This window comes from Enterobacter sp. V87_3 (assembly GCF_029967835.1).
In the GTDB taxonomy this organism is placed as follows: Bacteria; Pseudomonadota; Gammaproteobacteria; order Enterobacterales; family Enterobacteriaceae; genus Enterobacter; species Enterobacter cancerogenus.
Genome location: NZ_JASCAM010000011.1, coordinates 1 through 57,671, shown reverse-complemented (window position 1 = coordinate 57,671; position 57,671 = coordinate 1). Strand labels below are relative to the sequence as shown.

The following is a 57,671-nucleotide window of genomic DNA, read 5'->3' as shown; positions in this document are numbered from 1 at the left end:
TAAAACTGACGTGCGGTAGACCTCTTCATAATTTACCTCCTCGCTTCATCAGGGAGAATTATTGGCTTAATATAGGGATAAATAAATTGCTGATTTTTTGTCAGGAGTTCCCCTTTTATGCCGTCCGGTCGTCTGCAACAACAATTCATTCGCCTCTGGCAGTGCTGCGAGGGCCAGTCGCAGGAGACCACGCTTAACGAGCTGGCTGATTTGCTTAACTGTTCCCGACGCCATATGCGCACGCTGCTCAACACCATGCAGCAGCAGGGCTGGCTAAACTGGGAAGCAGAAGCCGGACGCGGCAAGCGCTCGCGTCTGACCTTTCTCTATACCGGCCTCGCCTTGCAGCAGCAGCGGGCGGAGGATCTGCTGGAGCAGGACAGAATCGATCAGCTGGTACAGCTGGTCGGTGACAAGGCGGCGGTGCGCCAGATGCTGGTCTCGCATCTCGGGCGGAGCTTCCGCCAGGGCCGCCACATTCTGCGGGTGCTGTACTACCGTCCGATGAAAAATCTGTTACCGGGAAGCGCCTTACGCCGCTCGGAAACGCACATGGCGCGGCAGATTTTCAGCGGCCTGACGCGCATAAATGAGGAAAACGGGGAACTCGAAGCCGATATTGCGCACCACTGGCAACAGCTTTCTCCGCGCCACTGGCGCTTCTTTTTACGTCCCGGCATCCATTTCCATCACGGTCGCGAGCTGGAGATGAGCGACGTCATTGCCTCGTTAGAGCGCGTCCGCAAGCTGCCGCTCTATTCGCATATCACCCGTCTTCATTCACCGACGGCCTGGACGCTGGATATTGAACTGTCGCAGCCGGATCAATGGCTCCCCTGGCTGCTGGGCTATGTGCCGTCGATGATTTTGCCCGCCGAATGGGAATCACTGAACAACTTTGCCAGCCTGCCAATCGGCACCGGCCCGTATGCCGTTTCCCGCAATAACAGTAACCAGCTCAAGATCCGCGCCTTTGATGACTACTTTGGCTACCGGGCGTTAATCGACGAGGTGAACGTCTGGGTACTGCCGGATATCACTGAAGAGCTGAGCGTGGGGCTGACGCTTGAAGGCCCGACGACCGGGGAAAAAGCCGTGGAGAGTCGCCTTGAAGAGGGTTGCTACTATCTGCTGTTCGACAGCCGCACCCACCGCGGTGCAAACCTGGAGGTTCGCCAGTGGATCAGCCACGTTCTTGCCCCCGCGAACCTGATTTATCACGCGGAAGAGCAGTACCAGTCGTGGTGGTTCCCGGCGTATGGGCTGCTTCCCCGCTGGCACCACGCGCGCCCGGTGCACGCTGAAAAGCCTGCCGGGCTGGAGTCCATCACCCTGACTTTCTATCGCGAGCACGTCGAGCACCGGTTTATCGCCAGAATCATGCACAGGCTGCTCGCCGCCGTGGGGGTGACGCTGGAGATCAAAGAGGTTGATTATGACGAATGGCATCGCGGCGAGGTGGTCAGCGACATCTGGCTGAACAGCGCTAACTTCACGCTGCCCCTTGATTTCTCGCTCTTCTCGCATCTTTATGAAGTGCCGCTGATCCAGCACTGTATCAACCGTGACTGGCAGCAGGACGCCGCCCAGTGGCGGGCGGGAGAGATGAATCTGGCCGTCTGGTGCCAGCAGCTGATGGCGGAGCAGGCAATCGTTCCGCTGATCCACCACTGGCTGATGATTCAGGGGCAACGCAGTATGCGCGGCCTGCGGATGAACACCCTCGGCTGGTTTGATTTTAAATCCGCCTGGTTTGCGCCGCCGGAACCATAACGCTTTCGAAATATTCACCAAATCATTACAATGCTGTCGTTCTCAACGGGGTGCTGCATCACTGATGTGCGCTGAGATAATACCCGTCGAACCTGATCCGGATAACGCCGGCGAAGGGATTTGAGGCTGTCGCTCAAAATCCTTTGCCACTCAACTTTGAGGTGCAAAGTGTTAAAAAAAGTTCTTCCCCTGCTGGCGCTGTTTGCGCTGCCTGCGTTTGCTAAGCCCGTTCTGACGGTCTACACCTACGACTCCTTCTCTGCCGACTGGGGCCCAGGCCCGGTGGTGAAAAAAGCCTTTGAAGCTGACTGCGGCTGCGAGCTGAAATTCGTGGCGCTGGAAGACGGCGTCTCGCTGCTCAACCGTCTGCGTATGGAAGGTAAAAACAGCAAAGCCGACGTCGTGCTGGGCCTCGATAACAACCTGCTGGACGCGGCCACGCAAACGAAGCTGTTTGCCAAAAGCGGCGTCGCGGCAGAGGCCGTTAAGGTGCCGGGCGGCTGGAAAAACGACACCTTCGTGCCGTTCGACTACGGCTACTTCGCGTTTGTATATGACAAAAACAAGCTCAAGAATCCGCCAAAAAGCCTGAAGGAGCTGGTTGAAAGCGACCAGAAATGGCGCGTGATTTATGAAGATCCGCGCACCAGCACCCCCGGGCTTGGCCTGCTGCTGTGGATGCAAAAAGTCTACGGCGATAAAGCGCCTGACGCGTGGCAGAAACTGGCCGCCAAAACCGTTACCGTGACCAAGGGCTGGAGCGAGGCTTACGGCCTGTTCCTGAAAGGGGAAAGCGATCTGGTGCTGAGCTACACCACCTCTCCGGCCTACCACATTATCAGCGAGAAGAAAGATAACTACGCCGCCGCCGATTTTGCCGAAGGCCATTATCTGCAGGTGGAAGTCGCCGCGCGTACCGCCGCGAGCAAACAACCGGAGCTGGCTGAGAAGTTCCTGAAATTCATGGTCTCCCCTGCGTTCCAGAATGCCATTCCGACGGGCAACTGGATGTACCCGGTTATCGACGTGACGCTGCCCGCGGGCTTTGACACCTTGACCAAACCGCAAACCGCGCTGGAATTTACACCGCAGCAGGTTGCCGCAGAGCGCGGTACATGGGTAAGTGAATGGCAACGCGCCGTCAGCCGCTGATCCCTGGCTGGTTACTCCCCGGGCTACTCGCCGCCATGCTGATGGTGACGGTCAGCCTGGGTGCCTTTCTTGCGCTGTGGCTGAACGCGCCCGAGAGCGACCTGCTCGCGCTCTGGCATGACAGCTATCTCTGGCACGTCGTCCGCTTCTCCTTCTGGCAGGCGTTTCTCTCGTCGATGCTCTCGGTGGTGCCGGCCATCTTCCTGGCACGCGCGCTCTATCGCCGACGTTTCCCCGGCAGACAGGCGCTGCTGCGCCTGTGCGCCATGACGTTGATTCTGCCCGTGCTGGTGGCAGTGTTCGGGATCCTGAGCGTCTATGGCCGCCAGGGCTGGCTCTCCTCGCTGTCTGGTCTGCTAGGCCTGGAGTGGACCTTCTCCCCTTACGGGCTGCAGGGCATTCTGCTGGCGCACATCTTTTTTAATATGCCGATGGCAACCCGGCTCTTTTTACAGGCGCTGGAGGCCATTCCGGGCGAGCAGCGGCAGATTGCCGCCCAGCTCGGGATGCGAGGCTGGTCGTTCTTCCGCTTCGTGGAGTGGCCGTGGCTGCGCCGCCAGATCCCGCCCGTTGCCGCGCTTATCTTTATGCTCTGCTTCGCCAGCTTCGCCACCGTGCTCTCCCTCGGCGGTGGCCCGCAGGCCACCACCATTGAGCTGGCGATTTATCAGGCCCTGAGTTACGACTACGATCCCGGGCGCGCCGCGCTGCTGGCAATCGTGCAGATGATGTGCTGCCTGGCGCTGGTTCTTCTGAGCCAGCGCTTAAGCAAAGCCATTCCTCCCGGCAGCAATCAAATTGCGGGCTGGCGCGATCCGCAGGACAGCACGCACAGCCGCATTACGGACGGCATTCTGATTGTGATGGCGCTGTTACTGATGCTCCCGCCGCTGATCGCGGTTGTCGTCGATGGCTTAAATCCGGCGATGGCGTCCGTGCTCCAGCAGCCGGTTCTGTGGCAGGCGACGTGGACCTCGCTGCGCATCGCGCTGGCCGCCGGTCTGCTGTGCGTCGTTCTGACCATGATGCTGCTCTGGAGCAGCCGCGAACTGTACGACCGCCACGCACGCAAGGCCGGGCAAGCCCTTGAGCTGACGGGGATGTTGATCCTCGCGATGCCGGGGATCGTGCTGGCGACGGGCTTCTTTTTACTTTTTAACAGCACCGTCGGCCTGCCGGAAAGCGCAGACGGTATCGTGATTTTTACCAACGCCCTGATGGCCATTCCGTATGCGCTCAAGGTGCTGGAAAACCCGATGCGCGATATCAACAGCCGCTACGGTTTGCTGTGTCAGTCGCTGGGAATGCAGGGCTGGCGTCGGATAAACGTCGTCGAACTGCGCGCGCTGAAGCGCCCGCTGGCTCAGGCGCTGGCCTTCGCCTGCGTGCTGTCGATTGGGGATTTCGGCGTCGTCGCCCTCTTCGGCAATGACGATTTCCGCACGCTACCGTTCTGGCTGTATCAGCAAATTGGCTCTTACCGTAGCCAGGACGGGGCCGTCACCGCGCTATTACTGCTGCTGCTGTGCTTTGCGTTATTTACCGTTATCGAAAAAATCCCGGGGCGTGATGTTAAAACTGACTGATGTAACCTGGCTGTACCAGCATCTGCCGATGCGTTTCACGCTGTCCGTTCGACAGGGCGAGATGATTGCGGTCCTTGGCCCGAGCGGTGCCGGCAAGAGCACGTTGCTCAACCTGATTGCCGGTTTTCTGCAACCGGCCAGCGGGTCAATCTTGATTGAAAACCGGGACCATACCCGCACGCCACCGGCAAAGCGCCCGGTGTCGATGCTGTTTCAGGAAAATAACCTGTTCACGCATCTAACCGTGCGACAAAACATCGCCCTGGGGATGAACCCGGGCATGAAGCTGAACGATGCACAGCGTCATAAACTTGATACGATCGCCGCCCAGATGGGGATCGCCGACTTCATCGACAGGCTGCCCGGCGAACTGTCCGGCGGCCAGCGTCAGCGGGTCGCACTGGCGCGCTGCCTGGTTCGCGAGCAGCCGGTGCTGCTGCTGGATGAGCCGTTTTCGGCGCTCGACCCGGCCCTGCGTCAGGAGATGCTCGCGCTGGTGCAGGACGTCTGCCAGCGCCAGCAGCTCACGATGCTTATGGTATCCCATAGCATTGAAGATGCGGCGCGGATTGCGCAGCGATCGGTGGTGGTCGCCGAGGGGCGGATTCTGTGGGATGGGGAAACGGAAGAACTGCTGAGCGGTAGAGCGGGGGTGTCTTCACTACTGGGCATTCATGCGGTCTAAGGCCCTCTCCCACGGGGAGAGGGAAAAAAGATTAACGGCTTACCACCTTCAGCAGGATCTCACCGTATACCGGCATCATCGGGTGGCGAATCAGCGCCACCAGTGCCACTACCGCCACGCCCAGCGTCAACGGGGCCAGCCACAGCAGGCGAGTGCGCGGCAGATAGCGCGTCAGGCGATCGGTACTGGCTTTCGCGCTGCGCCATAACCGCCAGCACAGCCATACCGCCAGCCAGAGCAGCACAGCTGTTCCCAGCAGCAGCCACTTAAACTCCCCGCTTTGCATCCCGTCAGGGATATCGATTGCCGCCCCCGCGAGGATCCCCGGCAGGAAGTAGAACGGCGGCCAGAAGACGCAGCCGATGATGTTCGGCACCACGAATTTCGCCACGGGCAGATCGAGCATGCCGGCCACCATCGGCACCAGCGGACGCGTTGGTCCGACAAAGCGCCCCACCAGAATCGTAAACATGCTGTGTTGATGCAGCGCGTGCTCGGTTTTATCCAGCAGCGCTTTGTTCTTTTTCATGAACGACCAGCGGTGCAGCGGTTTCTTAAAGCGCCAGCCCAGCCAGAAGGAGATCCAGTCTCCCAGCAAACAGCCGATGATCCCGGCCATCCACGCCTGCCAGAAATTGACCTCACCGCTGCCGATAAGCGCACCAAGCCCCGCCATCATCACGGTGCCGGGCAGGATCAGCCCCACCAGCGCCAGCGATTCCAGAAACGCCACCAGCGCCACGGCGATGAGCGAGTACATAACGGACTGGGTGATAAAATGTTCCAGCAATGCCTGCATAACTATTCCGGTCAGAAAACGAATCAGCGATTCTGCTTAGCGCCCTGCACCGCGTCAAGGCATCAATTGTCTGAATAGTTTACAGGGTGCTTTCCAGGTTCACCTGCCTGTTTATCTTTTTTTACCGTTTATTCACATCCAGCCCGAAATTCACTGGGGCTGGCACCCGTACATTTTTTAAAGACGCGGGAAAAATAGAGCTGATCTTCAAAGCCGACGTTGCGCCCGACGGTCGCGATCGGCATCCGGGTGGTGCTCAGCAGCAGCTTCGCCTGGCTGATGCGCTGATCCTCGCGCCAGCTCAGCACGCTGACCCCCAGTTGCTGACGGAAAAGGTGCGACAAGCGTGACGGTGAAAGGCAGACATGCTGGGCGACGCTGGCGATATCAAACTGGCTGTCGGCGAGGTGATCGCTGATGTACTGGCAGGCATCGCGCACGCGGTTATCCAGCGGCGGGTTCAGCGATTCGTTGATCGCCTCCATCCGGCGCAGCAAGACCTGCTCAAGCAGGTTAATCGCCAGCAGCTCGGCGTAGCGCCCGCCGGCCTGCCCCGCCTCAATAATCTGGGCAAACAGCTCGCGGAACTGCGCCTGATGGGCCTCGTCCGGGCGATAAAAACCGGTATGCGCAAAAATGGCTGGCCACGACAGCCACTCCTGCCAGTAGGCGCGCGGGCGGAAATAGACCCACTGGTGATACCACTCTTTGGCATCCGGATGACGCCCGTAGTGGTGGATCTCTCCCGGCGGGAACAGCAGGATGTCGCCGGGCCGGCAGATAAACTGCCGATCGTTATTTTTGATAACCCCTTCACCGCGCACGGTAAGGTTCAAAATGTAGCCTTTCATTCCCAGCGGTCGATCGACGTAAAAATCAAGATACCCGTCGGCTTCAATGGGGGTTAATCCCGCCACCAGATGGGCGTTAAACGAGTATCCCGGCAACAGGGGATCGTTTTGCGTTTCGGCCATAAACTCAGTTCTCCCGGCGGTCCTGAAGGAAACCAATTGTCCATATCGTTAAAAGCAGGATAAAAATGGCCCGCGAAACGATCCTACACGCATCTCGCCGCTTTTACGTCCGCCATGTTTCAGCCTTTTCCCCTGATTTCTCCACGCTGGCGCGCAGATAAGCAGTAACAAAAGTGTCTATAAGTACGGCAGAAATGTCCACATTGATTATTTGCACGGCGTCACACTTTCAAACGTAACAGCAATTTAATCCATAAGATTAGCGGATCCTGCCTGACGATTTTTGCCCCCAGTCTCTAATGTTCTTCCATACCTGTTTTCGATGGAGCAACACCATGGCAATTGCGATTGGCCTCGACTTTGGCAGCGACTCGGTTCGCGCGCTGGCAGTGGACTGCAACACTGGCCAGGAGATAGCAACCAGCGTTGAGTGGTACCCGCGCTGGCAAGAGGGGCGCTACTGCGATGCGCCGAATAACCAGTTCCGTCACCATCCGCGGGATTACATTGAGTCGATGGAAGCGGCGATCAAAACCGTGCTGGCGGAGCTCACCGACGCGCAGCGTGCGGACGTCGTGGGCATTGGCGTGGACAGCACCGGCTCAACGCCAGCCCCCGTGGATGCCGAAGGCCGCGTGCTGGCGCTGCGCCCGGAGTTTGCCGACAACCCGAACGCCATGTTCGTGCTGTGGAAAGACCATACCGCCGTTGAAGAAGCCGAAGCCATTACCCGTTTGTGCCACCAGCCCGGCAAAACCGACTACTCGCGCTTTATTGGCGGCGTTTACTCCAGCGAATGGTTCTGGGCCAAGATCCTGCACGTGACCCGCGCCGACGCGTCAGTGGCGCAGGCGGCGGCGTCCTGGATTGAGCTTTGCGACTGGGTACCCGCCCTGCTTTCCGGCACCACGCGACCACAGGATATCCGTCGCGGTCGCTGTAGCGCCGGGCATAAATCTCTGTGGCACGAGAGCTGGGGCGGGCTGCCGCCTGCGGCGTTCTTCGATGAGCTTGATCCGGTTATCAACAAGAGCCTGACCTACCCGCTGTTTACCGACACCTTTACCGCCGATATCCCGGTTGGCACGCTCTGTCAGGAGTGGGCGACGCGCCTTGGGCTGCCGCAAAACGTGGCGATCTCCGGCGGCGCGTTTGACTGCCATATGGGCGCGGTCGGCGCCGGTGCGCAGCCAAACACCCTGGTGAAAGTCATAGGCACCTCAACCTGCGACATCCTGATGGCCGATAAAGCCAGCGTGGGCGACCGCGCGGTGAAAGGCATTTGCGGCCAGGTTGATGGCAGCGTCGTGCCGGACCTTATCGGCCTTGAGGCGGGCCAGTCGGCCTTTGGCGATATCTACGCCTGGTTTGGCCGCGTGCTGGGCTGGCCGCTGGATCGGCTGGCAGCCACGCATCCTGAACTGAAAGCGCAGATTTCTGAAAGCAAAAAGCAGCTACTGCCGCAGCTTACGGAAGCCTGGGCGACGAACCCTTCTCTCGATCATCTTCCGGTGGTACTCGACTGGTTTAACGGTCGCCGCACGCCGTTTGCAAATCAGCGCCTGAAAGGGGTGATTACCGATCTCAACCTGGCGACCGACGCGCCCGCGCTGTTTGGCGGCCTGATTGCGGCGACCGCCTTTGGTGCCCGCGCCATTATGGAGTGTTTCACAGAGCAGGGTATCGACGTGGACAACGTGATGGCGCTCGGCGGCATCGCCCGTAAAAACCCGGTGATCATGCAGGCCTGCTGCGACGTTCTGAATCGTCCGCTGCAGATTGTGGCCTCCGATCAGTGCTGCGCGCTTGGCGCGGCGATTTTTGCCGCCGTGGCCGCAGGCGTTCACGCGAATATTCCGGCGGCACAAGCACACATGGCGAGCGCGGTGGAAAGTACGCTCCAGCCGCGTCCTCAGCAGGCGCAGCGCTTCGAACAGCTTTACCAGCGCTACCAGCAGTGGGCGAAAAGCGCCGAACTTCACTATCTCCCTGTCGCCGCCCCGGCTAAAAACGCCGCGGATGCTACGGCAACCCTGACTCATTAAGGACACGATATGACCCTGTTTAATAATTATGAAGTGTGGTTTGTCATTGGCAGCCAGCATCTGTACGGGCCGGAAGCGCTGCAGCAGGTCACGAAACATGCGGAGCACGTCGTCAACGCGCTGAACGCGGAAGCCAAACTGCCGTGCAGGCTGGTGCTGAAACCGCTTGGCACCACGCCGGACGAGATCACCAATATCTGCCGCGACGCGAACTACGATGATAAATGCGCCGGGCTGGTCGTGTGGCTACACACCTTCTCCCCGGCCAAAATGTGGATTAACGGCCTGTCGATTCTTAACAAACCGCTGATGCAGTTCCACACCCAGTTCAACGCGTCTCTGCCGTGGGACAGCATCGACATGGACTTTATGAACCTGAACCAGACCGCACACGGCGGCCGCGAGTTCGGCTTCATTGGTGCACGTATGCGCCAGCAGCACGCGGTGGTGACTGGTCACTGGCAGGATCAGAATGCGCAAAAACGTATCGGCTCGTGGATGCGCCAGGCGGTGTCAAAACAGGATACCCGCCATCTGAAAGTGGTGCGTTTTGGCGACAACATGCGTGAAGTAGCGGTGACTGACGGCGATAAAGTCGCGGCGCAGATCAAGTTCGGCTTCTCGGTAAACACCTGGGCGGTTGGCGATCTGGTGCAGGTCGTCAATGAGATCACCGACGGTGACGTGAGCGCGCTGGTCGACGAGTACGAAAGCAGCTATCGCCTGACGCCCGCCGCGCAAATCAACGGTGACAAGCGCCAGAACGTGCTCGATGCCGCGCGCATTGAGCTGGGGATGAAGCGCTTCCTGGAACAGGGCGGCTTCCACGCCTTTACCACCACCTTTGAAGATCTGCACGGCCTGAAACAGCTGCCCGGCCTGGCGGTGCAACGTCTTATGCAGCAGGGCTACGGCTTTGCGGGCGAAGGCGACTGGAAAACTGCCGCTCTGCTTCGCATCATGAAGGTGATGTCAACCGGTCTGCAGGGCGGCACCTCCTTTATGGAGGACTACACCTACCACTTCGATAACGGCAACGACCTGGTGCTCGGCTCGCACATGCTGGAAGTCTGCCCGACGATCGCCGTGGAAGAGAAACCGATCCTCGACGTGCAGTATCTCGGCATTGGTGGCAAAGCGGATCCGGCTCGCCTGATCTTCAACACCCGTACCGGCCCGGCCATCAACGCCAGCCTGATCGACCTGGGCGATCGCTTCCGCCTGCTGGTCAACTGCGTGGATGCGGTCGAAACGCCGCACTCTCTGCCAAAACTGCCGGTGGCTAACGCCCTATGGAAAGCACAGCCGGACCTGGCGACCGCGTCCGAAGCCTGGATCGTCGCCGGTGGTGCGCACCACACCGTCTTTAGCCACGCGCTGGATCTCAACGATATGCGCCAGTTCGCTGAGCTGCACGACATCGAATTGACGGTGATTGATAACGATACCCGTCTGCCAGCGTTCAAAGACGCGCTGCGCTGGAACGAAGTCTATTACGGTTCAAAACGTTAAGCCCTGTATGCCCGGTGGCGCTGCGTTTACCGCCTGCGGTTCTGTAGGCCCGATAAGCGAAGCGCCATCCGGCAGGAGATAACAATGTTAGAAGATCTCAAACGTCAGGTGCTCGACGCCAACCTGGCGCTGCCCAAACATAACCTGGTGACCCTGACCTGGGGCAACGTCAGCGCCGTCGATCGCGATAAAGGGGTTTTGGTGATCAAACCCTCCGGCGTGGATTACACGCTGATGACCGCCGACGACATGGTGGTCGTCAGCCTCGCCACCGGTGAGGTGGTGGAAGGGACGAAAAAGCCTTCCTCAGATACCCCAACCCATCGCCTGTTGTACCAGGCGTTCCCGACTATCGGCGGGATCGTGCATACCCACTCACGCCACGCGACCATCTGGGCGCAGGCGGGCCAGTCGATTCCGGCCACCGGCACCACGCACGCGGACTACTTTTACGGTTCGATTCCCTGCACGCGCCTGATGACCGATGCGGAAATTGGCGGCGAGTATGAGTGGGAGACCGGTAACGTCATTGTTGAAACCTTTGAAAAACAGGGTATCGACGCGGCACAGATGCCGGGCGTGCTGGTCCACTCTCACGGTCCGTTCGCATGGGGCAAGAATGCCGAAGATGCCGTACATAACGCGATTGTGCTGGAAGAGGTGGCCTATATGGGCATCTTCTGCCGCCAGCTGGCGCCGCAGTTGCCGGATATGCAGCAAACCCTGCTGGATAAACATTACCTGCGCAAGCACGGCGCGAAGGCGTACTACGGGCAGTAATCCTCACCCTTCACCCTAACCCTCTCCCAAAGGGAGAGAGGATTTTACGCACCCTCTCCCTTTGGGAGAGGGCTGGGGTGAGGGGAAATCACGCGCAATAACTGTATAAAACCCCAGCAAAACCACCTTAACCAGGCTATAATCAAGCCTGGTTTTGTTTTATGGGATAACGCCGTGGCGCAGGCGCAAGAAGGCTTTTTACTGACCCGACACTGGCGGGATACCCCTCAGGGGACAGAAGTGGATTTTTGGCTGGCAACGGACAGCGGTCCGCTGCAGGTCACGCTGCCACCGCAGGAGTCCGTGGCCTTTATCCCTGCAGCCCAGGTTGAGAAAGTTAAACAGCTGCTGCGCGGCGAAAACAACTGGCGTATCACCCCGCTTGAGCTGAAAGATTTTCACCGCCAGCCGGTGTACGGCCTTTACTGCCGCGCACACCGTCAGCTAATGCGCTATGAAAAGCTGCTGCGCGAGGCGGGCGTGACGCTGTATGAAGCCGATATCCGCCCGCCGGAGCGTTTCCTGATGGAGCGGTTTATCACTGCTCCCGTCTGGGTCGATGGCACCCTGCAAAACGGCAGGCTTGTGAACGCCCGCCTGAAGCCCCACCCCGACTATCGCCCACCGCTCAAATGGGTCTCTCTGGATATCGAAACCACCCGCCACGGTGAGCTTTACTGCATCGGCCTTGAAGGCTGCGGCCAGCGCGTTGTCTATATGCTGGGGCCGCCAAACGGCGATGCGTCCCGGCTCGATTTCCAGCTTGAGTACGTCACCAGCCGCCCACAGCTGCTGGAGAAGCTGAATCAGTGGTTTGCCGAGCACGATCCGGACGTGCTGATCGGCTGGAACGTGGTGCAGTTCGATCTGCGCGTTTTGCAAAAGCACGCCGAGCGCTACCGTATCCCACTGATGCTGGGGCGCGGCAATAGCGAACTGGAGTGGCGCGAGCACGGTTTCAAGAACGGTGTGTTCTTCGCTCAGGCCCCAGGTCGGCTGATTATTGACGGTATCGATGCGCTGAAATCCGCCTTCTGGAGCTTCCCGTCGTTTTCGCTGGAAGCGGTGGCGCAGGCGCTGCTGGGCGAAGGGAAATCCATCGACAACCCGTGGGACAGGATGGATGAAATCGAGCGGCGCTTTAACGAAGATAAACCGGCGCTGGCCACCTATAACCTGAAAGACTGTGAGCTGGTCACCCGCATTTTCCATAAAACGGAGATCATGCCATTCCTGCTGGAGCGCGCGTCGGTGAACGGCCTGGCCGTCGACCGGCACGGTGGTTCGGTGGCCGCGTTCAGCCACCTCTATTTCCCGCGGATGCACCGGGCAGGCTATGTCGCGCCAAACCTCGGTGACGTGCCGCCGCAGGCCAGCCCCGGCGGCTACGTAATGGATTCCCGTCCGGGTCTTTATGACTCGGTTCTGGTACTGGATTATAAAAGCCTTTATCCGTCGATCATTCGCACCTTCCTGATTGACCCGGTCGGGCTGGTGGAGGGCATGGCGCAGCCGGACGATGCGCACAGCACCGAAGGCTATCTTGGGGCGCGCTTTTCGCGTGAGACGCACTGCCTGCCGGATATCGTCGGTAAAATCTGGCACGGGCGCGACGATGCCAAACGTCACGGTAATAAGCCCCTTTCTCAGGCGCTGAAAATCATCATGAACGCCTTTTACGGCGTGCTGGGCACCAGCGCCTGCCGCTTCTTCGACCCGCGCCTGGCATCGTCGATTACCATGCGCGGGCACGACATCATGCGCCAGACCAAAGCGCTGATTGAATCCCAGGGCTATGACGTGATCTACGGCGATACCGACTCGACGTTTGTCTGGTTAAAGGGGCCGAATTCGGAAGACGAGGCCGCGCGTATTGGCAAACGGCTGGTGGCTCTTGTGAACGACTGGTGGCGTGAAACGTTGCAAAAAGAGCGGTTAACCAGCGCGTTAGAGCTGGAATTTGAGACCCATTTCGCGCGGTTCTTAATGCCCACCATTCGCGGCACCGACCAGGGGAGCAAAAAGCGCTATGCCGGGCTTATCCAGGAGGGCGACACGCAGCGCATGGTCTTTAAAGGGCTGGAGACGGTGCGCACCGACTGGACGCCGCTGGCGCAGCAGTTCCAGCAAACGCTCTATCTGCGGATATTTCGCAATGAGCCGTATCAGGACTATGTGCGCGAGACCATTGCCAGCCTGATGGCCGGCGAACTGGACAGCCAGCTGGTCTATCGTAAACGCCTGCGCCGCCCGCTGGCGGAGTATCAGCGTAACGTGCCTCCACACGTGCGCGCCGCGCGCCTTGCGGATGAAGAGAACGTTAAGCGGGGCCGCGCGCCGCAGTATCAAAACCGCGGTTCCATTAAATACGTCTGGACTACCAGCGGCCCGGAACCGGTGGATTACCAGCGATCGCCCCTGGATTATGAGCATTATCTGACGCGTCAGCTTCAGCCGGTTGCCGAGGGAATTATGCCCTTCCTGGACGACGATTTTGCTACACTAGTGACAGGACAACTTGGGCTATTTTGACGCGTGACGAAATCGTTGCCATCCAGTACCATAGCGCCCTTTCCATTCCCGGACCCATTTTTCACTGGCCGTCATTCTGCGACGGCGGTTGAACTATTGCCTGCAATTAAAGATTAGAGCCGAACAAATATGCCTTTTACACTTGGTCAACGCTGGATCAGCGATACAGAAAGCGAACTTGGATTAGGAACCGTAGTAGCGGTTGACGCGCGCATGGTTACTCTCCTTTTCCCGGCCACCGGTGAAAACCGCCTGTACGCTCGCAATGACTCTCCTGTGACCCGCGTGATGTTCAATCCGGGTGACACCGTGACCAGCCACGACGGTTGGCAGCTCAAGGTTGAGGACGTAAAAGAAGAGAACGGACTGCTGGCCTATATTGGTACGCGTCTGGATACGGATGAATCCAATGTCATCCTGCGCGAGGTGCTCCTCGACAGTAAGCTGGTGTTTAGCAAGCCGCAGGACCGCCTGTTCGCCGGGCAAATCGACCGCATGGACCGCTTCTCGCTGCGCTATCGCGCGCGTAAGTTCCAGAGCGAACAGTACCGTATGCCGTGGAGCGGGCTGCGCGGCCAGCGTACCAGCCTGATCCCGCACCAGCTAAACATCGCCCATGACGTGGGCCGTCGCCATGCGCCGCGCGTGCTGCTGGCAGATGAAGTGGGTCTGGGGAAAACCATCGAAGCCGGGATGATCCTGCATCAGCAGCTGCTCTCCGGGGCGGCAGAGCGCGTGCTCATTGTCGTTCCTGAAACTTTGCAGCACCAGTGGCTGGTCGAAATGCTGCGCCGCTTCAACCTGCGCTTCTCACTGTTTGACGACGAGCGCTACGCCGAAGCGCAGCACGATGCGGATAACCCGTTCGAAACCGAACAGCTGGTGATCTGCTCTCTGGACTTTGTGCGCCGCAGCAAGCAGCGCCTTGAGCATCTGTGCGATGCCGAGTGGGACCTGATGGTCGTTGACGAAGCGCATCACCTGGTCTGGAGCGAAAATGCCCCCAGCCGCGAATATATGGCCATTGAACAGCTCGCCGAGCGCGTGCCAGGCGTCCTGCTGCTGACCGCAACGCCGGAGCAGCTGGGTCTGGAGAGCCACTTCGCCCGCCTGCGTCTGCTCGATCCGAACCGTTTCCACGATTTTGAGCAGTTTGTCGAAGAGCAGCAAAACTACCGTCCGGTTGCGGATGCCGTCGCCCTGCTGCTGGCGGGTAAACGCCTGTCCAACGATGAGCTGAACACCCTGAGCGAGCTGATTGGTGAGCAGGACATCGAACCGCTGCTAAAGGCCGCCAACAGCGAGGGCGATAACGCCGAGCCTGCGCGCCAGGAGCTGGTCTCCATGCTGATGGACCGCCACGGCACCAGCCGCGTGCTGTTCCGTAATACCCGTCACGGCGTGAAGGGCTTCCCGAAACGCGAGCTGCACACCATCAAGCTGCCGCTGCCAACCCAGTACCAGACGGCCATTAAGGTCTCCGGCATTATGGGCGCGCGTAAAAGCGCCGAAGATCGCGCGCGCGATATGCTCTATCCGGAGCAGATTTACCAGGAATTTGAAGGCGATACCGGAACCTGGTGGAACTTCGATCCGCGCGTTGAGTGGCTGATGGGCTACCTGACCGCGCACCGTTCCCAGAAAGTGCTGGTGATTTGCGCCAAAGCCGCGACGGCGCTTCAACTGGAGCAGGTTCTGCGGGAACGCGAAGGGATTCGTGCCGCCGTGTTCCACGAAGGCATGTCCATCGTCGAGCGCGACCGCGCGGCGGCCTGGTTTGGTGAAGAGGACAGCGGCGCGCAGGTGCTGCTCTGTTCTGAGATCGGTTCTGAAGGCCGAAACTTCCAGTTCGCCAGCAACCTGGTGATGTTCGATCTGCCGTTTAACCCGGACCTGCTGGAACAGCGTATTGGTCGTCTGGATCGTATTGGCCAGGCGCATGATATTCAGATCCACGTGCCTTACCTGGAAAAAACCGCCCAGTCCGTACTGGTGCGCTGGTTCCACGAAGGTCTGGACGCGTTTGAACATACCTGCCCAACTGGCCGGGCCATTTACGATCGGGTTCATTCCGATCTGATCGGCTATCTGGCGGCGCCGGAAAACACGGACGGGTTTGACGATCTGATCACATCTTGCCGCGAACAGCACGAGGCGCTGAAGACCCAGCTGGAACAGGGCCGCGACCGCCTGCTGGAGATCCACTCCAACGGCGGCGAAAAAGCCCAGGCGCTGGCAGAAAGTATTGAAGAGCAGGACGATGACACCAGCCTGATCAGCTTCTCAATGAACCTGTTCGATATCGTGGGGATCAACCAGGACGATCGCGGGGAAAACATGATCGTCCTGACGCCGTCCGATCATATGCTGGTTCCGGACTTCCCGGGCCTGCCGGAAGACGGCTGCACCATTACCTTTGAGCGCGACGTGGCGCTGTCCCGCGAAGACGCGCAGTTCATCACCTGGGAACACCCGCTGATCCGCAACGGGCTGGATCTGATCCTCTCAGGCGACACCGGCAGCAGCACCATCTCCCTGCTGAAAAACAAAGCGCTGCCGGTTGGCACTCTGCTGGTCGAGCTGATCTACGTTGTGGAGGCGCAGGCGCCGAAGCAGCTGCAGCTCACTCGCTTCCTGCCGCCAACGCCGGTACGTTTGCTGCTGGACAAAAACGGCACCAACCTGGCAGGACAGGTTGAGTTCGAAAGCTTCAACCGCCAGCTGAGCGCGGTTAACCGCCATACCGGCAGCAAGCTGGTCAACGCGGTGCAGCAGGACGTGCACGCCATTCTGCAGCTGGGAGAAGCCCAGGCAGAAAAAGCGGCTCGCGAACTGATTGATGCCGCGCGCAGCGAAGCCGACGAGAAGCTCTCCGCAGAGCTGTCCCGCCTGGAAGCGCTGAAAGCGGTGAACCCGAACATCCGTGACGACGAGCTGGCCGCCATTGAAAGCAACCGCCAGCAGGTGCTGGAAAGCCTGAATCAGGCCGGCTGGCGTCTGGATGCCCTGCGTCTTATCGTTGTGACGCATCAGTAACCGGAGCACAACATGGTAATGGAGCCCTACAATCCGCCGACCGATCCTTGGCTGGTCATTCTGTATCAGGATGAGCATATTATGGTGGTCAACAAGCCGAGCGGCCTGCTGTCCGTACCGGGACGCCTGGACGAGCACAAAGACAGCGTGATGACGCGTATTCAGCGCGACTATCCGCAGGCCGAATCCGTCCATCGTCTGGATATGGCAACCAGCGGCGTGATTGTGGTAGCGCTGAATAAAGACGCCGAGCGCGAACTGAAGCGTCAGTTCCGCGAGCGTGAGCCGAAAAAGCAGTATGTCGCGCGCGTCTGGGGCCACCCGGGGCAGGCGGAAGGGCTGGTAGATTTACCGCTGATCTGCGACTGGCCGAACCGGCCTAAGCAGAAAGTCTGTTATGAAACGGGCAAAGCGGCGCAAACCGAATATGAAGTGCTGGAGTACGCCGCGGATAACACCGCGCGCGTATTGCTTAAGCCGATTACCGGGCGCTCGCACCAGCTGCGAGTGCACATGCTCGCCATGGGTCACCCGATTCTGGGTGACCGTTTCTACGCCCCGCCCGACGCGCTGGCGCTGGCGCCGCGTTTGCAGCTTCATGCACAAATGCTGACCATCACTCATCCGGCATTTGGCAATTCGATGACGTTCAAAGCCCCGGTGGACTTCTGAACAAAAAGGCCCGACATCGTCGGGCCTTTTTATTATTTGAAACCTTTCTGCTCTTTTATCAGCTCGTACGCTTTCTGAATTTCCTGGGCTTTTTGCTTCGCCATTTCCATCATTTCCGGCGGCAAACCTTTCGCCACCAGCTTATCCGGGTGATGCTCGCTCATCAGCTTGCGGTAGGCGCGTTTGATGGTCGTTGCATCGTCCGTCGGTTTTACGCCGAGCACGTTACAGGCATCTTCCAGCGTCGGGCCACGCTGCGCCTGCTGCCAGCCTCCGCCAGAAGATTGTTGCTGGTAACCCCCGCCGAACTGCGCTCCGCCCTGCATCATGCGCAGGAACTGATCGAACTGCATGCGCGAGATCCCCAGCTCCTCGGCAATGACGTATAAAACGTCGCGCTCGTTGGGATGGAGAGACCCGTCTGCGAATGCCGCCTGGATTTGGATCTCCAGAAACATCCGAATTAAATCAAAACGTCCGAAGCAGATGCTGCGGAACTGGCGCATTTTTTCACGCAGCGGATAGTTATCAGCCTTGCCGACACGAAACGCGTTTTGCGCCGCCAGCCGTGACTCACCGTGCAGGTTCATACGATCCATAAATACGCTGGCGATTTGGATATCCGCCTCGGTGACGCGCCCTTTTGATTTGGTTAAATGCCCCATCACCTCAAAGGTGGTGGAGAAAAAGAGCGACTGACGCTCGCGCTGGTTGGCAAACCACGCCATCTTGCGGCTGCGTGCCTTGTCAAACATGTGGCCGATAATAAGGCCGAGAACGATGCCCCAAAATCCGGCACCCATCATAATAGCGAACGCGACGCCGATTATTTTACCCCAATACTGCATATACTCCCCGAATAGTCATGTTCCTGGTTCGACGCAACTCCATCATTACAGTGGTCGAGCCACGGTCAATTGAGGGACATCGCCTATAATTTGCATTATCATACTCGTCATTCGATAGCGAGCCTAACACTCTGGCGCGCAAACGGGCAGGATTAACGCTGGTACTGCGCTGATGAGTAAGATAGTCTCTGAGCGTTTGCACGCCGTAGCCACTGATGACGGAACACTAAAATATAACGTATGAAAAAACGTATCCCCACCCTCCTGGCCACAATGATTGGCTCCGCCCTGTATAGCCATCAGGGGCTGGCAGCCGATCTTGCCTCGCAGTGTATGCTTGGCGTCCCAAGTTATAATCGCCCGCTGGTACAGGGCGATGCAAACAGCTTGCCGGTCACTATTACTGCCGACAGTTCAAAAGGCAATTATCCGGATAATGCCACCTTTACAGGTAATGTGGACATTAACCAAGGCAACAGCCGTTTGCAGGCTGACGAAGTGCAGCTGCACCAGAAGCAACCGGACGGGGCGGCAGAGCCGGTGCGTACCGTGGATGCGCTGGGTAATGTGCACTACGACGATAACCAGGTCATCCTGAAAGGTCCGAAAGCCTGGTCAAACCTGAATACCAAAGATACTAACGTCTGGGAAGGCGACTACCAGATGGTGGGCCGTCAGGGGCGTGGTAATGCGGATTTGATGAAACAACGTGGTGAAAACCGCTATACCATTCTGGAAAACGGTTCATTCACCTCATGTCTGCCTGGTTCAAACACCTGGAGCGTGGTGGGCAGCGAAGTTATCCACGACCGTGAAGAACAGGTTGCAGAGATCTGGAACGCGCGTTTTAAACTCGGCCCGGTGCCCGTGTTCTATAGCCCTTATCTGCAGCTCCCGGTGGGCGACAAGCGTCGTTCCGGCTTCCTGATCCCGAACGCCAAATACAGCACCTCGAACTACTTTGAGTTCTACCTGCCGTATTACTGGAACATCGCGCCGAACATGGACGCGACGATCACGCCGCACTATATCCACAAACGCGGCAATGTGATGTGGGAGAACGAGTTCCGTTATCTGACACAGGCAGGCGCAGGCCTGATGGAACTGGATTATCTGCCATCCGACAAAGTCTTCCAGGATGAGCATCCAACCGAAGGCGACAAACATCGCTGGATGTATTACTGGCAGCATGCCGGGGTAATGGATCAGGTGTGGCGTTTTAATGTCGATTACACCAAGGTCAGTGACCCGTATTACTTCAACGACTTTGATTCCAAATACGGTTCCAGTACCGACGGTTACGCCACGCAGAAATTCAGCGCTGGTTATGCGGTCCAGAACTTCAACGCCACGGTCTCCACCAAGCAGTTCCAGGTCTTTAACACCCAAACGGCAAGCACCTACGGCGCGGAGCCGCAGCTGGATGTTAACTGGTACCAGAACGATGTCGGCCCGTTCGATACCCGTATCTACGGCCAGGCCGTACATTTCGTTAACACCAACTCGGATATGCCGGAAGCCACGCGTGTTCACCTGGAACCCACGATCAACCTGCCATGGTCTAATGACTGGGCAAGCCTGAACACCGAAGCCAAGATGATGGCGACCCACTATCAGCAGAAAAATCTGGACTGGTACAACAACCGCTATGGCACCGATCTTGAAGAGTCAGTGAACCGCGTGCTGCCGCAGTTCAAAATGGACGGTAAGCTCATCTTCGAACGCAATATGGGCCTGCTGGCAGACGGTTATACCCAGACGCTTGAGCCACGTATGCAGTATCTCTACGTGCCATATCGCGATCAGAGCAAAATTCAGAACTACGACTCCTCGTTCCTGCAGTCTGATTACAGCGGCCTGTTCCGCGACCGTACCTATGGCGGCCTCGACCGTATTGCCTCTGCTAACCAGTTAACGACCGGGGTCACATCACGCGTTTATGATGATGCTGCCGTTGAACGTTTTAACGTTTCTGTGGGTCAAATCTACTACTTCACTGAATCTCGTACCGGTGATGACGATATTAACTGGGAGAAAGACAACAAAACGGGTTCACTGGTGTGGGCAGGTGATACCTACTGGCGCATGACCGATCGGTGGGGCTTACGCGGCGGTCTGCAGTACGATACGCGTCTCAACAACGTTGCGACGAGCAGTACGGCAATTGAATATCGCCGCGATGAAAATCGCATGATGCAGCTGACGTACCGTTATGCCAGTCCTGAATACGTTCAGGCAACGCTGCCGAACTACGCCACTGCTGATCAATATAAAGATGGGATTTCGCAGGTGGGCGGTGCAGCGAGTTGGCCTATCGCCGATCGCTGGTCAGTCGTCGGGGCTTACTACTTTGACACCAACGCCCATAAATCCGCTGACCAGATGTTGGGTCTGCAATATAACTCCTGCTGTTACGCTATTCGCGTCGGCTACGAGCGTAAGCTGAACGGCTGGGATACCCAAAACAATCAGAGCAAATACGACAACGTGATTGGCTTTAATATCGAGTTGCGCGGCCTGAGTTCCAACTACGGTCTGGGCACGCAGCAGATGCTGCGCTCGAACATTCTGCCGTACCGTAGCTCATTGTAATGTGCTTGATTTACAACGTAATCCGCTTTGCGGTTAATTGAAATGGAAAAAGTATGAAGAACTGGAAAACGCTGCTGCTCGGTGTCGCCATGGTTGCCAACACCAGCTTCGCTGCTCCCCAGGTTGTCGATAAAGTCGCAGCTGTGGTTAACAACGGCGTCGTGCTTGAAAGTGACGTTGACGGTTTGATGAAATCCGTAAAGCTCAACTCGGGCGAAGCGGGTCAACAGCTACCGGATGACGCCACGCTGCGCCACCAGATCCTGGAACGTCTGATCATGGATCAGATCGTTCTGCAGATGGGTCAGAAAATGGGTGTGAAGATCTCCGACGAGCAGCTCGACCAGGCGATCGCCAACATCGCAAAGCAAAACAACATGACCCCGGACCAGATGCGCAGCCGTCTGGCCTACGATGGCATCAGCTACGCCACCTACCGCAATCAGATCCGCAAAGAGATGCTGATTTCCGAAGTGCGTAACAATGAAGTGCGCCGCCGCGTCACCATTCTGCCGCAGGAAGTGGACGCGCTGGCGAAACAGGTGGGTAATCAGAACGATGCCAGCACCGAGCTGAACCTGAGCCACATCCTCATTCCTCTTCCGGAAAACCCAACCTCCGATCAGGCAGCCGAAGCGGAAAGCCAGGCGCGCTCTATCGTTGAACAGGCACGTAACGGCGGCGATTTCGGTAAGCTTGCCATCACCTACTCTGCCGATCAGCAGGCGCTGAAAGGCGGCCAGATGGGCTGGGGACGTATTCAGGAACTGCCTTCCCTCTTTGCCCAGGCCCTGAGCACGGCGAAGAAAGGCGATATCGTCGGTCCTATCCGTTCTGGCGTGGGCTTCCACATTCTGAAGGTCAACGACCTGCGCGGTCAGAGCCAGAATATTTCCGTTACGGAAGTCCATGCTCGCCATATCCTCCTCAAGCCGTCGCCGATCATGACTGACGATCAGGCGCGTGCGAAGCTGGAACAGATTTCAGCAGATATCAAGAGCGGTAAAACCTCGTTTGCCAACGCGGCAAAAGAGTTCTCTCAGGATCCTGGCTCTGCCAATCAGGGCGGCGATCTGGGCTGGGCGGCAGCGGATATCTACGATCCGGCCTTCCGCGATGCGCTGATGAAAATGAGCAAAGGACAGATCAGTGCGCCAGTGCACTCTTCCTTCGGCTGGCACCTGATCGAGCTGCTCGATACCCGCAACGTGGATAAAACCGACGCGGCGCAAAAAGACCGCGCCTATCGCATGCTGTTCAACCGTAAATTCTCTGAAGAAGCGGCAACCTGGATGCAGGAACAACGCGCCAGCGCCTACGTGAAAGTGTTGAGCAACTAATGCAACAGCACCGTGTTGTTATCACTCCCGGCGAGCCCGCCGGGATTGGTCCCGACCTTGTCGTCCAGCTTGCTCAGCGCAGCTGGCCGGTAGAACTGGTCGTCTGCGCAGATGCAACACTCTTACAAGACCGAGCAAAATTGCTCGGTCTGCCATTACAGCTTCTCCCCTATGATGCCGGCCTGCAGCCCTCCCCCCAGCAGGCGGGGACGCTCACGCTGCTTTCCGTTCCGCTGCGTGCTCCTGTCGTACCGGGTCAGCTCAGCACGGAAAACGGCCACTACGTGGTCGATACGCTGGCACGCGCCTGCGATGGCTGCATTAACGGCGAGTTTGCAGCGCTGATCACGGGGCCGGTGCACAAAGGCGTGATCAACGAGGCGGGAATTCCCTTTACGGGCCATACCGAGTTCTTTGAAGAGCGCTCACACAGCCCGAAAGTGGTGATGATGCTGGCAACCGAAGCGATGCGCGTCGCGCTGGTCACTACGCATCTGCCGATCAAAGCCATTCCTGACGCCATCACCCCGGAACTGCTGCGCGAGATCATCGGTATCCTGCATCACGATCTGCAAACCAAGTTCGGTATCGCGCAGCCGCACGTGCTGGTGTGCGGCCTGAACCCGCATGCCGGTGAAGGCGGGCATATGGGAACCGAAGAGATCGATACCATCATTCCGGTGCTGGAAGAGATGCGGGCGAAAGGAATGAATCTAAGCGGGCCGCTGCCTGCAGACACGCTTTTCCAACCTAAATATCTTGATAATGCCGATGCCGTGCTCGCGATGTACCACGATCAGGGCCTACCCGTGCTAAAATACCAGGGCTTTGGCCGCGGTGTGAATATCACGCTCGGTTTACCTTTTATTCGAACGTCCGTTGACCATGGTACTGCGCTGGATCTGGCAGGCCAGGGTAAAGCGGATGTCGGCAGTTTTATTACGGCGCTTAATCTCGCCATCAAAATGATTGTTAATACTCAATGACTAATCGAGTCCATCAGGGCCACTTAGCCCGTAAACGCTTCGGGCAAAACTTCCTTAACGATCAGTTCGTGATCGACAGTATTGTGTCTGCCATTAATCCGCAGAAAGGCCAGGCCATGGTCGAAATCGGCCCGGGCCTTGCCGCGCTGACCGAACCCGTAGGCGAACGCTTAGACGAGCTGACCGTTATCGAGTTGGACCGCGATCTGGCCGCGCGCCTGCAAACGCATCCGTTCCTCGGGCCAAAGCTGACGATTTATCAGCAGGATGCCATGACCATGGACTTTGGCGAACTGTCAGAGAAAATGGGCCAGCCGCTGCGCGTATTCGGTAACCTGCCGTACAACATCTCCACGCCGCTGATGTTCCATCTGTTTAGCTATACTGATGCCATTGCTGACATGCACTTCATGTTGCAAAAAGAGGTGGTGAATCGTCTGGTTGCGGGGCCGAACAGTAAAGCGTATGGTCGTTTAAGCGTGATGGCACAATATTTCTGCAACGTGATCCCGGTACTCGAAGTGCCGCCGACTGCGTTCACGCCGCCGCCGAAAGTCGATTCTGCGGTTGTGCGTCTTGTGCCGCATAAAACGATGCCGTACCCGGTTAAAGAACTGCGTGTACTGAGCCGTATCACTACGGAAGCCTTTAACCAGCGCCGTAAAACGATTCGTAACAGCCTTGGCAATTTGTTTACCGTTGACGTGCTGGCTGAGTTGGGCATTGACCCGACTATGCGTGCGGAGAACATCTCCGTAGAGCAGTACTGCAAGCTGGCTAATTACATCAGCGACAATGCGCCGCCGAAGGAGAGCTAAGCCATGATTGATTCGCCCCGCGTATGTGTTCATGTACAAAGCGTCTACATTGAGTCCCAGTCCACGCCGGATGATGACCGTTTTGTCTTTGCGTACACCGTAACCATTCGCAATCTGGGGCGGATGCCTGTGCAACTGCGCGGGCGTTACTGGCTTATCACCAACGGCAATGGCCGTGAAACAGAAGTCCAGGGGGAAGGTGTGGTCGGTGAACAGCCGCACATCGCCCCTGGCGAAGAGTATCAATACACCAGCGGTGCAGTCATTGAAACGCCGATGGGTACCATGCAGGGCCATTATGAAATGGTCGATGCCGACGGCAACGCGTTCCGCGTTGCTATTCCTGTGTTCCGTCTCGCCGTAACCACACTCATTCATTAATCTAATGTCTACATATCTGATTGGCGACGTTCACGGTTGTTACGATGAACTGATCGCCCTGTTAAAACAGGTCGACTTCGTGCCCGGGCAGGATACGCTCTGGCTCACCGGTGATTTAGTCGCGCGTGGCCCCGGCTCGCTTGACGTGCTGCGCTACGTTAAATCGCTGGGCGACAGCGTTCGGATGGTGCTGGGTAATCACGATCTGCATCTGCTGGCAGTCTACGCCGGGATTAGCCGCAATAAGCCTAAAGACCGCCTCTCTCCGCTGCTGGACGCCCCGGATGCCGACGAGTTGCTCAACTGGCTACGTCGCCAGCCGCTGCTGCAGATCGATGAAGAGAAAAAGCTGGTGATGGCGCATGCCGGGATCACGCCGCAGTGGGATATCGAGACTGCAAAAACCTGCGCGCGCGACGCCGAAGCGGTGCTGGCGAGCGACTCTTACCCGTTCTTTCTCGATGCCATGTACGGCGATATGCCGAATAACTGGAGCGACGATCTCAGCGGCCTCGCGCGTTTGCGCTTTATCACTAACGCTTTCACGCGCATGCGCTTCTGCTTCCCGAACGGGCAGCTGGATATGTACTGTAAAGAGACGCCTGAAAGCGCCCCTGCGCCGCTTAAACCCTGGTTCGCCATTCCGGGGCCGGTCACGCATGACTACAGCGTCGTGTTTGGTCACTGGGCGTCACTGGAAGGAAAAGGCACGCCGGAGGGCATTTACGGTCTGGATACGGGATGCTGCTGGGGTGGCGATTTGACCTGTCTGCGCTGGGAAGATAAAACCTATTTTGTGCAGCCGTCCAACCGACAGCTGAACACAGGAGAAGGTGAGGCGGTCGCCTCCTGACGTTTGAAACCCTCTCCGGAAGGAGAGGGTTATCGCTTAACGACGTTCCAGAATCTCGAAGCAGTAGCTATGCGAATTCTGTGCATCAGCGTCGTGGAATTCACTGAACACCGACTCCCACTCGTCCGGATCGTAATCCGGGAAATGGGTGTCCCCTTCCACTTCCGCATCAATGTGGGTCAGATACAGCTTCTGCGCTTTTGGCAGGAACTGCTCATACACACGCCCACCGCCGATCACCATGATCTCTTCGGCATCGCCACACGCGGCAATCGCTTCGTCGACGGATTTTACCCATTCAACGCGATCGTCCGTGCCCGGCTGGCTGCTGATAACGATATTTTTACGGCCCGGTAATGGACGACCGATTGACTCCCAGGTCAGGCGGCCCATCACTACCGGCTTGTTCAACGTCGTACGTTTAAACCATGCGAGATCGGCAGGCAGGTTCCACGGCATGGCATTCTCCATGCCGATAACGCGGTCTACCGCCAGCGCTGCAATCAGACTGATCATTAAAAATTTCCCGGATACAAAAAATTGCCGCCACTATACGGAAAGCTTAATCTTTCGTCGACTGGCGGCAGGGTAAAGAAAAAGAAATTTTTTAATATTGCTGGCAACTCCACTTCACGCGGACGGTTTACTCTCCGGTTCATCCTGCGGATCGCCGGTATGCTTGCCCTCTTCCGTGCCTTGCCAGCCGTGACGCTGGGTCAGGGAGAGGTGGTTGCGGTCTTCGCTGATGATTTCCGTCAGCATCGCACTGGTACGTTTAAATACCGCCGCGCGTTCAGTGTCCGTACTGCCCGCCATCTCAACCATCTCTTCCACCATCCCGGTATTGAACCGGCGGAACAGATCGGCACGCTCGCGCGCTTCATAGGCTCCCAGACCAAGACTTTCCAGCGCCATGCGGCCCGATTTCAGCGCGCCTTCGAACGTTTCACGCTCTGGCGCAGCCACCCCGGCCTGACGCAGCTGAATGTAGTGGTCGACGTCACGGGCGCGGGCAATAATGGTCAGGTTCGGGAAATGTTCTTTCACCAGTTCAACCATCTGCAGGCTGGTTTGCGGATCGTCAATGGCGTTGATCAGCACCTCCGCCCTCGCCGCACCGGCAGACTCCAGCAGATCGACCCGGGTCGCATCGCCGTAGAAGACCTTCATGTCGAATTTACGCAGGGTCTCGACGTGATCGGGGTCATGATCGAGGATCACCATCTTTACACCGCTCGACAACAGGAGACGTCCGGTGATCTGCCCAAAACGGCCAAAACCGGCGATGATCACACGCGGCTGCTCCTCGTCGATCTCATCCGCCTCGCGTTCCTGCTCGCTGCCCGATTTTTCCAGACGCGTCAGCAGCACCAGCAGGATCGGCGTGGCCGCCATCGACAGCGCCACGGCAAGCGTCAGCGCTTTCGCCCACTCAGGATCGAGGACATTGGCCATCCGGGCCGCGCCAAACACCACAAAGGCGAATTCGCTGCCCTGCCCCAACAGCACGGCAAACCAGCGGCGCTGTTTACTGGGCACCTTCAGCGGACGGGCGATCAGCCACAGCATCGCCATTTTAATGACCAGGAAACCGACCAGCAGAATGATGATCCGCAGCGGGTGCGTAACCAGGGTACCGAAGTCGATCGACATACCCACCCCGATGAAAAACAGCCCCAGCAGCAGCCCTTTAAACGGCTCAATATCGCTTTCCAGCGCATGTCGGTATTCGGAGCTTGCCAGCAGTACGCCCGCGAGGAACGCGCCCATCGCCATTGACAGCCCGGCCTCCTCCAGCAGCAGGCCAAAGCCAAACACCAGGAACAACGCCACGGCGCTGAAGACTTCGCGCAGGCCCGAGCGGGCGACAAAGCGCAGCAGCGGACGGGTGACGTATCGACCAAGCAGGATCACCAGCGTCAGCGCAGCGACGACTTTAAGCGCCGACAGGGCAAATGCGCCCAGCGTCGTTGATGCCCCACTGGCGGCCAGCAGCGGGATCATCGCCACCAGCGGAATGGCAGCAATATCCTGGAACAGCAGCACCGAGAACGCGCTGCGTCCCATCTGAGAGACCGTCAGGTTGCGTTCGTTCATCGCCTGCATGGCAATGGCCGTCGAGGAGAGCGCCAGGGTCATGCCAATCAGCGCGGCCACTTTCCAGTCCATTCCCAGCACAATGCAGAACCCGCCGAGCAGCAGGCCACAGGCCACCATCTGCAATGCCCCGCCGCCAAATACCGATGCGCGTAATTTCCAGAGGCGCCGTGGATCCAGCTCGAGGCCAATCACGAATAGCATCAGCACGACGCCAATTTCAGCGAAGTGAAGAATCGACTCGGCATCGGTGACCAGACGCAGCGCCCACGGCCCGATGACGCAGCCCGCAATCAGATAGCCCAGCACGGACCCTAACCCAAGGCGCACCGCCACGGGCACAATCAGCGCCGCCGCGCCAAGGTATATCAGCGCCTGTATAAGCGTATGGCTATCCATTTTGCGTCTCCTGCCACTCGAGTAAGCGTTGTTTATAATGACGGGCCTGCGCCTGCAGCGTTTCATCGTCGCAGACAAAGGTACAGTGCATCGCAAATGGTGGGAGCCAGTTCATTCCACAATACAGCGCGGTTGCCTGCAGCGGTTGGGCCAATACGTCAAAGCCCGGGAAAGCCCCAATATCAAAATGACTTTCCCCCCCGCCGGTCGTTACGGCCCACATCAGGCTTTTCCCCTTAAGAGCATTAGCGTTGTGGCCATATGCCCAGCCGTGGGAAAAGACTTTATCGATCCACAGCTTCAGAAGCGGCGGCGTGCTGTACCACTGCATCGGATGCTGCCAGATAATCAGATCGGCACGCGACAGCGCCTCCTGTTCGGCGGCAATATCAATATTAAAGTCGGGGTAAAGTTGATAGAGAGAGCGGATTTCCACTCCGTCGAGGCTCCCTGCCTGTTCAAGCATCCTTTTGTTCGCATGTGAATGATGCGGATAGGGATGCGCATAAATAATCAAAATCATCGATGGGCCTGTTTTCACTTTCTTCTTGTCTGGTAGCAGTGAGTGTAGACAGTTACGTTGGCAGCCGAAAGAGCGTAAAGGCAGCGCTGAACAAAAAGGCAAGTATTGCCACCCGCAGCTTCCAGCCCCTTTCCGCCCCGGAAAGTCCCTTCTTAATATATTGATTAAGTGAATTAATTAATGACTAATGATCATTGATGTCAACATATTTAGATATATTAAAAAGCATATTTAATAAAATGAAGTATACATAACACATTGAAAAAATAATAATTTTACGTTTCCTCCCCTAAGCCAAACTATTCTACATGTAAAAAGACTGGTTTAATTTAGTCGCCTATCGTCTTTTCTTTCAAATGGATGTGCACATGAGTAATAAATATTTTGTATTAAACAGGACCACGATAACCCTGGGAAAAATATTCCCCGCCCTACTGATATTCACTCCGATGCTGGCATCAGCAGGTACGATCGACCAGTCCACTTCTGTCCCGCAACAATTTTCCGCTGACGCTGAATATACCGTTAATAAAGATGTCACCATATCCTCAGCAGGCACCGCAGCGGCCGTTACCGTCTCCGGCATCAAGGTCTCAAGCATAACAAACCGCGGAAATATTTCAGGCTTTGCGGATGGTATGAGTATTAATACCGGAGCGCAGAGTATTACCGTCAATAATGAAGTCGGTGCAACAATATCCTCCAGAATCGGAAATGCCGTAAATATTTCATCAATGCTGGGTGACTTTTACAATAACGGCAATATTACCGGCGAGAAAAAAGGCATTTTTGTTAGTCAGGATTCCTCCGCTATAAATATCAGTAATACCGCTACAGGCTTAATAAAAGGTCAAACCGGCCTGAGTGCAGCAACAGGCATTGGTGTGAAGAACAGCGGGTCAATTGTCGGAACAGACGGAGACGGTGTCGCGCTGAGTGGTGGCAATACTAAAACCATTAACACAGGTACCATTCAGGGAAGCCAGAATGGGATCAATGTCACCGGCGATGCAAAAGTCGATATCACCAACAGCGGAACGCTGAGCGGCCAGAATGCTGCCGTCATGTTCGCCAGCAATAAAAACAACACCCTGGTACTCGACACCGGCTCGTCACTGGCGGGCGATGTCATCTCCACCGTTTCTACCGGTAACACCCTGACGTTTGTGGGCACAGGCACCGAAGACAGCAATTTTGTCGGCCTCAATGAAGGCGACGGCTTTGCCTCCGTCAAAATGAACGGTGAAAGCTGGGCGCTGTCGGGCGATCTCGATATTATCGGCTCTGGCGATGCCCTGCAGGTCAACAGCGGTAATTTAATCCTGTCTGGCGATGTCGCTAACAGCGGCAATACGCTGGTGGCTCAAAACGCCACGCTGCAGCTGGGTAACGGCCAGGATACCGCCACGCTGAGCGGTGGCATGACCAACAACGGCACCCTCATCTTCAATCAGGGCAGCGATTTCACTTACGCTACCGACATTACCGGCAGCGGCAACATTGAAAAAGCGGATGCCCACACCCTGACGCTTAGCGGCAAAAACACCTATACCGGTAATACGGTTTTACACAGCGGCACCACGCTGGTTACGGCTGGCGCACAGCTCGGTGTGCAGGGCAGTAACGCCACCGTCACCATCGAAAATGGCGCAACCTTTGCGTCTGCCGGACAAGTCAACGACAACATTGATATCCTGAGCGGCGGTACGCTGGCCGCGTGGAACGCGGTTCAGGGTAACTCCACCCTGAGCACGTCAGGCATTGATACCATTAATGGCAACGTAACCAATAGCGGCACAGTTCTGCTCAGCGCAGCCAACAACAGCGTGGGCAATAACTTCGTCATTAACGGCGACTATACCGGCTCTGCCGGCAGCCAGATTGTGATGAACAGCGAACTGGGTGCTGATAATGCCCCGACAGACCACCTCACCATTACCGGCAGCAGCTTCGGTCAGTCTGGCGTGACCGTCAGCAATATGGGTGGCCTCGGCGCGCAGACCGTTAACGGTATGGAGATCGTCAGCGTCGGCGGCAGTTCCGAAGCACAGCTGACGCTGGCTAAACCGATGGTTGCAGGCGCATACGAATACAACCTGTACCAGCACAGCGACGGCAACTGGTATCTGGAATCGAAAGCCACCCCATCTGACGATCCGGCGGATGATACCGATGGCGGGGATAAGCCAGATGATGGCGGTAATACCGATGGCGGTGGCAATACCGACGGTGGCGGCAATACTGACGACGGCGGCAACACCGATAATGGCGGTAATACCGATAACGGTGGCAATTCTGACAACGGCGGCGATGCCGATAACGGTGGAAACGCTGCGCCAGAAGTGATGGCACCGGAAGTTGGCGCATACCTTGGCAACTACCTTGCCGCGCAAAGCATGTTCCTGCATAAACGTGACGACCGCGATCAGATCACCTTCCGCAACGAAGAAGATCTGAACACCTGGATGTACGTCAAAGGCCGTTACCACGAAAACGATGCCGGCGGTGACAAGGTTAACTATGACACCACCACCACCGTCCTTCAGGTGGGCAGCGATTTCATGAGCAAGCCGATGGACAACGGCATTCTGCGTGCCGGGGGTATGTTCGGTGCAGGCCAGGCGAAAACGCACTCCGACGCCAAACACAACGTCCGCGATGCGCAGGGTAAGGTGGATGGCTTTAACGTTGGGCTGTATGCGACCTGGCAGGAAGATCAGAAACTGCGTCTGGGCAACTACATTGATACCTGGGCGGCCTACAGCTGGTACAACAACAAAGTGACCAGCAATCGTAACGACGAAGACTACGATAGCGAAGGCTTTGCTGCCTCTGTCGAAGTGGGTCACGCATGGATTATCGCTTCAGAGAACGAGCGCACCTGGAAAATCGAGCCGCAGGCACAGGTGATCTACAGCTATCTGGATCAGGAAAACCATACTGACCGCGATGGCGTACGCGTTACCACGCTGGATAACGATACCTTCTTTGGTCGTCTCGGTGTTAAATCGAGCTATTTCCAGCAGAAAGACGTGAAGGCATGGCAGCCGTACGTTGCGGTTAACTGGCTTAAAGGTGCGGGTCAAAACGATCTGGCCTTTAACGATGAAACCGTCAGCAACGATACGCCAGACGATCGTGGCCAGTTAGAGCTGGGCGTGACCGGCAACCTGAACGACACCACCACGATTTCGCTGCGCGCCAGCGGCGAATGGGGTGAGAACAGCTATGCCGCTTACGGCGGTCATATCCTGCTGAATCACCGCTGGTAATCGCTTACCGCAAAATGCAAAAAGCCGTGGCTCTCGCCACGGCTTTTTTTTAGTTATCCAGTTCACCCATGGATTTAACCTGGTCACGGTTAATCTGTTCGGTTTGGCCCGTCTCAGCGTTTTTATACGATACCAGTCCCGTGTCATCATCCACCTGCGGCTTGCCGTCGGTCACGATGGTACGGCCATCGGTGGTTTTCACCGCCTGGTTAGACGAACATCCCGCAACGGTAAACAGTGCAGTGGCAGCCAGAAAAGAAGTGATAAGGAGTTTATTGCGCATGGTGTTTCCCCTGCTTGTCAGTTGAATGTAATTAACGTCCTGTTAATTCTAGGCTAACTGACTGAATGCGGATGGAAAACCAGATGGTTCCTAATAGGGGGGATAATGCCCGGCAAGCGAATGCTGCCGGGCTGGCTTATTTACTTATTAATCTGCGCGTGCATTTCCTGCACCGAAATCACCTTCTCGGTGGCATCCGCGTTCAGCGCCATCGCCGTCGCGAAACCGCCGTTCAGGGTGGTGTCGTAATGCACTTTGTACTGCAGCGCGCTGCGGCGGATAAGCTTGGAGTCTTCAATCGCCTGGCGGCCTGCGGTGGTGTTGATGATGTAGGTGTATTCGCCATTCTTGATACGGTCCTGAATGTGCGGACGACCTTCATGCACCTTGTTCACCAGACGCGGATTGATACCGGCTTCACCCAGCACAATCGCCGTACCGTGGGTCGCATCCAGCTCGAAGCCCTGTTTCAGCAGCTTGGCGGCCAGGTCGACCACACGCTCTTTGTCACCTTCACGAACGGAGAGCAGCGCACGGCCCGATTTCTTCATGGTGGAGCTGCTGCCCAGCTGTGCTTTGGCGAACGCTTCCGCGAAGGTACGGCCCACGCCCATCACTTCCCCGGTAGAGCGCATTTCTGGCCCTAACAGCGGGTCAACGCCCGGGAATTTGTTGAACGGCAGCACCACTTCTTTCACCGAGTAATACGGCGGGATGATCTCTTTGGTCACGCCCTGCTGCGCCAGCGTCTGGCCCGCCATCACGCGCGCTGCCACTTTCGCCAGCGGTACACCGGTCGCTTTCGATACAAACGGGACGGTACGCGCCGCACGCGGGTTCACTTCAATCAGGTAGACTTCGTTGTCTTTCACCGCGAACTGGACGTTCATCAGGCCGCGAACCTGCAGCTCGAAGGCCAGCTTCTGCACCTGCTGGCGCATCACGTCCTGAATTTCCTGGCTCAGGGTGTAGGCTGGCAGAGAACACGCTGAGTCACCGGAGTGCACGCCCGCCTGCTCGATGTGCTCCATAATGCCGCCAATCAGCACCATTTCACCGTCGCAGATGGCGTCGACGTCCACTTCTACCGCATCATCCAGGAAGCGGTCGAGCAGAACAGGGGCATCGTTAGAGACGCTAACCGCCGTCTGGAAGTAGCGGCGCAGGTCGGCTTCGTCGTAGACGATCTCCATCGCGCGGCCGCCCAGTACGTAGGATGGGCGCACCACCAGCGGGTAGCCAATCTCTTTCGCCTTCTCCACCGCCATTTCAATCGCGGTCACGGTGGCGTTAGCCGGCTGTTTCAGCTTCAGACGGTCAACCGCCTGCTGGAAACGTTCGCGGTCTTCGGCGCGGTCAATCGCATCCGGGCTGGTGCCGATAACCGGTACGCCTGCTGCTTCCAGCGCGCGTGCCAGTTTCAGCGGAGTCTGGCCGCCGTACTGCACGATGACGCCCTTCGGCTTCTCGATGCGCACGATTTCCAGCACGTCTTCCAGGGTGACCGGCTCGAAGTAGAGGCGGTCAGAGGTGTCGTAGTCGGTCGAGACGGTTTCCGGATTACAGTTGACCATGATGGTCTCGTAACCGTCTTCGCGCAGCGCCAGCGAGGCGTGGACGCAGCAGTAGTCAAACTCAATGCCCTGGCCGATACGGTTAGGACCGCCGCCCAGTACCATGATTTTGTCGCGGTCGACGGACGGGTTCGCTTCGCACTCGTCTTCATAGGTGGAGTACATGTAGGCGGTGTCGGTGGAGAACTCCGCCGCGCACGTATCCACGCGCTTGTAAACCGGATGCAGGTCATACTGGTCGCGCAGCTTGCGGATCTCCGCTTCGCGCACGCCTGCAAGCTTAGCCAGACGCGCATCAGCGAAGCCTTTACGCTTCAGCATGCGCAGGAAGTCAGCGTCCAGGCCGTTGATGCCAAGCTCTGCCACTTTCTCTTCCAGACGCACCAGCTCTTCAATTTGCACCAGGAACCAGCGGTCAATGTTGGTCAGGTTGAACACGCCGTCGACGGAGAGGCCCGCACGGAAGGCATCGGCGATGTACCAGATTCGCTCAGCGCCCGCGTCTTTCAGCTCGCGGCGGATTTTGGTCAGCGCTTCAGGGTCGTCAAGGCTCACTTTCGGGTCGAAACCGGTGGCACCGACTTCCAGACCGCGCAGCGCTTTCTGCAGGGATTCCTGCTGCGTGCGGCCGATCGCCATCACTTCACCCACGGATTTCATCTGGGTGGTCAGGCGGTCGTTCGCACCGGCGAATTTCTCGAAGTTAAAACGTGGAATTTTGGTCACAACATAGTCGATGGACGGCTCGAAGGACGCAGGCGTGCGGCCACCGGTGATGTCGTTCATCAGCTCATCGAGGGTGTAACCCACCGCCAGCTTCGCCGCCACTTTCGCAATCGGGAAGCCGGTGGCTTTGGAGGCCAGCGCGGAAGAACGAGACACGCGCGGGTTCATTTCGATAACAATCAGACGGCCCGTTTTCGGGTTCACCGAGAACTGCACGTTAGAGCCGCCGGTTTCCACGCCGATTTCACGCAGTACCGCCATCGAGGCGTTACGCATGATTTGGTACTCTTTATCGGTCAGCGTCTGGGCTGGCGCAACGGTGATGGAGTCGCCGGTATGGATCCCCATCGCATCGAAGTTTTCGATAGAGCAGACGATGATGCAGTTGTCGTTTTTATCACGCACCACCTCCATCTCGTACTCTTTCCAGCCAATCAGCGACTCGTCAATCAGCAGCTCTTTGGTTGGGGAGAGATCCAGGCCGCGCTCGCAAATCTCTTCAAACTCTTCGCGGTTATAGGCGATGCCGCCGCCGGTGCCGCCCATGGTGAAGCTAGGCCGGATGATGCACGGATAGCCCACGTCAGCCGCCACGGCCAGCGCCTCTTCCATATTGTGCGCAATGCCGGAACGCGCGGTATCGAGGCCGATTTTCTTCATCGCCACGTCGAAGCGGCGACGGTCTTCTGCTTTATCAATCGCGTCGGCGGTGGCACCAATCATGGTCACGCCGAACTCTTCCAGCACGCCCTGACGCTCCAGCTCCAGCGCGCAGTTCAGCGCCGTCTGGCCGCCCATGGTTGGCAGCACCGCATCCGGGCGCTCTTTTTCGATGATCTTACGTACCACTTCCCAGTGAATCGGCTCGATATAGGTCGCATCGGCCATTTCCGGGTCGGTCATGATGGTCGCCGGGTTGGAGTTCACCAGGATAACGCGGTAACCCTCTTCGCGCAGGGCTTTACACGCCTGTGCGCCGGAGTAGTCAAATTCACAGGCCTGGCCGATAACAATCGGGCCAGCGCCGAGGATCAGGATGCTTTTTATGTCTGTACGTTTTGGCATGGTCTTCTCAGCTCCTGATTATTTAGCGGTCTTACGGTAGTGCTCAATAAGTTCGATGAAGTGATCGAACAGCGGTGCGGCATCGTGCGGGCCAGGGCTGGCTTCCGGGTGGCCCTGGAAGCTGAAGGCTGGCTTATCGGTGCGATGAATACCCTGCAGGGTGCCATCGAACAGCGATTTGTGCGTCACGCGCAGGTTGGCCGGCATGGTCGCTTCATCCACTGCAAAGCCGTGGTTCTGAGCCGTAATCATCACCGTGTCGTTATCAATGTCTTTCACCGGGTGGTTGCCCCCGTGGTGGCCGAACTTCATCTTGACGGTGTTCGCCCCGCTCGCCAGCGCCAGCAGCTGATGGCCGAGACAGATGCCGAAGACCGGAATGTCGGTTTCAAGGAAGGCTTTGATGGCGTCGATAGCGTAGTCGCACGGTGCCGGGTCGCCCGGGCCGTTGGAAAGGAAGATACCGTCCGGGTTCATCTTCAGCACCTCTTCGGCGGAGGTTTTCGCCGGGACGACCGTCAGGCGGCAGCCGCGGTCCACCAGCATGCGCAGGATGTTGCGCTTGGCACCGAAATCATACGCGACAACGTGGAATGGCAGTTCGCTCTCCTGTTTCGCTTCCGGCAGGTCACCTTCCAGCGTCCAGCTCCCCTGGGTCCAGCTATAGGCTTCTGCGGTCGTCACTTCTTTCGCCAGGTCCATGCCGTTCAGGCCTGGGAAGGCTTTTGCTTTTTCCAGCGCCAGCGCCGCATCGAGGTTATCCCCTGCGATGATGCAGCCGTTCTGTGCGCCCTTCTCGCGCAGCAGGCGCGTTAATTTACGGGTATCGATATCAGCAATCGCCACGATGTTATGGCGCTTCAGGTAAGACGAGAGGTCTTCGGTGTTGCGGAAGTTGCTGGCAATCAGCGGCAGGTCACGAATGACCAGACCTTGCGCATGTACCTGAGAGGATTCTTCGTCAGCCGCATTGGTGCCGACATTGCCGATATGAGGATAAGTAAGAGTAACGATTTGGCGAGAATAGGAAGGATCAGTGAGGATTTCTTGATAACCGGTCATTGAAGTATTGAAAACGACTTCCCCAACCGCCGAACCCGTTGCCCCTATGGCCCGACCGATAAACTGGGTTCCGTCTTCCAGAACCAATAGCGCTGACTTAATCAAAACACCCTCCAGAGAATATTCACTCACTTTATTTGCATATTAATTCATAACCACGTTATGAAGCAATGCAAATGTGTTGCCAGCGGATTTTTGGCAAACGGCGGCATTCTGGGGATTTGGTGGCTAAAAGTCAACTTAAAACGGATATTTTGCTTAGTCTTTTGCAGGCCTGGTGGCTGAAATGCAGAGTAAGCGGCGAAAAGATCAGGCAATTCACTGCAGGAAACGCTTGCGGGAGGCGTTAAATTGAAATGTGCGCTCAACGCGATAAAAAAGTGGACCAAATGGTCAAAATTTACAATTCAATAACGAATAAACGAAGGTTAACCCATACTTTCATGGATTAAGCGGATTAAAAGCTACTAAACAGGTAAAATAAAAGGGCAATAAAATATTGCCCTATGCAATCAATCAATTACGACTGCAATAACCACATCACGAAGGGTAATAATGCTTACAAATTGTTAAGATCAAGCACATCACGCATATCAAAAAGACCCTTATCCTTTTCTTTTAACCACAATGCGGATCGAACGGCACCGTTGGCAAAGGTCATGCGGCTTGAAGCTTTGTGAGTAATTTCAACGCGCTCGCCAATATCGGCGAAGATCGCCGTATGTTCACCGACGATATCCCCCGCACGAACGGTAGCGAAACCAATCGTGCCCGGTACGCGTTCACCCGTGTGGCCTTCACGCGCATAGACCGCGCAATCCTCCAGATCTTTATCCAGCGCCTGGGCAATCACTTCGCCCATCGCCAGCGCGGTGCCGGACGGGGCATCGACTTTGTAACGGTGGTGCGCTTCAACGATCTCAATGTCCGTATAGTCGCCCATCACTTTTGCCGCCTTCTCAAGCAGCTTCAGCATGACGTTTACGCCCACGCTAAAATTCGCCGCAAAGACAATCGCAATATCGCGCGAGGCATCCTGAATAGCCTGTTTACCGGCATCGTCAAAACCGGTGGTACCAATGACCATTCCTTTGCCGTGCTTACGGCAGAAGGCCAGATGGTTCAGCGTGCCTTCCGGGCGCGTGAAATCAATGAAGACATCAAAGTCATCTTTTACTGCCTCAAGGCTGCTCTGCACGGTGACGCCCGTCTTCCCTGCCCCCGCCAGCTCACCCGCGTCGGTTCCCAACAGCGACGAGCCTTCACGTTCCAGCGCCGCGCCAAGCGCCACGCCATCCAACTGGAGTGCCGCCTGAATAAGCTGGCGACCCATACGTCCACCCGCGCCCGCTATAGCGACACGGATCTGTGCATCATGCATAGTTATTCTCTTACGTTAAAATGATGTAAATCGTTTTCAGAGTAACCAGCCCTCACGAAGGCTGCCACTAAAAACGCCCATAATTAGAAATTAATGTGAAACCGCAGCCGATATCAGTAAAAGACATACTAACTGAAACCGCATGATTCTCTGATCACCAGGGCAGGCGGCAGAATGATACGTTTCGGCGGCTCGTTATTGCCCTGAATTCGGCTGTAGAGCAGCTCTCCGGCTTTACGACCTATCTCTTTTGCCGCTACCGATACGGTGGTGAGCGCAGGCTGAACCAGCGCCGCCTCGGTGATATCGTCAAACCCCACCAGGGCAAAATCACGCCCGACCTCGCGCCCCATTTTACGCAGCGCCTGCATCACGCCGAGCGCAACAATATCCTGATAACAGACCGCGGCGGTGATCGCCGGAAACTGGCGGAACAAACTCTCGGCTACCCGTGCGCCGTCGCTTTGGCTCGCCAGGCTGGGGACAATCCATCGCGGGTCCGCTGAAAGACCTTTTTCGAGCAGTTTACTGGTAAAACCGCCAATACGCTGGGCACGCGTACCGGAACTCTGGCTCCCGCCGATAAAGGCAATATGCCGGTGTCCCAGGGCGAGCAGATGCGCGGTCGCCATCTGGGTGCCAAGAAAGTTGTCGGTACCGACAAAGTCGAAATCCGGATCGTTAACGGGCCGCACCACCATAATGGCGGGAATATTGCGACGCTTGAGGCTCTCAAAAAACGTCTGTGGCGTTTCACGGGCCGCGCACAGCACCATACCGCACGCGTTATTACGCATCAGCGAATCGACGAACTTCTGCTGTCGCTCACCGGACTCTTCGCTGTTCGCCAGAAACAGCAGCATCTCGTGACGCTCAATCTCATGACTCAGCCCGGCCGTCATCTCGCCGTAAAAGGGGTTAGTAATATCGTGCAGAAGCAGCCCGACCTGGTTGCTGCTGCGGTTTCGAAGATTCGCCGCCGTCTGGTTATAGACATAACCCGCGTCATCCAGCGCTTTTAATACTCTTTCACGGGTGGCTTGCGAGATCCGCCCCCGGTTTCGCAAGACCATCGACACCGTGGCGGTCGACACGCCTGCTCGTTCAGCGACCTGCGCCAGCGTTACAGTTGTCATTGTTCCTCCCCTATTCTTCACAGATTAATCGAATAACCTGATTTTTGTCTAATTCCCTGTGAAGCGGTTCACACTCCCCGCCATAAAACCGCCTTTCCTCGCCGTTTTGCCAGGTTAATCGCGTTAACCACTCTTCCATTGCAAGGTTAATCGATTAATCTTGTTTCAACGACAACGGAGTGAAACGATGACTTATCCCCCTTATAACAAACATCCTGAAGTCTCTGTTCGGGGCTTTGACGCTCACGCATGGCGTGGGTGGAACGACATTATTACGGCGCTTAACACCAGGGTCCTGACGTCCCGGAAAACCGTGCTGGTTATCGATTGCTATCCTGGCGTCCGTCTGGAGGAGCTGGAGCGTAATGTGCTTGCCCGGTTCGGCAACGCGGTGCGGATAAACGTCGAAACGGCCCGCCGCGACGAGCACACGCTTAGCGAGATGCTGGCCCGCAACCTGACGGATGACCGCGTGTTTGGCGTGCTCTCCTGCCACCAGCTCGCCGAGTTTTTTGATGCCGAAGCATTAACGGCCCTGCAAAAGCAGGTGGCCGAGGCGGCGGGACTGGTGATTGTGTATGGCTCCGGTGCCGCTCTGGTCCATCCGGGCGATGTGCTGGTGTACGCCGATATGCCGCGCTGGGAAATTCAGCAGCGCATGCGCGCAGGCGAGCTGGGCAACTGGGGTGTTGAAAACCTCACTGAAGATATGCTGCGCCGGTATAAACGCGCCTTTTTCGTTGAGTGGCGCGTCTTTGACCGACACAAAACGCCGCTGCTCAAGCGCTGTAATTTCCTGCTTGATACCACCCAGGCCGACGCACCGGCCATGGTCAGCGGCGAGGCACTTCGCGCGGGGCTTAAGCAGACCACACAACAGCCGTTCCGCGTTGTCCCCTTCTTTGATCCCGGCGTCTGGGGCGGCCAGTGGATGAAACAACGATTCGATCTCGATCCAGCGAAGCCTAACTACGCATGGTGTTTTGACTGCGTGCCCGAGGAAAACAGCCTGCTGATGCGGTTTGGCGACGTTCGGATCGAGATCCCCTCCATTGATGTCGTTCTGTTGCAACCGCGCGCGCTGCTGGGCGAAAAGGTTCACGCCCGCTTCGGGGCCGAGTTCCCCATCCGCTTTGATTTTCTTGATACCGTCGGGGGGCAAAATCTGAGTTTTCAGGTGCATCCGCTGACGGAGTACATTCAGCAGCAGTTTGGCATGCATTATACCCAGGATGAGAGCTACTACATTCTTGACGCCGAGCCGGGTGCCATGGTCTATCTCGGCACCCAAACAGGCACCCGGCCTGAGGCGATGATGGACGATCTGCGCCAGGCCGCGCGGGGCGAAAAACCGTTCGACGATGCACGCTTTGTGAATCAAATCCCCGCCAAAAAACACGATCACTTTCTCATCCCGGCCGGAACCGTACATTGCTCAGGTGCCGGCACCATGGTGCTTGAGATCAGCGCCACCCCGTACATTTTCACCTTTAAGCTATGGGACTGGGGCCGCCTGGGTCTTGATGGCTTGCCGCGCCCGGTTCACCTCGATCACGGCGAGCAGGTTATCGACTGGCAGCGTGATACTCAATGGGTAAATGACCACCTGGTCAACCGGATTGAACCGGTGGCGGAGGGTGAAGGCTGGCGTGAAGAACGAACCGGCCTGCACGAACGTGAATTTATCGAAACACGCCGCCACTGGTTTAGCGGCCCGGTCGTTCACCACACTGAAGGCGGCGTCAACGTGCTTAATCTGGTTGAGGGCGACGAAGCGCGCGTCGACAGCCCGAGCGGCGCGTTTGAGCCTTTCGTCGTGCATTACGCAGAGACATTTATCATTCCTGCCGCCGTAGGGGAATACCGAATCACACCGTGGGGCAAAGGCGCAGGCCAGCAGCTCGCCACCGTTAAAGCCTGGGTCAGGGGGTAAGCATGATTAACATCATTGTGGCCTCCCACGGGCCGATGGCAAAGGCGATGCTCGACAGCGCCCGCATGGTTTACGGCGATCTGCCCTACTGCTATGCCGTTACGCTCACCGGTGAGGCGGGAATTGAAGGCTTTAAGCAGGAGTTTGCCCGCGTGCTGGCTCAGGCCTCACAACACGCAGAGGGTGTACTGGTGCTGTGCGATATGCAAAGCGGCACGCCGTGGAACGTCGCCAGCAGCGCCGCCTTTTCGCCAGACACCACGCCGCCGGTGGCGGTGCTGGGCGGGGTAAATCTGCCGATGCTGCTGCAAACCGATGAGATCCACGCGCTTGCCGACGTGAACGCCGCGGCCAGCCTGCTGCTGGCGCTCACCCAACCCACGCTGGTGGTAGCTGCTCCCGCTTCTGCCGTGCAATCCGACGACTTTTGAGGACTCCACTATGAGCATTTCTTTTGTACGCATCGATGACCGCGTGATCCACGGGCAGCTCATCACACGCTGGGCCAAAGAGCTGCCCTGCGACGGTATCGTGGCCATTGACGACGCCGTGGCGGCCGATCCCCTTCTCTCTTCCGTCATGAAAGGTGCCGTCTCCGACACCAAAGTCTGGCTTTTTGATACCGCAACGGCGATTGAAAAATTGCCGAAGGTCATCGCCAGCGACAAGCGCTATTTCGTTATTGGCAAATCGCCCCTCACCCTGCAGCGCATTGAACAGGCCGGTATCAGCCTGAAAAACAGTAACGGCAAAATCAACGTTGGCCCGATGAGCGCCCGCGCGGAGACCACCACTATTGGCCCGAACCAGTCGGTCAACGCAGAGGAGATCGCGGCGTTTGACTGGCTTAACGCTCAGGGGCATCTCATTGAATTTCGTCTGGTACCGGATGCCAGCAGCTACAGCTGGCAGGATGCCCGGCAAAAGCTGAAATAAGGAGCGAATGATGATTATCGAAGCGGCATTAATTGGCGTGCTCTGTTATCTGGGCGCGCTGAGCAGCCCCTGGCTGCTGGGCCTGACCGGCGGCTGGTATTTGATCACCCGCCCGCTGGTGTCAGGCATGCTGGTGGGCATTATCCTTGGCGATATTAAGACCGGTATCATGATTGGCGTGGCGGTGCAGGCGGTCTATATCGCCATGGTGACGCCGGGCGGGTCGATGCCCGCTGACCTGAACTTTGTCGCCTACCCGGCCATTGCGCTGGGTATTCTGTCGGGTAAAGGCCCGGAAGTGGCGGTGGCGCTGGCGGCTACGATCGGCATTGCCGGGACCATTCTGTTTAATATGATGATGGTGCTGAACTCCTTCTGGAACCATCGCGCGGATAACGCCCTTGAGCGCGGCGACGAGCGGGGGATCTATCTGAACAGCGCCATCTGGCCCCAGGCGACCAACTTTATTCTGCGTTTTGTTCCGACGTTCATTGCCGTCTACTACGGCGCGCAGTATATCAGCGGCATCATGGACAGCCTGCCAGCCGTGGTGCTGTCTACCATGAACGTTTTAGGTGGGATCTTGCCCGCCGTCGGTATCGCTATCCTGCTCAAGCAGATCATCAAAGACTACAGCATGCTGATCTACTTTCTGGTGGGCTTCGTCTGCATCGTTTTCCTGAAGCTCAACATGGTTGCGCTGGTCATCGTTGGCGCGCTGCTGGCGCTGATCCACTATAACTACAAACCGGAATCCGCAAAGGCCGTCGCCTCTGCACCGGTCGTCGATGACGAGGACGAATTCTGATGGAAGAACGTAAACTGACCCGTAAGGATCTGCGCCGCTGCTGGCGGGCATGGATGATGCACAACCTGTCGTCGATGAGCTTTGAGCGCCTTGAGTCATTCGGATTCTGCCTGAGCATGCTGCCGGTCGCCAAAAAGCTCTACCCGGATGCCGACCAGCGGCGGGAAATGCTGCGTCGCCACGCCTCTTTCTACAATACCGAGCCGCAGATTGGCGCCATTGTGAACGGGATGGCGCTGGGCCTTGAAGAGAAAAAGGCCAACGGTGAGCCTATCGATGGTGAGACGATCAATACCCTCAAGGTTGGCCTGATGGGGCCGATCGCCGGGATCGGCGATTCGATGATCCCCGGCATGTTGATCCCTATTCTGCTCAGCATCGGTATGGCGCTGGCGGCAGGCGGTAACGCCCTGGGACCGTTGTTCTACATAGTGGCCTGGCTTGCCATTATCATACCTGGCTCCTGGTTCTTGTTCCTGAAGGGTTACCAGATGGGATCCGGCTCTGTTGAAATGCTGGTGAGCAGCAAATCGACCCGCCTGCGCGAAGCGCTGTCCCTGCTGGGTGTTTTTGTGATGGGTGGCGTCGCGGCAAGCTATGTGAAGCTGGGCACCGGGCTGGAGTTCATCACCAAAGATGGGGTTAATATCCATGTTCAGCAGATGCTCGACGGGATTTTCCCGCAGCTGCTGCCGCTGGTGGTGGTACTGAGCACCTGGTACCTGATGGCGAAACGCGGTGTGTCACCGGTTAAGGCGATGCTGCTCCTGCTGGTACTGGCCGCCGCTGGCGTGGCGTCGGGGCTTTTCACCGGATAATGCCTGTGAAAACCGGGGCCAACTGGCCCCGGTTTTTTTATGGATGAAAATTCTGCCACAGCGCGGCGACTTTATCGGGCCGGGAGATAAACTGAAAGCGCGCCGGATCGGCAACAAACTGCTGGTAGATGGGCTCCGCAGTAATACCAAACTCATCATACCGACGCGGCGTGATGACCTGTAATCGTCCCGGCGCATAGCGCGGGTTATGCTGCCAGACGACCTGCCGGTCCTGCATCAGCGGATACCAGGCCAGCCCTTTATGCGCCCGCACGGCCTCGTACTCAAAGCCATATTCCCGGTCGCACCAGGCGCCAAACGTCAGCGGAACATCCGGATCGGCGGAGAGTGTGGCATGGCCCCAGCCCGGTGGAACCAGCACCTTCTCGCCTTCGCGAGCGATCACGGCAAAGCAGCGGCCCGGATCGTTTTCAACCCGCTCCTGCATATAAATAATGGCGGTCCCCTGCCAGATCTCATACAGCTCTGGCGGCGACCAGCCGCTGTGCTGGCTGATGCGATGAACATGCCCCTGGCTGCGCACGGGCTCGTCGCCAAGCTGTCCGGCGGCATAGGTCACCACGCCAAACAGCAGCATCCGTTTGCTCAGCTCATCCCTGTCCTGCATTCGCGCCACGTCCATCGCAATAGCGTACACCTCTTCCGGCCCCTGACAGTCCGGATCGCGCAGCGACGAGCGGATCTGATCCAGACGGCGGATCTCCGGCATCGGGCCTGTGACCTCTTCTCCGTATGAAAAGCCGAGCGGCCGATGATGTATCTGCATATCCAGCCCGTAATTAGCCATGCTGCACCTCACGCACCAGGATGTCGCCGTCCACCTCCGTCACCCTCAGCGCAAAACCCTGCTGAAGAGCCGCGTAATCATGCCCGGCGATTGTCGGCCAGACCGCCAGCGCGGAGAGTACCTCCGTGCCGGTGTTAATCAGACGATGTGCGGTAAAGCCGGGAATGACGTGTACCGAACCGGCGATCACGGGTTCCAGCCACGCCTTGCCGCTCTCTGATTGCAGCAGCAATAATCCCGTCCCGCGCAGCCCGAGATAGACTTCCCCCTGCTCCCGGCGCGCGTGGAAGTGGCCGCGGGTCATAAAGAATTCATTGCCGACTTTTCCGGGCTGAAGATGGGTTACGCCAGTGAACAGGCTGCCTTCGGCCGTATTACCGTCGAGGATTTCAACGTCGTAAACGGGCCGTTGCGGGTCGCCGTTCTGCCAGGCGTCGGTGCAGGCAAACACGCCAGCCAGATCGGCAATGCGCGTCGTTTTACGAAGGATATGACCCTGCGCGAACGCGCCGGTCTGCCAGTCCACCTGCGGTGGCTGGATAATGTCAGGTTTCATATGTGTCTCCGGCCCGAGGAGAACAGCCTGAAAAGCATAGCAGATTAATCGATTAACCTTGTGATGCCGTGCCGGAATTGCGCCGTGGATCAAAAAAGCCAGGCTCCGGGCCTGGCTTTGCATTCATTAAAACTCAGTTACTCGACTTCGCGCGCATCGATACGCAGCTCTTTCGGCACTTCGAAGACAATGTTCTCTTCGCGCCCTTCCAGCGGAACCGCTTCGCCGCCGCCGAGTTCCTGCAGTCGGGTGATGACGTTCTGCACCAGAATATCCGGCGCGGAAGCCCCGGCCGTGACGCCAACACAGGCTGCATTTTTCACCCACGCTTCCTGGATATCCGTCGCGTCGTCGATCAGAAACGCCGCTTTCCCCATACGCTGGGCCAGCTCGGCCAGACGGTTAGAGTTAGAGGAGTTTTTCGAGCCGACCACCAGCACCACATCCGCCTGTTCAGCCAGCGCGCGCACCGCTTCCTGACGGTTGGTGGTGGCGTAGCAGATATCGTCTTTACGCGGCCCGACGATCTTCGGGAAGCGCTGACGCAGCGCGTCAATCACGTCTGAGGTGTCGTCCACGGAGAGCGTCGTCTGGGTCATAAACGACAGGCGGGCTTCGTTTTTGACGTTAAGCGTCAGCACATCGTCCGGCGACTCGACCAGATACATGCCCCCTTCCGGGTTACTGTACTGGCCCATGGTGCCCTCGACTTCCGGGTGGCCCGCGTGACCAATCAGAATCGACTCTTCACCGCGACGGCTGGCGCGCGCCACTTCCATATGCACCTTGGTCACCAGCGGACAGGTTGCATCGAAAACGGTCAGTTCACGGCTTTTCGCTTCGTTACGCACCGCCTGGGACACGCCGTGGGCGGAGAAGATCAGGATCGCGCCGTCCGGCACTTCGCTGATCTGCTCGATAAAGATGGCACCGCGCTCGCGCAGGCTGTCGACCACGTAGCGGTTATGCACCACTTCATGACGCACGTAAATTGGCGCGCCGTAAATTTCCAGCGCGTTTTCAACAATGCTGATAGCGCGGTCTACACCGGCGCAGAAACCGCGCGGGTTAGCCAACAGGATCTGCATTTCAGGCCTCCAGTGCCGGATCGATCTCCAGCACTTCTACATCAAAATGAACGGTACGCCCGGCAAGCGGATGGTTGAAGTCGACGGTGATAGAGTCGCCGTTGATTTCGCGGATCACGCCAGGCATTTCGCTGCCGTCCATAGCGGTAAAGAGCATGATAGCCCCGATTTCCGGCTCGCCCGCGTCCATAAACTCACGGCGCGAGAAATACTGGATCAGGTCCGGGCTTGGCACGCCAAACGCCGCATCCGGCTCCAGCGAAAAGACCTTCTTCTCGCCCTCTTTCAGGCCCAGCAGCTGTTGCTCAAGACCTTCAGACAGTGAGGTATCGCCAAGACGGAACAGGGCAGGTTTGCCGTTGTTACGGGTAGACTCGGCCGTTGAGCCATCGTCCAGCTTCAGCGTGAAGTGAACGAGGACTGCGCTGTTGCTCTGTACGGATTTAGACATGCACATTGCTCGCTTGTTTTGGGGTGCCTGTTTGCCGGGTGGCGCTTCGTTTACCCGGCAAACAGGAGGCCACAAATTTTATAGGCCGGAATCGCTGCACGCGACCCGGCATTAATGCTTACACCTGCTCTTTCGCGGCCGGTTTAGGCAAGAAGCCTTCCAGCACGATTAACGCCGCACCGACACAAATTGCGCTATCGGCCAGGTTAAAGGTGGCGAAGTGCCAGTCGCCGACGTAGAAGTCGATCATATCGACCACGAAGCCGTGCCACAGGCGGTCAAACAGGTTGCCTAACGCACCGCCAATGATCAGCGCGTAGGCGATGTTATTCAGCTTCTGCGTGGCCTTTGAACGGTACATCATCACCGCCAGCACCACGCAGATACCCATTGCGATACCCGCGAAGAACCAGCGCTGCCAGCCACCGCTGTCAGCAAGGAAACTGAACGCCGCGCCGTAGTTGCGCGCGTAATGCAGATTAAGGGACGGGAACAGGGAAACCGTCTCCCCCAGAGCGAAGTTCTGGAGGATCAGGAATTTGCTGCCCAGATCGATAATCAGCACCACCACAACCAGCCACAGCCAGCGCAGTCCTGTTGAACTTAATGGTTTACTCATCAGGCAAACTTACGTTTTTCGCCATCACCGGCGACGTTGCTGACACAGCGTCCGCAGATTTCTGCGTGTTCCGCCACCTGGCCGATATCGGTGGTGTAATGCCAGCAACGCGGGCACTTCTCACCGTCGGCTTTGCTCAGCGCGACTTTCAGCCCTTTGAGCAGTTCACTCTGCTGTGCATCAGCAGGCGCCCCGGCATAATCCGCAACTTTCGCACCGGAGGTCAACAGGACAAATCGTAATTCATCGCCCAGCGCCGTCAGCTTGGCCGCCAGCTCAGGTTCTGCGTACAGGGTCACTGCCGCTTCCAGAGAACCACCGACTTTCTTATCAGCACGCGCCTGCTCGATAACCTTGTTCACTTCGCCACGCACTTTCAGCAACTCGTCCCAGAAGGCATCGTTCATCGCTTCGGTGCTTGAGAGATCGAACAGACCTTCGTACCACTCGCCGGTGAAGACATACTTCTCGCGGTCGCCCGGCAGGTAGCCCCAGATCTCGTCTGCGGTGAAGGACATGATTGGTGCCATCCAGCGTACCAGCGCTTCTGCGATGTGGAACAGCGCAGTCTGGCAGCTGCGACGCGCCACGCTGTCCGCTTTCGCGGTGTACTGGCGGTCTTTGATGATGTCGAGGTAGAACGAGCCCATCTCGATGGAGCAGAAGCGCATCAGGCGCTGCACCACTTCGTGGAAGTCGTAAGACTCGTAGGCTTTCAGGATATCTTCCTGCGCGGCTTTCGCACAGCCAACCGCCCAGCGGTCGAGAACCACCATCTCTTCCGGTTTCACCATGTCTTTCGCCGGATCGAAACCGTTAAGGTTCGCCAGCAGGAAGCGCGCGGTGTTACGGATACGACGATAGCTGTCGGCGGCACGTTTCAGGATTTCATCAGAAACGGCCATTTCACCGGTGTAGTCGGTTGATGCCACCCACAGACGCAGAATGTCCGCGCCCAGTTTGTTCATCACGTCCTGCGGAGAAACGGTGTTGCCGATAGATTTGGACATCTTACGGCCCTGACCATCGACGGTGAAACCGTGAGTCAGTACCTGGCGGTATGGCGCTTTACCTTTCATCGCGGTGGAGATCATCAGCGATGACATGAACCAGCCGCGGTGCTGGTCAGACCCTTCCAGATACATATCGGCGGCGTGACCGGCAAACTCAGGACGCACGTCCACAACGGAAGAGTGGGTTGACCCGGAGTCGAACCACACGTCCAGGGTATCAGGCACTTTTTCGTAGTTGTCTGCGTCCGCGCCCAGGATGTCGCGGGCGTCGAGATCCCACCACGCCTGAATACCGTCAACTTCGACGCGCTTCGCCACGTCTTCCATCAGCTCCAGCGTATTCGGGTGCAGTTCCTGCGTCTCTTTATGCACGAACAGAGACATTGGCACGCCCCAGGTACGCTGACGGGAGATACACCAGTCAGGACGGTTAGCCACCATGGATTCGATACGCGCCTGGCCCCAGTCCGGGATCCACTGCACGCCTTTGATCTCTTTCAGCGACTGCGCGCGCAGGCCTTTCTGATCCATGCTGATGAACCACTGCGGGGTCGCACGGAAGATGATAGGCGTCTTGTGGCGCCAGCAGCACGGATAGCTGTGCTGCATTTTCTCTACGTGCAGCAGCGCGCCGCTGGTGCGCAGGATGTCAACGATGATGTCGTTGGCTTTAAAGACGTTGATACCGTCCAGCGCCGGGTAGGTGCCAGGCAGATACGAGCCGTCTGGCCCCACCGGGTTAGCGATTTCCAGACCGTATTTCAGGCTGATGTTGTAGTCGTCAGGACCGTGGCCACCGGCGGTGTGAACCGCACCGGTACCAGCGTCCAGCGTTACGTGATCGCCCAGGATCGCAGGCACATCGAAATCGAGGAACGGGTGTTTGAAGCGCATCAGTTCCAGCGCATCCCCTTTCACGGTGCCCAGCACGGTGTATTCGGTGATGTTCGCACGCTTCAGCACGCTCTCCACCAGATCTTTCGCCAGGATTACCGCGCGGCCATCAATCTGCACCAGCGCGTAGTCGAACTCACTGGAGAGGGAGATCGCACGGTTGGCTGGCAGGGTCCACGGGGTGGTGGTCCAGATCACCAGCGAGATCGGGCCGTTTACGTCAGGCAGACCGAATTTACCTTTGATGGCATCCTGATCGACCGCTTCGAAAGCGACGTCGATAGACGGCGAGGTTTTGTCGTAATACTCAACTTCCGCTTCAGCCAGCGCAGAACGGCAGTCAACGCACCAGTGCACCGGCTTCGCGCCTTTATGCAGGTGGCCGTTACCGATGATTTTACCCAGCGCACGGATGATGTTGGCTTCGGTTTTGAAATCCATGGTCAGGTACGGGTGCGACCAGTCGCCCAGTACGCCCAGACGGATAAAGTCAGCACGCTGACCGTCAACCTGAGTGGCGGCGTATTCTCGGCATTTCGCGCGGAATTCAGCGGCGGTGAATTTCTCGCCTGGTTTACCGAACTCTTGCTCAACTTTCAGTTCGATCGGCAGACCATGGCAGTCCCAGCCCGGAACGTACGGCGAGTCGAACCCCGTGAGGCCTTTAGACTTCACGATAATGTCTTTCAGAATCTTGTTAACCGAGTGACCAATATGAATGCTGCCATTCGCATAGGGAGGGCCATCATGCAGAATGAAGGTTTTTTTGCCTTTTTTGGCTGCACGAATGATGCCGTACAGGTCATCATCGGTCCAACGCGCCAGCATTCCCGGTTCGCGCTTAGCGAGATCGCCGCGCATCGGGAACCCTGTTTCCGGCAAATTCAGGGTTGATTTAAAGTCACTCATCAGATTCTCGGTTCCGTATTTATCACGTAGGCATTAAAGCCGGTTTTATAGCCCAAAAAACTCACGGGCCGTCAATTCATCTCGCGCAATTTGCGCTTTTAGTTCATCCAGCGAGGCAAATCGCTGTTCGTTGCGTATCTTTTTACGCAGTATCACATCTATATGGCGACCGTAGAGGTCCATTACAACGTCCAGGAGGTGTACTTCTAACTGTTGACGCACACCGGCGACAGTAGGACGCGTGCCAATGTTAGCGACGCCATAAAAGGGTTTATCGCCAAGGCCAGTCACTTCCACCGCGTAAACCCCTTTTACCGGGGAGACCTGGCGGCGCAGCGGGATATTCGCCGTCGGGAAGCCGATGGTACGCCCAAGCGCATCGCCATGCACCACGCGGCCTGAAATGGTGAACGGATGCCCCAGCAGGTTTGCTGCTGTCTCCAGTTCGTCATTAGCCAGCGCCTGGCGAACCGCCGTGCTGCTGACGCGAACGCCGCCTTCGCAGAACGTCATGGCGCTGGTGACGTCAAACCCGTACTCCAGACCAGCCTTCTGTAATAGCAAGAAATCACCCTGACGACCAGCGCCAAAGCGGAAATCATCGCCCACGGCGAGAAACTGCACGCCAAGCTGCTTGACCAACAGGTCGCTGACGAAGTTTTGTGCTGTCAGCGCGGCAAAGCGACGGTCGAAACGTACGCACAGTACGTAGTCCACGCCAGACTCGGCCAGATAGCGCAGCTTCTCGCGAAGGCGAGTCAGGCGGGCAGGAGATTTTTCACCTGCAAACAGCTCCAGCGGCTGTGGCTCGAAGATCATCACTACAACGGGCAGGCCACGCGCCTCCCCTTCTTTACGCAATCCCTGCAACAGCGCCTGATGACCACGATGCACGCCGTCGAAATTACCAATGGTCAGCACGCACCCGTGCGGGGCTTTGCTGAGATTCTGTATGCCGCGTATCAGCTTCATGTCTGGCTCAAAACAGTGAAAATCGCCAAAGTATACCTTGTACAGCGATTAAGGTTAACCGGCGATTGTTCACGCAAAACAGAAAGCCATAATGATTTCATCATGCTGACCTTTCACAGCGAAAAAATCTGCCTTAGAGGTGCTTTTTTTTCTGCCGAAAAGCTGTATTCGCACGAGACAAGCTGGTAGAATCCTGCGCCATCACTACGTAACATAGCGTCGCTTATTAACGGCGCTTATTTGCACAAATCCATTGACAAAAGAAGGCAAAGAGGGCATATTCCTCGGCCTTTGAATTGTCCACATAGATCATATTTGGGAGTTGGACTTGGCTAATATCAAATCAGCTAAGAAACGTGCCGTTCAGTCTGAAAAGGCTCGTAAGCACAACGCAAGCCGTCGCTCTATGATGCGTACTTTCATCAAGAAAGTATACGCAGCAATCGAAGCTGGCGACAAAGCTGCAGCGCAGAACGCATTTAACGAAATGCAACCAATCGTGGATCGTCAGGCTGCTAAAGGTCTGATCCACAAAAACAAAGCAGCGCGTCATAAAGCAAACCTGACCGCGCAGATCAACAAACTGGCTTAATCGCTACTTGTTGTTGCTTGTTTAAAGAACCCGCTTAACGCGGGTTTTTTTATGCCTTCAGAGTGCCGGTGGCGTAAACAACGCCGCGTAGTCCCGGTTGCAGATGCGCTGCACCGCCGGATGCTGAATCATTCTTTCGGCGAATATGGCGTGATACTCCTCCATCACGTTATCGACCCTGCCAATCTCCGTAATGCCCTTCGCCGAATAGAGATCGTGCGCGTACAGCGTCGGTGCGACAAAGATAGCGTTATGCGCTTCGCCAAAAGCCTTCATCAGCGCCGCGTCGTCGAACTCTCCGAGGATCTCCACCTTCAGCCCCTGGGAGTTAAACCAGTTTTGCAGTTTACGTCCCAGCATTGAACGCCTGCCTGGCACCAGCAGGCGACGCTCCTCCAGGCACGCCGGGAACGGTGTTTCCGGCGGCGGATTGATGCACCAGAAGCTGACACCGCATTCGCCAATCTTCACCGAGAACAGCCCCTCCTGCTGCGTGGAGTCAATCGGGCAGTCCGAGATAATCATATCCAGCTTGTGCTGGCTCAGCTGCTCAAGCAGCATCTCATGGGTGGACTCGAAGCAACGCAAATGAATTTGCTCATCTTCCACCACGGCGGCATCCAGCACGCCACTCACCAGCCGTTTCGACAGCGCGTCCGCCACGCCTACGTCAAAGAGCAGGTTCGACTCCTTGCGGTAGTTGACGATATCCAGCATCTCCTGGCTGAGGGTGAACATCTTGTCCGCATAGCGAAACACCAGCTCGCCCAGCTCCGTTGGTTCTATCCCGCGGCCTTTACGCTTAAAGAGTTTGCCCTGCAGGCGCTCTTCCAGGGCTTTGATTTGCCCGGTAATGGTCTGCGGCGTCAGATAGAGCGCCTCTGCGGCCCCCACCACCGAGCCTTGTTTGTAGACGTGCCAGAAGTAGTAAAGATGGTTGTAATTCAAATGAGACATCGCGTCTTCGCTCCCTGATCGTTTACCGGGAGAAGGTCCCCCTCTCCCGGTCTTCCGTTATGCCCGGGCAACCTGCCCTGACAGTTTCACTTTCAACAATGTATATCCTGTGACTGCGGCCAGTAATGACCCGATAAGAATGCCGAGCTTCGCCCAGACAATCAGCTCAGGCGCATGTGCGCCAAACGCCAGCGTCGAGATGAAAATCGACATCGTAAACCCGATACCGCACAACACGCCCACCGCCATAATTTGTCTGAAGGTCGCGCCGTTCGGCAGCGATGCCAGCTTGAGTTTCAGCGCCAACCAGCAGAACAGGCTAACTCCCAGCGGCTTACCGATAAACAGCCCGGCAATAATGCCCAGCGGCAGAACCGACGTCAGGCCATCGAGGGTGACGCCAGCCAGCGAAACGCCCGCGTTGGCAAAGGCAAACAGCGGCAGGATCATGAAGGCGACCCACGGCTGAAGCACATGCTCTAACTGTTGTGCAGGAGACTTGCCCTCCTGCGGCTTAAGCGGCACAAAGAAGCCCACAATCACCCCCGCCAGCGTGGCATGGATGCCCGATTTCAGCACGGCGGTCCACAGCACGACGCCCACCAGCATATAAATGCCAATGCGGCGGACGTTGAAGATATTCAGCAACGCCAGCACCGCAATCGCCCCAGCCGCCACGCTCAGCGACAATACCGACAAGTCGCTGGTATAGAACAGCGCAATAATGATGATTGCGCCCAGATCGTCAATGATGGCCAGCGCCATCAGGAAGATTTTTAACGCCATCGGCACGCGGCTGCCCAGCAGGGCCAGTACCCCGAGCGCAAAGGCGATATCCGTTGCAGCCGGAATGGCCCAGCCGTGGCGAGCAACCGGATCCTGCCAGGTGAATGCCAGGAAGAGCAGCGCCGGAACGACCATACCGCCAAGGGCGGCAATCACCGGGAACGCCGCGCGCTGTCGGCTGGCAAGCGAACCCAGCACCAGCTCACGCTTCACCTCCAGCCCGACCAGCAGGAAGAACACCGCCATCAGCGCGTCGTTGATCCACAGCAGCATGTTCTTGTTAATTTCCAGCGGCCCGACCTTCAGCTCGACGGGGGTTTCCAGAAATGCATGGTAGAGATCGCGCGTAATGCCCATGTTAGCCAGGGCCATCGCGGCCGCAGCGGCGATGATCAGGATCACGCCGCCGGAGGCTTCGTTGCTAAAGAAACGCTGTAATAATTTCACTTAAATTCTCTCTTTACCCAGAATACGTCGTTAAAACCATAATACCAAGCCATATAGATCGGGAAAATCAGATTAATGTTGGCTCTACATTCAGTTTTACCGAGCTATACCCACAAATAGAAAAAGCCCGGAATCGCTTCCGGGCTTTTTAAAGGATAGTGACCAGCAGAGAATTAGCGGGTCAGGTCATCGAAGAATTTTTTGACGCCATCGAAGAAGCTTTTAGAGCGTGGGCTATTGTTTTCACCCGTCGGCCCACCAAAGCTTTCCTGCAACTCTTTCAGCAGCTGTTTCTGCTTATCGTTGAGGCCCACCGGCGTTTCGACCACCACGCGGCACAGCAGGTCGCCCTGCGCACCACCGCGAACGGACTTCACGCCTTTACCGCGCATGCGGAACAGCTTGCCGGTCTGGGTTTCGCCTGGCACTTTCAGGTTTACGCGACCATCAAGCGTTGGCACTTCAATCTCGCCACCAAGCGCGGCCATCGCGAAGTTGATCGGCACTTCGCAGTACAGGTTGTTACCTTCACGCTCAAAGATTGCGTGCTGTTTCACCTGAACCTGAACGTACAGATCGCCTGCCGGCGCGCCGTGCTCGCCTGCTTCACCTTCGCCCGACAGACGGATGCGGTCGCCCGTATCGACGCCAGCCGGAATTTTAACGGACAGGGTTTTGGTTTTCTCAACGCGACCATGACCGTGGCATTTGTTGCACGGATCTTTAATCAGCGTACCGCGACCGTGACAGTGAGGACACGCCTGCTGTACCGCGAAGAAGCCCTGGCGCATCTGCACCTGACCGGAACCGTGACAGGTTGGACAGGTCTGTGGCTGGGTGCCCGCCTTCGCGCCGCTGCCGTGGCAAACGTCACACTCTTCCAGCGTCGGGATACGGATCTCTTTGGTGACACCGCGAACGGCTTCTTCCAGCGTCAGATCCATGTTGTAACGCAGATCTGCGCCGCGCGCCGCGCGCTGGCGACCACGACCACCGCCGAAGATGTCGCCGAAGACATCGCCAAAGATATCGCTGAAATCAGCACCGCCGCCAAAGCCGCCCGCGCCGCCGAATCCGCCGCCGCCCATGCCGCCCTGTTCAAAGGCCGCGTGACCGTACTGATCGTAGGCTGCACGTTTTTGCGCATCGGTCAGAACTTCGTAGGCTTCTTTGATCTCTTTAAATTTGGATTCAGCCTCTTTATCACCCTGATTACGGTCCGGGTGATATTTCATGGCCAGGCGCTTATACGCCTTTTTGATTTCACGCTCTTCCGCTGTTTTGGGAACGCCTAAAATCTCGTAATAATCAAGCTTCGCCATCTTGTTTTATCTGCCCCTAACATGCGTGCACGGGCGGAGAGGAAACCTCTTCGCCCGTGCCAGTAATTACCCGTTCAAAGGGCGATTATTTTTTGTCTTTTACTTCTTCGAACTCAGCGTCGACCACGTCGTCGTCTTTCGCGTTGTTCGCAGAGGCATCAGCGCCAGCCTGCTGCTGTGCGTGCTGCTGCTGTGCGATTTCCATCAGCTTCTGAGAAGCCTGTGCCAGCTCCTGCATCTTCGCTTCGATGTCCGCTTTGTCTTCGCCTTTCAGCGAGGTTTCCAGCGCGCTCAGTGCAGCCTCGATAGCCGTTTTGTCTTCTGCTGGCAGTTTATCGCCTGCTTCTTCAACCTGCTTACGGGTGCTGTGCAGCAGATGGTCACCCTGGTTACGGGTCTGAACCAGCTCTTCGAACTTACGGTCGGATTCAGCGTTAGCTTCTGCATCACGAACCATTTTTTCGATTTCCGCTTCGTTCAGGCCAGAAGATGCCTTGATGGTGATCTTCTGCTCTTTACCGCTGTTTTTGTCTTTCGCAGACACGTGCAGGATACCGTCAGCATCGATGTCGAAGGTGACTTCGATCTGTGGCATGCCGCGTGGAGCCGGGTTGATACCGTCCAGGTTGAACTGACCCAGAGATTTGTTATCCGCCGCACGCTTACGCTCACCCTGAATCACATGGATGGTTACCGCAGACTGGTTGTCTTCAGCGGTAGAGAACACCTGGCTGTGTTTCGTTGGGATGGTGGTGTTTTTGTTGATGAGCGCCGTCATCACACCGCCCATGGTTTCGATACCCAGAGACAGCGGGGTAACGTCCAGCAGCAGTACGTCTTTCACTTCACCGGTCAGTACGCCACCCTGAACCGCTGCACCGATAGCAACAGCTTCGTCCGGGTTAACGTCTTTACGTGGCTCTTTACCAAAGAACTCTGCCACTTTCTTCTGAACCATTGGCATACGCGTCTGACCACCGACCAGGATAACGTCCTGGATGTCAGAGACGGACAGACCCGCGTCCTGCAGCGCAACTTTCAGCGGCTCGATAGAACGGTTCACCAGGTCTTCGACCAGGCTTTCCAGTTTCGCACGGGTCACTTTGATGTTCATGTGTTTTGGACCGGTCGCGTCTGCGGTGATGTACGGCAGGTTCACGTCGGTCTGCTGAGCAGAAGACAGCTCGATCTTCGCTTTCTCAGCGGCTTCTTTCAGGCGCTGCATAGCCAGCGGGTCGTTACGCAGGTCAATGCCCTGATCTTTCTTAAACTCGTCAACGAGGTAGTTGATCATACGGCTGTCGAAGTCTTCACCACCCAGGTGGGTATCACCGTTGGTTGCCAGAACTTCGAAGGTTTTTTCGCCGTCAACATCGTCGATTTCGATAATAGAGATATCGAAGGTACCACCACCGAGGTCGTAAACCGCGATAGTGCGGTTGCCCATTTCTTTATCCAGACCGTAAGCCAGTGCAGCCGCGGTTGGTTCGTTGATGATACGTTTTACTTCCAGACCTGCGATACGGCCAGCATCTTTTGTTGCCTGACGCTGAGCATCGTTGAAGTATGCAGGTACGGTGATAACCGCTTCAGTTACCGGTTCGCCCAGGTAATCTTCCGCCGTTTTCTTCATTTTTTTCAGCACTTCAGCAGAGATCTGCGGTGGTGCCGTTTTGGTGCCTTTCACATCAAGCCATGCATCGCCGTTATCCGCCGCGATGATTTTGTACGGCATGATAGCAACGTCACGCTGAACTTCTTCGTCCTGGAAGCGGCGGCCGATCAGGCGTTTAATCGCAAACAGGGTGTTTTGCGGGTTTGTCACTGCCTGACGTTTAGCCGGCTGACCAACCAGAGTTTCACCATCCTGGGTATAGGCAATGATAGAAGGCGTGGTGCGATCGCCCTCGGCATTCTCCAGCACACGTGCGGTAGTGCCGTCCATAATCGCTACACAAGAGTTGGTAGTACCCAGGTCGATACCAATAATTTTACCCATCTAAACGTCTCCACTAAAAATTCAGTCAACATGTGGTTGTGTACCTGTAATAAGGGCAGAACGTGCTTTTTCAACTGCCCAGATTTGATTTTTTCAGGTCCACACACTGCGGTTGCTTACAAGATGGGGTCGCAACGGCATCCATCAAGGGGGAAGGATAAAAAATATTTTAATTTCACCCTGATCAGATCATAGACGGCATGGTGCGTCCCCATTATGATGCCGCGCCCCGTCAGGGAGAATTGACGCGGGATTCACCATTTCACCATATTAATGATGATTTTTTTGAGGACTTATGGGCAACACTAAGTTGGCTAATCCGGCTCCGCTGGGCCTGATGGGTTTTGGCATGACCACCATCCTGCTGAACCTGCACAATATCGGGATGTTCCCGATGGACGGCATTATCCTGGCGATGGGCATCTTTTACGGCGGTATCGCACAAATCTTCGCGGGCCTGCTGGAATACAAAAAAGGCAACACTTTTGGCTTAACGGCCTTTACCTCTTACGGCTCCTTCTGGCTGACGCTGGTCGCCATTCTGCTGATGCCTAAAATGGGTCTGACAGACGCAGCAAACGCACACTTCCTGGGCGTTTACCTGGGCCTGTGGGGTGTCTTCACGCTGTTCATGTTCTTCGGTACGCTGAAGGCTAACCGCGCGCTGCAGTTCGTCTTCCTGAGCCTGACCGTGCTGTTCGCCCTGTTGGCGATTGGCCACCTGGCGGATAACGAAGGCATCGTACACATCGCGGGCTGGGTTGGCCTGGTGTGTGGCGCAAGCGCTATCTACCTGGCAATGGGCGAAGTGCTGAACGAGCAGTTTGGCCGCACCGTGCTGCCGATTGGTGAAAAACACTGATAGCTCTTCCGTGGGGGGG

At 57.0% G+C, this 57,671-nt stretch carries 47 protein-coding genes, 1 pseudogene and 1 riboswitch (1 of these 49 running past the window's edge); of the genes and pseudogenes, 24 read left to right on the top strand and 24 right to left on the bottom strand.

All coding sequences use genetic code 11. The features are described 5' to 3' along the window. Positions 1–29 carry the start of a glucose uptake inhibitor SgrT gene (gene sgrT / locus QLG21_RS03485; protein ID WP_042319274.1) on the bottom strand. 124 nt of this gene lie to the left of the window's left edge, so only the first 29 of its 153 coding nucleotides appear in the window; its start codon is at positions 27–29; its stop codon lies off the left edge, out of view. Between the two features lie 88 nt (positions 30–117). Between sgrT and sgrR the strand changes: the two genes are divergently transcribed. The 4 genes from sgrR (at position 118) to thiQ (ending at position 5,196) form a co-directional block, all read left to right on the top strand. Next, the gene (gene sgrR / locus QLG21_RS03480; RefSeq protein ID WP_282483893.1) at positions 118–1,773 is read left to right on the top strand and encodes an HTH-type transcriptional regulator SgrR; all 1,656 of its coding nucleotides are present in this window, start codon (positions 118–120) and stop codon (positions 1,771–1,773) included. A 36-nt stretch (positions 1,774–1,809) separates the two neighbouring features. Continuing rightward, positions 1,810–1,910: riboswitch (TPP riboswitch) on the top strand. Positions 1,911–1,941: 31 nt separating this feature from the next. After that, positions 1,942–2,925: a thiamine ABC transporter substrate binding subunit gene (gene thiB / locus QLG21_RS03475; RefSeq protein ID WP_006173884.1), complete on the top strand. Its 984-nt coding sequence runs from the start codon at positions 1,942–1,944 to the stop codon at positions 2,923–2,925. Then, complete coding sequence (thiP, locus tag QLG21_RS03470) at positions 2,901–4,511, top strand: thiamine/thiamine pyrophosphate ABC transporter permease ThiP (protein ID WP_282483892.1); 1,611 nt, start codon at positions 2,901–2,903, stop codon at positions 4,509–4,511. The genes thiB and thiP overlap by 25 nt, the downstream gene beginning before the upstream one ends. After that, positions 4,495–5,196: a thiamine ABC transporter ATP-binding protein ThiQ gene (gene thiQ / locus QLG21_RS03465; RefSeq protein ID WP_058609672.1), complete on the top strand. Its 702-nt coding sequence runs from the start codon at positions 4,495–4,497 to the stop codon at positions 5,194–5,196. The genes thiP and thiQ overlap by 17 nt, the downstream gene beginning before the upstream one ends. Positions 5,197–5,227: 31 nt before the next feature. Here thiQ and QLG21_RS03460 read toward each other — a convergent pair whose 3' ends face one another. Both QLG21_RS03460 and araC read right to left on the bottom strand, forming a co-directional pair. Continuing rightward, the gene (locus QLG21_RS03460; RefSeq protein ID WP_006173888.1) at positions 5,228–5,995 is read right to left on the bottom strand and encodes a DedA family protein; all 768 of its coding nucleotides are present in this window, start codon (positions 5,993–5,995) and stop codon (positions 5,228–5,230) included. A 128-nt stretch (positions 5,996–6,123) separates the two neighbouring features. After that, entirely contained in the window at positions 6,124–6,969 is an 846-nt protein-coding gene (araC, locus tag QLG21_RS03455; protein ID WP_006173890.1) for an arabinose operon transcriptional regulator AraC, read from the bottom strand. A 335-nt stretch (positions 6,970–7,304) separates the two neighbouring features. On the opposite strand from araC, the gene araB reads away from it, so the two are divergent. The 6 genes from araB (at position 7,305) to rluA (ending at position 17,546) form a co-directional block, all read left to right on the top strand. After that, entirely contained in the window at positions 7,305–9,014 is a 1,710-nt protein-coding gene (gene araB, locus QLG21_RS03450; protein ID WP_282483891.1) for a ribulokinase, read from the top strand. Between the two features lie 9 nt (positions 9,015–9,023). Further along, on the top strand, positions 9,024–10,526 hold the full coding sequence (araA, locus tag QLG21_RS03445) for an L-arabinose isomerase (protein WP_058609670.1): 1,503 nt from the start codon (positions 9,024–9,026) through the stop codon (positions 10,524–10,526). Between the two features lie 84 nt (positions 10,527–10,610). Next, positions 10,611–11,306 (top strand): L-ribulose-5-phosphate 4-epimerase, encoded by a 696-nt coding sequence (gene araD / locus QLG21_RS03440; RefSeq protein WP_137849599.1) that lies wholly within the window; start codon positions 10,611–10,613, stop codon positions 11,304–11,306. Positions 11,307–11,480: 174 nt separating this feature from the next. Continuing rightward, positions 11,481–13,838, top strand: a complete 2,358-nt coding sequence (polB, locus tag QLG21_RS03435) for a DNA polymerase II (protein ID WP_282483890.1) — start codon at positions 11,481–11,483, stop codon at positions 13,836–13,838. A gap of 129 nt (positions 13,839–13,967) precedes the next feature. Next, on the top strand, positions 13,968–16,874 hold the full coding sequence (gene rapA, locus QLG21_RS03430) for an RNA polymerase-associated protein RapA (RefSeq protein WP_282483889.1): 2,907 nt from the start codon (positions 13,968–13,970) through the stop codon (positions 16,872–16,874). 12 nt (positions 16,875–16,886) lie between these two features. Next, the gene (rluA, locus tag QLG21_RS03425; protein WP_282483888.1) at positions 16,887–17,546 is read left to right on the top strand and encodes a bifunctional tRNA pseudouridine(32) synthase/23S rRNA pseudouridine(746) synthase RluA; all 660 of its coding nucleotides are present in this window, start codon (positions 16,887–16,889) and stop codon (positions 17,544–17,546) included. Between the two features lie 32 nt (positions 17,547–17,578). Here the strand turns inward: rluA and djlA are convergent, their stop codons facing one another. Further along, positions 17,579–18,394, bottom strand: coding sequence for a co-chaperone DjlA (gene djlA, locus QLG21_RS03420; RefSeq protein ID WP_006173902.1), 816 nt, complete (start codon positions 18,392–18,394; stop codon positions 17,579–17,581). Positions 18,395–18,634: 240 nt separating this feature from the next. Here djlA and lptD point away from each other — a divergent pair, with 240 nt between their 5' ends. From lptD to apaH, 6 genes are read left to right on the top strand one after another with little or no spacing between them, the layout of a single operon-like run. Then, positions 18,635–20,986, top strand: a complete 2,352-nt coding sequence (gene lptD / locus QLG21_RS03415; protein ID WP_282483887.1) for an LPS assembly protein LptD — start codon at positions 18,635–18,637, stop codon at positions 20,984–20,986. Positions 20,987–21,039: 53 nt separating this feature from the next. Then, on the top strand, positions 21,040–22,326 hold the full coding sequence (gene surA, locus QLG21_RS03410; RefSeq protein ID WP_006173906.1) for a peptidylprolyl isomerase SurA: 1,287 nt from the start codon (positions 21,040–21,042) through the stop codon (positions 22,324–22,326). Continuing rightward, positions 22,326–23,312: a 4-hydroxythreonine-4-phosphate dehydrogenase PdxA gene (pdxA, locus tag QLG21_RS03405; RefSeq protein ID WP_137849604.1), complete on the top strand. Its 987-nt coding sequence runs from the start codon at positions 22,326–22,328 to the stop codon at positions 23,310–23,312. Before surA ends, pdxA begins: the two co-directional genes overlap by 1 nt. Next, positions 23,309–24,130, top strand: a complete 822-nt coding sequence (gene rsmA, locus QLG21_RS03400; protein WP_137849605.1) for a 16S rRNA (adenine(1518)-N(6)/adenine(1519)-N(6))-dimethyltransferase RsmA — start codon at positions 23,309–23,311, stop codon at positions 24,128–24,130. The genes pdxA and rsmA overlap by 4 nt, the downstream gene beginning before the upstream one ends. Positions 24,131–24,133: 3 nt before the next feature. Further along, positions 24,134–24,511: a Co2+/Mg2+ efflux protein ApaG gene (apaG, locus tag QLG21_RS03395; protein ID WP_006173911.1), complete on the top strand. Its 378-nt coding sequence runs from the start codon at positions 24,134–24,136 to the stop codon at positions 24,509–24,511. 4 nt (positions 24,512–24,515) lie between these two features. Next, positions 24,516–25,364, top strand: a complete 849-nt coding sequence (gene apaH, locus QLG21_RS03390; protein ID WP_102891442.1) for a bis(5'-nucleosyl)-tetraphosphatase (symmetrical) ApaH — start codon at positions 24,516–24,518, stop codon at positions 25,362–25,364. A gap of 36 nt (positions 25,365–25,400) precedes the next feature. On the opposite strand, the gene folA is transcribed toward apaH, so the two are convergent. From folA to kefF, 3 genes are all read right to left on the bottom strand, one after another. Further along, positions 25,401–25,880, bottom strand: a complete 480-nt coding sequence (folA, locus tag QLG21_RS03385) for a type 3 dihydrofolate reductase (RefSeq protein WP_006173915.1) — start codon at positions 25,878–25,880, stop codon at positions 25,401–25,403. Positions 25,881–25,994: 114 nt separating this feature from the next. Next, on the bottom strand, positions 25,995–27,860 hold the full coding sequence (gene kefC / locus QLG21_RS03380) for a glutathione-regulated potassium-efflux system protein KefC (RefSeq protein WP_137849606.1): 1,866 nt from the start codon (positions 27,858–27,860) through the stop codon (positions 25,995–25,997). After that, positions 27,853–28,383, bottom strand: coding sequence for a glutathione-regulated potassium-efflux system oxidoreductase KefF (kefF, locus tag QLG21_RS03375; RefSeq protein WP_137849607.1), 531 nt, complete (start codon positions 28,381–28,383; stop codon positions 27,853–27,855). Before kefF ends, kefC begins: the two co-directional genes overlap by 8 nt. 368 nt (positions 28,384–28,751) lie before the next feature. Here kefF and QLG21_RS03370 point away from each other — a divergent pair, with 368 nt between their 5' ends. Further along, positions 28,752–31,655, top strand: a complete 2,904-nt coding sequence (locus tag QLG21_RS03370; protein ID WP_282483886.1) for an autotransporter outer membrane beta-barrel domain-containing protein — start codon at positions 28,752–28,754, stop codon at positions 31,653–31,655. A gap of 49 nt (positions 31,656–31,704) precedes the next feature. On the opposite strand, the gene QLG21_RS03365 is transcribed toward QLG21_RS03370, so the two are convergent. The 5 genes from QLG21_RS03365 to QLG21_RS03345 all read right to left on the bottom strand — a co-directional run bounded on the left by QLG21_RS03365 (position 31,705) and on the right by QLG21_RS03345 (position 38,882). Further along, complete coding sequence (locus tag QLG21_RS03365) at positions 31,705–31,938, bottom strand: YgdI/YgdR family lipoprotein (RefSeq protein ID WP_006173922.1); 234 nt, start codon at positions 31,936–31,938, stop codon at positions 31,705–31,707. 140 nt (positions 31,939–32,078) lie between these two features. Next, the gene (gene carB, locus QLG21_RS03360) at positions 32,079–35,303 is read right to left on the bottom strand and encodes a carbamoyl-phosphate synthase large subunit (RefSeq protein WP_137849608.1); all 3,225 of its coding nucleotides are present in this window, start codon (positions 35,301–35,303) and stop codon (positions 32,079–32,081) included. An 18-nt stretch (positions 35,304–35,321) separates the two neighbouring features. Continuing rightward, complete coding sequence (gene carA, locus QLG21_RS03355; protein WP_042319283.1) at positions 35,322–36,470, bottom strand: glutamine-hydrolyzing carbamoyl-phosphate synthase small subunit; 1,149 nt, start codon at positions 36,468–36,470, stop codon at positions 35,322–35,324. A 454-nt stretch (positions 36,471–36,924) separates the two neighbouring features. Further along, a complete protein-coding gene (gene dapB, locus QLG21_RS03350; protein ID WP_282483885.1) occupies positions 36,925–37,746 on the bottom strand; it encodes a 4-hydroxy-tetrahydrodipicolinate reductase in 822 nt (273 codons plus the stop codon). A 128-nt stretch (positions 37,747–37,874) separates the two neighbouring features. Beyond that, on the bottom strand, positions 37,875–38,882 hold the full coding sequence (locus QLG21_RS03345) for a LacI family DNA-binding transcriptional regulator (RefSeq protein WP_006173931.1): 1,008 nt from the start codon (positions 38,880–38,882) through the stop codon (positions 37,875–37,877). Between the two features lie 187 nt (positions 38,883–39,069). Between QLG21_RS03345 and QLG21_RS03340 the strand changes: the two genes are divergently transcribed. From QLG21_RS03340 to QLG21_RS03320, 5 genes are read left to right on the top strand one after another with little or no spacing between them, the layout of a single operon-like run. Continuing rightward, positions 39,070–40,815 (top strand): class I mannose-6-phosphate isomerase, encoded by a 1,746-nt coding sequence (locus QLG21_RS03340; protein WP_282483884.1) that lies wholly within the window; start codon positions 39,070–39,072, stop codon positions 40,813–40,815. A gap of 2 nt (positions 40,816–40,817) precedes the next feature. After that, on the top strand, positions 40,818–41,246 hold the full coding sequence (locus QLG21_RS03335; RefSeq protein ID WP_282483883.1) for a PTS sugar transporter subunit IIA: 429 nt from the start codon (positions 40,818–40,820) through the stop codon (positions 41,244–41,246). 10 nt (positions 41,247–41,256) lie between these two features. Further along, the gene (locus tag QLG21_RS03330) at positions 41,257–41,751 is read left to right on the top strand and encodes a PTS sugar transporter subunit IIB (RefSeq protein ID WP_006173940.1); all 495 of its coding nucleotides are present in this window, start codon (positions 41,257–41,259) and stop codon (positions 41,749–41,751) included. A gap of 10 nt (positions 41,752–41,761) precedes the next feature. Then, positions 41,762–42,559: a PTS sugar transporter subunit IIC gene (locus QLG21_RS03325; protein WP_282483931.1), complete on the top strand. Its 798-nt coding sequence runs from the start codon at positions 41,762–41,764 to the stop codon at positions 42,557–42,559. Beyond that, positions 42,559–43,377: a PTS system mannose/fructose/sorbose family transporter subunit IID gene (locus tag QLG21_RS03320; RefSeq protein WP_282483882.1), complete on the top strand. Its 819-nt coding sequence runs from the start codon at positions 42,559–42,561 to the stop codon at positions 43,375–43,377. The genes QLG21_RS03325 and QLG21_RS03320 overlap by 1 nt, the downstream gene beginning before the upstream one ends. A 37-nt stretch (positions 43,378–43,414) precedes the next feature. Here QLG21_RS03320 and QLG21_RS03315 read toward each other — a convergent pair whose 3' ends face one another. The 8 genes and pseudogenes from QLG21_RS03315 to QLG21_RS03280 form a co-directional block, all read right to left on the bottom strand. Further along, complete coding sequence (locus tag QLG21_RS03315; RefSeq protein WP_282483881.1) at positions 43,415–44,185, bottom strand: glucose-6-phosphate isomerase family protein; 771 nt, start codon at positions 44,183–44,185, stop codon at positions 43,415–43,417. Further along, positions 44,178–44,741, bottom strand: a complete 564-nt coding sequence (locus tag QLG21_RS03310) for a glucose-6-phosphate isomerase family protein (RefSeq protein WP_137849615.1) — start codon at positions 44,739–44,741, stop codon at positions 44,178–44,180. Before QLG21_RS03310 ends, QLG21_RS03315 begins: the two co-directional genes overlap by 8 nt. 137 nt (positions 44,742–44,878) lie before the next feature. After that, positions 44,879–45,829: a 4-hydroxy-3-methylbut-2-enyl diphosphate reductase gene (ispH, locus tag QLG21_RS03305; RefSeq protein WP_006173954.1), complete on the bottom strand. Its 951-nt coding sequence runs from the start codon at positions 45,827–45,829 to the stop codon at positions 44,879–44,881. A 1-nt stretch (position 45,830) separates the two neighbouring features. After that, positions 45,831–46,280 (bottom strand): FKBP-type peptidyl-prolyl cis-trans isomerase, encoded by a 450-nt coding sequence (fkpB, locus tag QLG21_RS03300; RefSeq protein WP_006173955.1) that lies wholly within the window; start codon positions 46,278–46,280, stop codon positions 45,831–45,833. Positions 46,281–46,398: 118 nt separating this feature from the next. Continuing rightward, positions 46,399–46,899, bottom strand: a complete 501-nt coding sequence (gene lspA / locus QLG21_RS03295; protein WP_006173956.1) for a signal peptidase II — start codon at positions 46,897–46,899, stop codon at positions 46,399–46,401. Then, positions 46,899–49,715: an isoleucine--tRNA ligase gene (gene ileS / locus QLG21_RS03290; RefSeq protein ID WP_137849616.1), complete on the bottom strand. Its 2,817-nt coding sequence runs from the start codon at positions 49,713–49,715 to the stop codon at positions 46,899–46,901. The genes lspA and ileS overlap by 1 nt, the downstream gene beginning before the upstream one ends. A gap of 45 nt (positions 49,716–49,760) precedes the next feature. Further along, complete coding sequence (gene ribF, locus QLG21_RS03285; RefSeq protein ID WP_282483880.1) at positions 49,761–50,687, bottom strand: bifunctional riboflavin kinase/FAD synthetase; 927 nt, start codon at positions 50,685–50,687, stop codon at positions 49,761–49,763. A gap of 7 nt (positions 50,688–50,694) precedes the next feature. After that, positions 50,695–50,902: pseudogene (locus tag QLG21_RS03280) on the bottom strand (DUF2575 domain-containing protein). A gap of 113 nt (positions 50,903–51,015) precedes the next feature. On the opposite strand from QLG21_RS03280, the gene rpsT reads away from it, so the two are divergent. Next, positions 51,016–51,279, top strand: a complete 264-nt coding sequence (rpsT, locus tag QLG21_RS03275; protein WP_003856458.1) for a 30S ribosomal protein S20 — start codon at positions 51,016–51,018, stop codon at positions 51,277–51,279. A gap of 57 nt (positions 51,280–51,336) precedes the next feature. Here the strand turns inward: rpsT and nhaR are convergent, their stop codons facing one another. From nhaR to dnaK, 4 genes are all read right to left on the bottom strand, one after another. Then, positions 51,337–52,236, bottom strand: coding sequence for a transcriptional activator NhaR (gene nhaR / locus QLG21_RS03270; protein WP_006173964.1), 900 nt, complete (start codon positions 52,234–52,236; stop codon positions 51,337–51,339). Between the two features lie 57 nt (positions 52,237–52,293). Next, the gene (gene nhaA, locus QLG21_RS03265) at positions 52,294–53,469 is read right to left on the bottom strand and encodes a Na+/H+ antiporter NhaA (protein WP_282483879.1); all 1,176 of its coding nucleotides are present in this window, start codon (positions 53,467–53,469) and stop codon (positions 52,294–52,296) included. Positions 53,470–53,642: 173 nt separating this feature from the next. Then, positions 53,643–54,791: a molecular chaperone DnaJ gene (gene dnaJ, locus QLG21_RS03260; RefSeq protein ID WP_006173972.1), complete on the bottom strand. Its 1,149-nt coding sequence runs from the start codon at positions 54,789–54,791 to the stop codon at positions 53,643–53,645. 85 nt (positions 54,792–54,876) lie between these two features. Next, positions 54,877–56,790, bottom strand: a complete 1,914-nt coding sequence (gene dnaK, locus QLG21_RS03255; protein WP_282483878.1) for a molecular chaperone DnaK — start codon at positions 56,788–56,790, stop codon at positions 54,877–54,879. 295 nt (positions 56,791–57,085) lie between these two features. On the opposite strand from dnaK, the gene satP reads away from it, so the two are divergent. Beyond that, the gene (gene satP / locus QLG21_RS03250) at positions 57,086–57,652 is read left to right on the top strand and encodes an acetate uptake transporter (protein WP_006173976.1); all 567 of its coding nucleotides are present in this window, start codon (positions 57,086–57,088) and stop codon (positions 57,650–57,652) included. The last annotated feature ends 19 nt before the right edge of the window (positions 57,653–57,671 follow it).

Coding starts and splice junctions, on each gene's coding strand:
- sgrR (WP_282483893.1), top strand. CDS start 118: ATGCCGTCCGGTCGTCTGCAACAACAATTCATTCGCCTCTGGCAGTGC.
- thiP (WP_282483892.1), top strand. CDS start 2,901: ATGGCAACGCGCCGTCAGCCGCTGATCCCTGGCTGGTTACTCCCCGGG.
- thiQ (WP_058609672.1), top strand. CDS start 4,495: ATGTTAAAACTGACTGATGTAACCTGGCTGTACCAGCATCTGCCGATG.
- QLG21_RS03460 (WP_006173888.1), bottom strand. CDS start 5,995: ATGCAGGCATTGCTGGAACATTTTATCACCCAGTCCGTTATGTACTCG.
- araC (WP_006173890.1), bottom strand. CDS start 6,969: ATGGCCGAAACGCAAAACGATCCCCTGTTGCCGGGATACTCGTTTAAC.
- araB (WP_282483891.1), top strand. CDS start 7,305: ATGGCAATTGCGATTGGCCTCGACTTTGGCAGCGACTCGGTTCGCGCG.
- araA (WP_058609670.1), top strand. CDS start 9,024: ATGACCCTGTTTAATAATTATGAAGTGTGGTTTGTCATTGGCAGCCAG.
- araD (WP_137849599.1), top strand. CDS start 10,611: ATGTTAGAAGATCTCAAACGTCAGGTGCTCGACGCCAACCTGGCGCTG.
- rapA (WP_282483889.1), top strand. CDS start 13,968: ATGCCTTTTACACTTGGTCAACGCTGGATCAGCGATACAGAAAGCGAA.
- rluA (WP_282483888.1), top strand. CDS start 16,887: ATGGTAATGGAGCCCTACAATCCGCCGACCGATCCTTGGCTGGTCATT.
- djlA (WP_006173902.1), bottom strand. CDS start 18,394: ATGCAGTATTGGGGTAAAATAATCGGCGTCGCGTTCGCTATTATGATG.
- lptD (WP_282483887.1), top strand. CDS start 18,635: ATGAAAAAACGTATCCCCACCCTCCTGGCCACAATGATTGGCTCCGCC.
- surA (WP_006173906.1), top strand. CDS start 21,040: ATGAAGAACTGGAAAACGCTGCTGCTCGGTGTCGCCATGGTTGCCAAC.
- pdxA (WP_137849604.1), top strand. CDS start 22,326: ATGCAACAGCACCGTGTTGTTATCACTCCCGGCGAGCCCGCCGGGATT.
- rsmA (WP_137849605.1), top strand. CDS start 23,309: ATGACTAATCGAGTCCATCAGGGCCACTTAGCCCGTAAACGCTTCGGG.
- apaG (WP_006173911.1), top strand. CDS start 24,134: ATGATTGATTCGCCCCGCGTATGTGTTCATGTACAAAGCGTCTACATT.
- apaH (WP_102891442.1), top strand. CDS start 24,516: ATGTCTACATATCTGATTGGCGACGTTCACGGTTGTTACGATGAACTG.
- folA (WP_006173915.1), bottom strand. CDS start 25,880: ATGATCAGTCTGATTGCAGCGCTGGCGGTAGACCGCGTTATCGGCATG.
- kefC (WP_137849606.1), bottom strand. CDS start 27,860: ATGGATAGCCATACGCTTATACAGGCGCTGATATACCTTGGCGCGGCG.
- kefF (WP_137849607.1), bottom strand. CDS start 28,383: ATGATTTTGATTATTTATGCGCATCCCTATCCGCATCATTCACATGCG.
- QLG21_RS03370 (WP_282483886.1), top strand. CDS start 28,752: ATGAGTAATAAATATTTTGTATTAAACAGGACCACGATAACCCTGGGA.
- QLG21_RS03365 (WP_006173922.1), bottom strand. CDS start 31,938: ATGCGCAATAAACTCCTTATCACTTCTTTTCTGGCTGCCACTGCACTG.
- carB (WP_137849608.1), bottom strand. CDS start 35,303: ATGCCAAAACGTACAGACATAAAAAGCATCCTGATCCTCGGCGCTGGC.
- dapB (WP_282483885.1), bottom strand. CDS start 37,746: ATGCATGATGCACAGATCCGTGTCGCTATAGCGGGCGCGGGTGGACGT.
- QLG21_RS03345 (WP_006173931.1), bottom strand. CDS start 38,882: ATGACAACTGTAACGCTGGCGCAGGTCGCTGAACGAGCAGGCGTGTCG.
- QLG21_RS03340 (WP_282483884.1), top strand. CDS start 39,070: ATGACTTATCCCCCTTATAACAAACATCCTGAAGTCTCTGTTCGGGGC.
- QLG21_RS03335 (WP_282483883.1), top strand. CDS start 40,818: ATGATTAACATCATTGTGGCCTCCCACGGGCCGATGGCAAAGGCGATG.
- QLG21_RS03330 (WP_006173940.1), top strand. CDS start 41,257: ATGAGCATTTCTTTTGTACGCATCGATGACCGCGTGATCCACGGGCAG.
- QLG21_RS03325 (WP_282483931.1), top strand. CDS start 41,762: ATGATTATCGAAGCGGCATTAATTGGCGTGCTCTGTTATCTGGGCGCG.
- QLG21_RS03320 (WP_282483882.1), top strand. CDS start 42,559: ATGGAAGAACGTAAACTGACCCGTAAGGATCTGCGCCGCTGCTGGCGG.
- QLG21_RS03315 (WP_282483881.1), bottom strand. CDS start 44,185: ATGGCTAATTACGGGCTGGATATGCAGATACATCATCGGCCGCTCGGC.
- QLG21_RS03310 (WP_137849615.1), bottom strand. CDS start 44,741: ATGAAACCTGACATTATCCAGCCACCGCAGGTGGACTGGCAGACCGGC.
- ispH (WP_006173954.1), bottom strand. CDS start 45,829: ATGCAGATCCTGTTGGCTAACCCGCGCGGTTTCTGCGCCGGTGTAGAC.
- fkpB (WP_006173955.1), bottom strand. CDS start 46,280: ATGTCTAAATCCGTACAGAGCAACAGCGCAGTCCTCGTTCACTTCACG.
- lspA (WP_006173956.1), bottom strand. CDS start 46,899: ATGAGTAAACCATTAAGTTCAACAGGACTGCGCTGGCTGTGGCTGGTT.
- ileS (WP_137849616.1), bottom strand. CDS start 49,715: ATGAGTGACTTTAAATCAACCCTGAATTTGCCGGAAACAGGGTTCCCG.
- ribF (WP_282483880.1), bottom strand. CDS start 50,687: ATGAAGCTGATACGCGGCATACAGAATCTCAGCAAAGCCCCGCACGGG.
- nhaR (WP_006173964.1), bottom strand. CDS start 52,236: ATGTCTCATTTGAATTACAACCATCTTTACTACTTCTGGCACGTCTAC.
- dnaJ (WP_006173972.1), bottom strand. CDS start 54,791: ATGGCGAAGCTTGATTATTACGAGATTTTAGGCGTTCCCAAAACAGCG.
- dnaK (WP_282483878.1), bottom strand. CDS start 56,790: ATGGGTAAAATTATTGGTATCGACCTGGGTACTACCAACTCTTGTGTA.
- satP (WP_006173976.1), top strand. CDS start 57,086: ATGGGCAACACTAAGTTGGCTAATCCGGCTCCGCTGGGCCTGATGGGT.